This window comes from Azospirillum sp. BE72, assembly GCF_031455875.1.
Taxonomy (GTDB): Bacteria; Pseudomonadota; Alphaproteobacteria; order Azospirillales; family Azospirillaceae; genus Azospirillum.
Genome location: NZ_JAVDTO010000002.1, coordinates 113,834 through 168,984, shown reverse-complemented (window position 1 = coordinate 168,984; position 55,151 = coordinate 113,834). Strand labels below are relative to the sequence as shown.

At 66.5% G+C, this 55,151-nt stretch carries 56 protein-coding genes and 1 riboswitch (1 of these 57 cut by a window edge); of the genes, 23 read left to right on the top strand and 33 right to left on the bottom strand.

What is annotated here, in order from left to right; all coding sequences use genetic code 11:
- Positions 1–267: 267 nt before the first annotated feature.
- Positions 268–1,038: an SDR family oxidoreductase gene (locus J2Y49_RS06965; RefSeq protein WP_310113569.1), complete on the bottom strand. Its 771-nt coding sequence runs from the start codon at positions 1,036–1,038 to the stop codon at positions 268–270.
- A gap of 55 nt (positions 1,039–1,093) precedes the next feature.
- Here J2Y49_RS06965 and J2Y49_RS06960 point away from each other — a divergent pair, with 55 nt between their 5' ends.
- From J2Y49_RS06960 to J2Y49_RS06950, 3 genes are all read left to right on the top strand, one after another.
- Positions 1,094–1,909 (top strand): hypothetical protein, encoded by an 816-nt coding sequence (locus tag J2Y49_RS06960; protein ID WP_310113567.1) that lies wholly within the window; start codon positions 1,094–1,096, stop codon positions 1,907–1,909.
- A 39-nt stretch (positions 1,910–1,948) separates the two neighbouring features.
- On the top strand, positions 1,949–2,368 hold the full coding sequence (locus J2Y49_RS06955; RefSeq protein WP_310113566.1) for a hypothetical protein: 420 nt from the start codon (positions 1,949–1,951) through the stop codon (positions 2,366–2,368).
- A gap of 216 nt (positions 2,369–2,584) precedes the next feature.
- Positions 2,585–2,758 carry an RSP_7527 family protein gene (locus J2Y49_RS06950; RefSeq protein ID WP_188092214.1) on the top strand — a complete coding sequence of 58 codons (174 nt, stop codon included), beginning with the start codon at positions 2,585–2,587 and terminating at the stop codon, positions 2,756–2,758.
- A 129-nt stretch (positions 2,759–2,887) separates the two neighbouring features.
- On the opposite strand, the gene J2Y49_RS06945 is transcribed toward J2Y49_RS06950, so the two are convergent.
- Entirely contained in the window at positions 2,888–3,268 is a 381-nt protein-coding gene (locus J2Y49_RS06945; RefSeq protein ID WP_014247623.1) for a DUF983 domain-containing protein, read from the bottom strand.
- 343 nt (positions 3,269–3,611) lie between these two features.
- On the opposite strand from J2Y49_RS06945, the gene J2Y49_RS06940 reads away from it, so the two are divergent.
- The 3 genes from J2Y49_RS06940 (at position 3,612) to J2Y49_RS06930 (ending at position 6,514) form a co-directional block, all read left to right on the top strand.
- Positions 3,612–4,592: an ABC transporter substrate-binding protein gene (locus J2Y49_RS06940; RefSeq protein ID WP_310113565.1), complete on the top strand. Its 981-nt coding sequence runs from the start codon at positions 3,612–3,614 to the stop codon at positions 4,590–4,592.
- A gap of 219 nt (positions 4,593–4,811) precedes the next feature.
- Complete coding sequence (locus J2Y49_RS06935) at positions 4,812–5,720, top strand: ABC transporter permease (RefSeq protein ID WP_310113564.1); 909 nt, start codon at positions 4,812–4,814, stop codon at positions 5,718–5,720.
- Positions 5,717–6,514, top strand: a complete 798-nt coding sequence (locus tag J2Y49_RS06930; protein WP_310113563.1) for an ABC transporter ATP-binding protein — start codon at positions 5,717–5,719, stop codon at positions 6,512–6,514. The genes J2Y49_RS06935 and J2Y49_RS06930 overlap by 4 nt, the downstream gene beginning before the upstream one ends.
- On the opposite strand, the gene J2Y49_RS06925 is transcribed toward J2Y49_RS06930, so the two are convergent.
- The 6 genes from J2Y49_RS06925 to J2Y49_RS06900 all read right to left on the bottom strand — a co-directional run bounded on the left by J2Y49_RS06925 (position 6,511) and on the right by J2Y49_RS06900 (position 10,981).
- Positions 6,511–8,319: a monovalent cation:proton antiporter-2 (CPA2) family protein gene (locus tag J2Y49_RS06925; protein ID WP_310113562.1), complete on the bottom strand. Its 1,809-nt coding sequence runs from the start codon at positions 8,317–8,319 to the stop codon at positions 6,511–6,513. The two genes, J2Y49_RS06930 and J2Y49_RS06925, sit on opposite strands and share 4 nt — an antisense overlap.
- A 102-nt stretch (positions 8,320–8,421) precedes the next feature.
- Entirely contained in the window at positions 8,422–9,252 is an 831-nt protein-coding gene (locus J2Y49_RS06920) for an FTR1 family protein (protein ID WP_310113561.1), read from the bottom strand.
- Between the two features lie 36 nt (positions 9,253–9,288).
- Positions 9,289–9,648: a cupredoxin domain-containing protein gene (locus J2Y49_RS06915; protein ID WP_310113559.1), complete on the bottom strand. Its 360-nt coding sequence runs from the start codon at positions 9,646–9,648 to the stop codon at positions 9,289–9,291.
- A gap of 178 nt (positions 9,649–9,826) precedes the next feature.
- Entirely contained in the window at positions 9,827–10,270 is a 444-nt protein-coding gene (locus tag J2Y49_RS06910) for a GFA family protein (RefSeq protein WP_310113557.1), read from the bottom strand.
- Complete coding sequence (locus J2Y49_RS06905) at positions 10,267–10,737, bottom strand: GFA family protein (protein ID WP_310113555.1); 471 nt, start codon at positions 10,735–10,737, stop codon at positions 10,267–10,269. Before J2Y49_RS06905 ends, J2Y49_RS06910 begins: the two co-directional genes overlap by 4 nt.
- A gap of 4 nt (positions 10,738–10,741) precedes the next feature.
- Complete coding sequence (locus J2Y49_RS06900; protein ID WP_310113554.1) at positions 10,742–10,981, bottom strand: DUF1127 domain-containing protein; 240 nt, start codon at positions 10,979–10,981, stop codon at positions 10,742–10,744.
- Positions 10,982–11,151: 170 nt separating this feature from the next.
- On the opposite strand from J2Y49_RS06900, the gene J2Y49_RS06895 reads away from it, so the two are divergent.
- From J2Y49_RS06895 to J2Y49_RS06870, 6 genes are all read left to right on the top strand, one after another.
- A complete protein-coding gene (locus J2Y49_RS06895) occupies positions 11,152–12,039 on the top strand; it encodes a transcriptional regulator GcvA (protein WP_310113553.1) in 888 nt (295 codons plus the stop codon).
- Between the two features lie 81 nt (positions 12,040–12,120).
- Positions 12,121–13,098 carry an aspartate carbamoyltransferase catalytic subunit gene (locus tag J2Y49_RS06890; RefSeq protein ID WP_310113552.1) on the top strand — a complete coding sequence of 326 codons (978 nt, stop codon included), beginning with the start codon at positions 12,121–12,123 and terminating at the stop codon, positions 13,096–13,098.
- On the top strand, positions 13,095–14,402 hold the full coding sequence (locus J2Y49_RS06885) for a dihydroorotase (RefSeq protein ID WP_310113550.1): 1,308 nt from the start codon (positions 13,095–13,097) through the stop codon (positions 14,400–14,402). The genes J2Y49_RS06890 and J2Y49_RS06885 overlap by 4 nt, the downstream gene beginning before the upstream one ends.
- A gap of 4 nt (positions 14,403–14,406) precedes the next feature.
- The gene (gene plsY / locus J2Y49_RS06880; RefSeq protein ID WP_409017803.1) at positions 14,407–15,006 is read left to right on the top strand and encodes a glycerol-3-phosphate 1-O-acyltransferase PlsY; all 600 of its coding nucleotides are present in this window, start codon (positions 14,407–14,409) and stop codon (positions 15,004–15,006) included.
- 235 nt (positions 15,007–15,241) lie between these two features.
- On the top strand, positions 15,242–17,194 hold the full coding sequence (locus J2Y49_RS06875) for an acetoacetate--CoA ligase (RefSeq protein WP_310113547.1): 1,953 nt from the start codon (positions 15,242–15,244) through the stop codon (positions 17,192–17,194).
- Between the two features lies 1 nt (position 17,195).
- Positions 17,196–17,654 (top strand): hypothetical protein, encoded by a 459-nt coding sequence (locus tag J2Y49_RS06870; protein ID WP_310113546.1) that lies wholly within the window; start codon positions 17,196–17,198, stop codon positions 17,652–17,654.
- A gap of 50 nt (positions 17,655–17,704) precedes the next feature.
- On the opposite strand, the gene J2Y49_RS06865 is transcribed toward J2Y49_RS06870, so the two are convergent.
- On the bottom strand, positions 17,705–18,688 hold the full coding sequence (locus J2Y49_RS06865; RefSeq protein WP_310113545.1) for a TerC family protein: 984 nt from the start codon (positions 18,686–18,688) through the stop codon (positions 17,705–17,707).
- A gap of 478 nt (positions 18,689–19,166) precedes the next feature.
- On the opposite strand from J2Y49_RS06865, the gene J2Y49_RS06860 reads away from it, so the two are divergent.
- The 4 genes from J2Y49_RS06860 (at position 19,167) to J2Y49_RS06845 (ending at position 23,232) form a co-directional block, all read left to right on the top strand.
- The gene (locus J2Y49_RS06860; protein WP_012974184.1) at positions 19,167–19,442 is read left to right on the top strand and encodes an HU family DNA-binding protein; all 276 of its coding nucleotides are present in this window, start codon (positions 19,167–19,169) and stop codon (positions 19,440–19,442) included.
- A gap of 35 nt (positions 19,443–19,477) precedes the next feature.
- Entirely contained in the window at positions 19,478–19,888 is a 411-nt protein-coding gene (locus J2Y49_RS06855) for a MucR family transcriptional regulator (protein ID WP_310113538.1), read from the top strand.
- 742 nt (positions 19,889–20,630) lie between these two features.
- Positions 20,631–21,521 (top strand): RNA polymerase sigma factor RpoH, encoded by an 891-nt coding sequence (rpoH, locus tag J2Y49_RS06850; RefSeq protein ID WP_149221701.1) that lies wholly within the window; start codon positions 20,631–20,633, stop codon positions 21,519–21,521.
- Positions 21,522–21,885: 364 nt separating this feature from the next.
- Positions 21,886–23,232, top strand: a complete 1,347-nt coding sequence (locus J2Y49_RS06845; RefSeq protein ID WP_149221702.1) for a globin-coupled sensor protein — start codon at positions 21,886–21,888, stop codon at positions 23,230–23,232.
- A 113-nt stretch (positions 23,233–23,345) separates the two neighbouring features.
- On the opposite strand, the gene J2Y49_RS06840 is transcribed toward J2Y49_RS06845, so the two are convergent.
- Positions 23,346–23,516: a hypothetical protein gene (locus J2Y49_RS06840; RefSeq protein WP_310113535.1), complete on the bottom strand. Its 171-nt coding sequence runs from the start codon at positions 23,514–23,516 to the stop codon at positions 23,346–23,348.
- A 397-nt stretch (positions 23,517–23,913) separates the two neighbouring features.
- Between J2Y49_RS06840 and J2Y49_RS06835 the strand changes: the two genes are divergently transcribed.
- Complete coding sequence (locus J2Y49_RS06835; RefSeq protein ID WP_310113533.1) at positions 23,914–24,540, top strand: GNAT family N-acetyltransferase; 627 nt, start codon at positions 23,914–23,916, stop codon at positions 24,538–24,540.
- Between the two features lie 11 nt (positions 24,541–24,551).
- Here J2Y49_RS06835 and J2Y49_RS06830 read toward each other — a convergent pair whose 3' ends face one another.
- The gene (locus J2Y49_RS06830; RefSeq protein WP_310113531.1) at positions 24,552–25,040 is read right to left on the bottom strand and encodes a hypothetical protein; all 489 of its coding nucleotides are present in this window, start codon (positions 25,038–25,040) and stop codon (positions 24,552–24,554) included.
- A gap of 189 nt (positions 25,041–25,229) precedes the next feature.
- Here J2Y49_RS06830 and J2Y49_RS06825 point away from each other — a divergent pair, with 189 nt between their 5' ends.
- Positions 25,230–26,402, top strand: a complete 1,173-nt coding sequence (locus tag J2Y49_RS06825; protein WP_310113529.1) for an alpha/beta hydrolase — start codon at positions 25,230–25,232, stop codon at positions 26,400–26,402.
- A 29-nt stretch (positions 26,403–26,431) separates the two neighbouring features.
- Here the strand turns inward: J2Y49_RS06825 and J2Y49_RS06820 are convergent, their stop codons facing one another.
- From J2Y49_RS06820 to J2Y49_RS06795, 6 genes are all read right to left on the bottom strand, one after another.
- Positions 26,432–27,295: an alpha/beta hydrolase gene (locus tag J2Y49_RS06820; protein ID WP_310113527.1), complete on the bottom strand. Its 864-nt coding sequence runs from the start codon at positions 27,293–27,295 to the stop codon at positions 26,432–26,434.
- Positions 27,296–27,327: 32 nt separating this feature from the next.
- The gene (locus tag J2Y49_RS06815) at positions 27,328–28,227 is read right to left on the bottom strand and encodes a transglycosylase SLT domain-containing protein (protein WP_310113525.1); all 900 of its coding nucleotides are present in this window, start codon (positions 28,225–28,227) and stop codon (positions 27,328–27,330) included.
- A gap of 114 nt (positions 28,228–28,341) precedes the next feature.
- A complete protein-coding gene (uvrB, locus tag J2Y49_RS06810) occupies positions 28,342–30,483 on the bottom strand; it encodes an excinuclease ABC subunit UvrB (protein ID WP_310113524.1) in 2,142 nt (713 codons plus the stop codon).
- Between the two features lie 137 nt (positions 30,484–30,620).
- Positions 30,621–31,013, bottom strand: coding sequence for a DUF6285 domain-containing protein (locus tag J2Y49_RS06805; RefSeq protein ID WP_310113522.1), 393 nt, complete (start codon positions 31,011–31,013; stop codon positions 30,621–30,623).
- Positions 31,013–32,095: a phosphotransferase family protein gene (locus J2Y49_RS06800; protein ID WP_310113520.1), complete on the bottom strand. Its 1,083-nt coding sequence runs from the start codon at positions 32,093–32,095 to the stop codon at positions 31,013–31,015. The genes J2Y49_RS06805 and J2Y49_RS06800 overlap by 1 nt, the downstream gene beginning before the upstream one ends.
- A 210-nt stretch (positions 32,096–32,305) precedes the next feature.
- Positions 32,306–34,951, bottom strand: coding sequence for a glycosyltransferase (locus J2Y49_RS06795; RefSeq protein ID WP_310113519.1), 2,646 nt, complete (start codon positions 34,949–34,951; stop codon positions 32,306–32,308).
- Positions 34,952–35,130: 179 nt separating this feature from the next.
- Between J2Y49_RS06795 and J2Y49_RS06790 the strand changes: the two genes are divergently transcribed.
- Positions 35,131–35,346: a hypothetical protein gene (locus J2Y49_RS06790; protein WP_310113517.1), complete on the top strand. Its 216-nt coding sequence runs from the start codon at positions 35,131–35,133 to the stop codon at positions 35,344–35,346.
- Between the two features lie 170 nt (positions 35,347–35,516).
- Here the strand turns inward: J2Y49_RS06790 and gcvPB are convergent, their stop codons facing one another.
- The 5 genes from gcvPB to J2Y49_RS06765 form a co-directional block, all read right to left on the bottom strand.
- Positions 35,517–37,088 (bottom strand): aminomethyl-transferring glycine dehydrogenase subunit GcvPB, encoded by a 1,572-nt coding sequence (gcvPB, locus tag J2Y49_RS06785; RefSeq protein ID WP_310113515.1) that lies wholly within the window; start codon positions 37,086–37,088, stop codon positions 35,517–35,519.
- Complete coding sequence (gene gcvPA, locus J2Y49_RS06780) at positions 37,085–38,428, bottom strand: aminomethyl-transferring glycine dehydrogenase subunit GcvPA (protein WP_310113514.1); 1,344 nt, start codon at positions 38,426–38,428, stop codon at positions 37,085–37,087. Before gcvPA ends, gcvPB begins: the two co-directional genes overlap by 4 nt.
- A 1-nt stretch (position 38,429) precedes the next feature.
- A complete protein-coding gene (gene gcvH, locus J2Y49_RS06775) occupies positions 38,430–38,804 on the bottom strand; it encodes a glycine cleavage system protein GcvH (protein WP_310113513.1) in 375 nt (124 codons plus the stop codon).
- 52 nt (positions 38,805–38,856) lie between these two features.
- Positions 38,857–39,969, bottom strand: coding sequence for a glycine cleavage system aminomethyltransferase GcvT (gcvT, locus tag J2Y49_RS06770; RefSeq protein ID WP_310113512.1), 1,113 nt, complete (start codon positions 39,967–39,969; stop codon positions 38,857–38,859).
- Positions 39,970–40,138: 169 nt separating this feature from the next.
- Positions 40,139–40,254: riboswitch (glycine riboswitch) on the bottom strand.
- A 191-nt stretch (positions 40,255–40,445) separates the two neighbouring features.
- Complete coding sequence (locus J2Y49_RS06765) at positions 40,446–40,982, bottom strand: lipoprotein (RefSeq protein ID WP_149221716.1); 537 nt, start codon at positions 40,980–40,982, stop codon at positions 40,446–40,448.
- Between the two features lie 213 nt (positions 40,983–41,195).
- Here J2Y49_RS06765 and ispH point away from each other — a divergent pair, with 213 nt between their 5' ends.
- Positions 41,196–42,173, top strand: coding sequence for a 4-hydroxy-3-methylbut-2-enyl diphosphate reductase (gene ispH / locus J2Y49_RS06760; RefSeq protein WP_310113509.1), 978 nt, complete (start codon positions 41,196–41,198; stop codon positions 42,171–42,173).
- A gap of 165 nt (positions 42,174–42,338) precedes the next feature.
- Here ispH and J2Y49_RS06755 read toward each other — a convergent pair whose 3' ends face one another.
- The 3 genes from J2Y49_RS06755 to dapA are packed head-to-tail and all read right to left on the bottom strand — an operon-like array spanning position 42,339 to position 44,757.
- Positions 42,339–43,373 carry a methyltransferase gene (locus J2Y49_RS06755; RefSeq protein WP_194914142.1) on the bottom strand — a complete coding sequence of 345 codons (1,035 nt, stop codon included), beginning with the start codon at positions 43,371–43,373 and terminating at the stop codon, positions 42,339–42,341.
- A 4-nt stretch (positions 43,374–43,377) separates the two neighbouring features.
- Positions 43,378–43,851, bottom strand: coding sequence for an SsrA-binding protein SmpB (gene smpB / locus J2Y49_RS06750; RefSeq protein WP_109074785.1), 474 nt, complete (start codon positions 43,849–43,851; stop codon positions 43,378–43,380).
- 30 nt (positions 43,852–43,881) lie between these two features.
- A complete protein-coding gene (gene dapA, locus J2Y49_RS06745) occupies positions 43,882–44,757 on the bottom strand; it encodes a 4-hydroxy-tetrahydrodipicolinate synthase (RefSeq protein ID WP_310113502.1) in 876 nt (291 codons plus the stop codon).
- 36 nt (positions 44,758–44,793) lie between these two features.
- Between dapA and J2Y49_RS06740 the strand changes: the two genes are divergently transcribed.
- Complete coding sequence (locus tag J2Y49_RS06740; RefSeq protein ID WP_310113500.1) at positions 44,794–46,779, top strand: lytic transglycosylase domain-containing protein; 1,986 nt, start codon at positions 44,794–44,796, stop codon at positions 46,777–46,779.
- A gap of 339 nt (positions 46,780–47,118) precedes the next feature.
- On the opposite strand, the gene recA is transcribed toward J2Y49_RS06740, so the two are convergent.
- The 8 genes from recA to flgB form a co-directional block, all read right to left on the bottom strand.
- Positions 47,119–48,198 carry a recombinase RecA gene (recA, locus tag J2Y49_RS06735; RefSeq protein ID WP_014247796.1) on the bottom strand — a complete coding sequence of 360 codons (1,080 nt, stop codon included), beginning with the start codon at positions 48,196–48,198 and terminating at the stop codon, positions 47,119–47,121.
- Between the two features lie 152 nt (positions 48,199–48,350).
- The gene (locus J2Y49_RS06730) at positions 48,351–50,903 is read right to left on the bottom strand and encodes an ATP-binding protein (RefSeq protein WP_310113496.1); all 2,553 of its coding nucleotides are present in this window, start codon (positions 50,901–50,903) and stop codon (positions 48,351–48,353) included.
- A gap of 94 nt (positions 50,904–50,997) precedes the next feature.
- Positions 50,998–52,074 carry a flagellar biosynthesis protein FlhB gene (flhB, locus tag J2Y49_RS06725; protein ID WP_310113495.1) on the bottom strand — a complete coding sequence of 359 codons (1,077 nt, stop codon included), beginning with the start codon at positions 52,072–52,074 and terminating at the stop codon, positions 50,998–51,000.
- Positions 52,075–52,087: 13 nt separating this feature from the next.
- Positions 52,088–52,858, bottom strand: coding sequence for a flagellar biosynthetic protein FliR (gene fliR, locus J2Y49_RS06720; protein WP_310113494.1), 771 nt, complete (start codon positions 52,856–52,858; stop codon positions 52,088–52,090).
- Positions 52,855–53,214 carry a flagellar biosynthetic protein FliQ gene (locus J2Y49_RS06715; RefSeq protein ID WP_310113492.1) on the bottom strand — a complete coding sequence of 120 codons (360 nt, stop codon included), beginning with the start codon at positions 53,212–53,214 and terminating at the stop codon, positions 52,855–52,857. Before J2Y49_RS06715 ends, fliR begins: the two co-directional genes overlap by 4 nt.
- A gap of 57 nt (positions 53,215–53,271) precedes the next feature.
- On the bottom strand, positions 53,272–53,571 hold the full coding sequence (gene fliE / locus J2Y49_RS06710; RefSeq protein ID WP_014247801.1) for a flagellar hook-basal body complex protein FliE: 300 nt from the start codon (positions 53,569–53,571) through the stop codon (positions 53,272–53,274).
- 49 nt (positions 53,572–53,620) lie between these two features.
- Positions 53,621–54,031, bottom strand: coding sequence for a flagellar basal body rod protein FlgC (flgC, locus tag J2Y49_RS06705; protein ID WP_310113490.1), 411 nt, complete (start codon positions 54,029–54,031; stop codon positions 53,621–53,623).
- Between the two features lie 54 nt (positions 54,032–54,085).
- On the bottom strand, positions 54,086–54,490 hold the full coding sequence (flgB, locus tag J2Y49_RS06700) for a flagellar basal body rod protein FlgB (RefSeq protein WP_310113489.1): 405 nt from the start codon (positions 54,488–54,490) through the stop codon (positions 54,086–54,088).
- 300 nt (positions 54,491–54,790) lie between these two features.
- Between flgB and J2Y49_RS06695 the strand changes: the two genes are divergently transcribed.
- Positions 54,791–55,120, top strand: a complete 330-nt coding sequence (locus tag J2Y49_RS06695) for an EscU/YscU/HrcU family type III secretion system export apparatus switch protein (RefSeq protein ID WP_310113487.1) — start codon at positions 54,791–54,793, stop codon at positions 55,118–55,120.
- Positions 55,117–55,151, top strand: the 5' end (the start) of a protein-coding gene (locus J2Y49_RS06690; protein WP_310113485.1) for a hypothetical protein. It continues 367 nt past the right edge of the window; only the first 35 of its 402 coding nucleotides appear in the window; the start codon lies at positions 55,117–55,119; the stop codon falls past the right edge of the window. Before J2Y49_RS06695 ends, J2Y49_RS06690 begins: the two co-directional genes overlap by 4 nt.

Sequence of the window (55,151 nt, the reverse complement as noted above, 5' to 3'; positions counted from 1 at the left end):
CCGGAGCTAGGCGCCGCAAGGGCTCCCATGCTTCCGCCTATTTTTTGGGCATTTTCGTCAACCCATTGATTTCCTTAGGTCAGGCCCGAGTCAAGGGAGGGAATTGGCGCGTGGCCGCAAAATTGTCGCGGGGTCGCAGGCGCCTCTTGCGCGGGGTGGGGCACCTGTGTAAAACGCGCGGTCATTTTCCCGGCGGCAGGGACGCCGGGGCCATGATCCGGCCGTGCCCGCCTTGGCTCAATACGGTTTCCGCTTTGTAACAGGCATCTATTCGTTGGGAACGAAGCCATGCGTCGGCTGCGCCCATCCCAGATGCTCCCCACCGTCCAGCGCGATCATCTGGCCGGTCACCGCCGGGGCGGCGATCAGGAAGCGGATGGCGGCGCAGATCTCCTCCGGCGTGCTGCCGCGCTTGAGCGGAGTCGACTCCCATTGGGCGGAGAACTCCTCTTCCGTCTGGCGGTCGTTGCGCAGGATCGGGCCGGGGCCGATGCCGTTGACACGGATGCGCGGGGCGAGTGCCAATGCCATCGTGCGGGTCAGCGCCCACAGTCCCATCTTGGACAGGGTGTAGGAGACGAAATGCGGAGTCGGGTTCCACACGCGCTGATCGATGATGTTGACGATCAGTCCGCCTTCGCTCTCCGGCAACCGTGAGGCGAAATCCTGCGACAGCACGAAGGGCGCCCGCAGGTTCGCCTCCATATGCGCGTCCCACGATTCGCGGGTGACGTCGGCGACCTCGTCGCGCTCGAACCGGGAGGCGTTGTTGACCAGCAAGGTCAGCGGGCCGAGTTGCTCGGTGACCGCGGGCACCAGCGCCTTCACCTCCGCCTCGCGGTCCAGGTCGGCGGCGAAGGCCATGGCCCTGCCGCCCGCCCGCCCGATCTCCGCGACGACGGCATCGGCCTCCGCGCGGGAGCTTCGGTAATGGACGGCGACGTCCCACCCCTGCCCCGCCAGATCGAGCGCGATGGCCCGCCCGATGCGCTTGCCGGCCCCGGTGACCAGGGCCGCTTTCCTCTTGATCTCGACCATGCCGCCATAGGTACCTTGCCACCGCCGCGGGTCAAGGGGGGAGAAGCGACCGGCCATGCTGCGCGAAGCGATCGAATATCTGACCACGCCCTGCCCGCCTCTGGCCCGCCGCTTCGGCTATCTGGCGGAAATGGTGGCGCTCGGCGCCCGTTACCGGCGGCAGCGGCGGGCCTGGGCGCCGCATGTGGCCGCCTGCCACCGCTTCATCGAACAGGCGATCCAACGGGTGGAGCCGGGCGGCCGGGCCCTGGTCGCCGGATCCGGGCTGCTGATCGAAGTTCCCCTGGAAACACTGACCGCGCGATTTGACCAGGTGGTGCTGGTGGACATGCTGCACAGCCGGACGGTCCGTCGCCGCGCCGCCGGTCTGCCGAATGTTCGTTTGCTTGAACTGGATGTCAGCGGCGCCCTCGCCCCGCTCGCCGCGGCACTCGACAGTGGCGCGCCCCTGCCCACCGGCTTCGAGCCGCCGCCGATCGATGGCGAGCCCTTCCGCTTCGCCTTGTCCTGCAACCTGCTGTCCCAACTGCCGCTTCTGCCGCTGGAGGCGGTGGAGCGCCGCGCCCCGCACACACCGGACGCGGAAAGGCAGGCCTTCGCCCACCGCATGGTCCAGGGCCATCTCTGCTGGTTGTCCGATATTGCCGAGCGGGCGGCGCTGTTCACTGACATCGACAGTTCCTGGCTGCACCGCGGCACCGTGACGGAGGTGGAGGAGTCGACCTGGGGCCTTCCCCTGCCCGCGCCCGACATGTCCTGGCTGTGGGACATCGCCCCGGCGCCGGAACAGGACCGTCGCCAGGATCTGCGTCACAGCGTCGGCGGCTGGTTCGACCTGCATGCGGTGACGAGCGCGCTTCCGCCCTGTTGAGGAAGACCGAGACCTCACACAGCAGACGGGAGAGCGCCCATGGCCTCCGCAGACCGCAACACCGATAGCCGTAAAGCCGCCGACCGGACCGGTGACGACAGGCCGCGTGACGACAGGAACGTCGGCAACGCCACCGGTCCCAGCGACAGCGGCGGCATCGACGAACGTCCCATCCCGCTCGACATCGCCGAAACGCGCGATCACCCGGACGTCGATGAAGAGATCGAGGGGTTCCAGCGCATCATCGGCCCCGGCGCCGGCGGTCCCATCGACCAGCCCGACGAGGATTTCGGCATCCCCGGCAGCGAAGAGGCCGGCGGCCTCGGCACCGGCCCGCTGCCGCCGCGCCAGCCCGATCGTCCTATGGGGCAAACGGCGGGGCAAAGGGAGGGCGTGCCCGACGATCGGATCATCTCCGATCGCAATGTCGCCGTGGATGGAGCCAGGGACGGCAAATAATCTGAGAGGCGAACTGTTGTCGAGGGTTGACCGACCATGGCCTGCGACAATAGTTCGCACCTCCGTTAATTGGGGAAGCTGATACGGAAAACGTCAGGCGGCATTGCGTGGACGGCGCTTCTTAGGGCAATGGCTCTGCCCTATCTTAAGCCTCACAAGGCAAACAAATTCCAAGGGAGTGGACGTCTCTCACCTCACGTGGAGATTCCCAGAGCCATGAACACGCTTTTCAATGAAGTTCGCGATCCCCGCAGCCACGAAGAAATCATGCTGGCGGCCCGCCAGATGCGCGCCGACTACCTGCGCGAACTGTTCGGCAAGCTGCGCGCCACCCTGTCCGGCGACCGTGACCATCACGGTCCGGCGGCGCTGAGCCCGAGCGCGCGCTGACCGATAACCCGCCCGGCGGCGGGTTCAGAAAGGTCCAGCCATACGTGAAGAGAACGGCAGCGTGCGAACCCGCGCGCTGCCGTTCTTCATTTCGGGCCGCACCATTTCAAACCATCGGCCGGTCGGCGCTCAGGCCTGCTCCGACCCCGGTGCGCCGGTGCTCCACAGCAGCCCCAGCACCAGACCCTTGCAGCGCGGCAACAGGATCAGTGTCAGCACGAGGGTCAACAGCGGCCACACCGCCAGATGCACCCAGGTCGGCGGTTCATAGCTCTGTTCGACCGACAGCAGGGCCGGGATGACGATGTGCCCGACGATCAGGATCGTCATCCAGGGCGGCGCGTCGTCGGCGCGCAGATGCCCATAGGCCTCGCCGCAGGCGGAGCAGCGGTCGACCGGCTTCAGGAAGTTCCGCAGCAGCCGGCCTTGCCCGCAGTTGGGGCAGCAGCCGATCAGGCCGCGGAAGGAGGCGAGAAACTTCGACGGGGCCGCTTCGGTTCCAACGGTCATGACCACTCCTTCCGTGCTGCGGACAATATAGCCTCTTACCCGCCAAACCACACCCCCGATTGCGGGCGGGTCGGCCATGCCAAGTTGCTTCCCGTCGGAATCGAAGCTTTTTCAAGCCGTTCTTATCGCATGTCCCGCCTCGTGGTATGACGGCACGGACCGTCTGCGGCTGCGTAGGGACATGTTCGATCGAACATCGGATGGAACAGTGAAACAGTCTCCGGACTATGGTTCACAGCGTTTCAAATGTTCCATCCCCGGCCGCCGGCGCCCCGCTGCCGAGTTGACGGCGGAGCCGCCGCGGTCTAGGGGAAGGCCTTCCGTGTCCAGGAGATCCGCAGCCATGTCCTTCACCCGTCTGTTGTGCGCCGCCGCGGCACTCGCCGCCTTCGTCGGTCCGTTCGCCGCCCCGGTCGAGGCGCTGGCGCAGAGCAAGACCGTCGCCATCACCGCCATCGTCCAGCACCCGGCGCTCGACGCGACGCGCGACGGCGTGGTGGAGGCGCTGAAGGAGGCCGGCTTCGTCCAGGGCCAGAACCTGAAGGTCGAGTACCAGAGCGCGCAGGGCAACCCGGCCACCGCCGCCCAGATCGCCCGCCAATTCGCCGGATCGCGGCCCGACGTGATCGTACCGATCTCCACCCCCTCGGCCCAGGCGGTGGCGGCGGCGACCCGCGACATCCCTGTTGTCTTCACCGCGGTGACCGATCCGCTGTCGGCACAGATGGTCAAGTCGATGGACAAGCCCGGCGCCAACATCACCGGCCTGTCCGACATGGCTCCGGTAGCCGAGCATGTCGCCCTGATCCGCGAGATCGTTCCGCAGGCCAAGCGCATCGGCGTGCTCTACAATCCCGGTGAGCCGAACTCCGTCGTGCTGATCAAGGCGTTGAAGGACGAGGCGGCGAAGGCCGGCCTGACGGTGGTCGAGGCCTCCGTCCCGAAATCTTCGGATGCCCAGCCGGCAGTGCGCAGCCTCGTCGGCAAGGCCGATGCCGTCTACATCCCGCTCGACAATACGGTGGTCTCGGCTCTGGAAAGCGTGATCGCGGTCGGCCAGCAGGCCAAGCTGCCGATCTTCTCCGCCGACACCGACAGCGTGTCCCGCGGCACGGTGGCCTCCATCGGCTTCGACTATTTCCAGGTCGGCAAGCAGACCGGCGCTATCGTCGCCCGCGTCCTGAAGGGCGAGAAGCCCGGCGACCTGCCGGTGGAACTGGCCAAGGGCACCGACCTGTTCGTCAACCCCAAGTCCGCCGCCGCCATGGGCGTCACCCTGCCCGACGCGGTGGTGAAGCGCGCGACGAAGGTGGTTGGGCAGTAAGCTGCTGGCTCCGAATGCCCCCACCCTGACCCTCCCCCGCTGGGCGGAGGAGGGAACTCCGCCGAACGCCGACAAGCATCCTGCCCCCTCCCCCGCCCAGCTCTCGCACAAAGCTTCGCTTTGTGCTGACGCGACAGGCGGACCGAAGGTCCGCTGAGAGCGGGGGAGGGTCGGGGTGGGGGCAATACTCCTCCACTAAGCCCTCCACAAAGCACCGCAATGACCGAAATCGCCCTCTTCGGCGCCATCGAGATCGGCCTCGTCTATGCGCTGGTCGCCATCGGCGTCTATCTGTCCTTCCGCATCCTGGACTTCCCCGACCTGACGGTGGACGGAAGCTTCCCCCTGGGCGCGGCCGTCTGCGCGGTGCTGCTGATCTCCGGGGTCAATCCCTGGCTTGCCAGCCTCGCCGCGGCGCTGGCCGGCGCGGTGGCCGGGCTGGTCACGGCGACGCTGAACGTACGCTTCAAGATCCTGCACCTGCTCGCCAGCATCCTGACGATGATCGCGCTGTTCTCCGTCAATCTGCGGGTGATGGGGCGGCCGAACGTGGCGCTGCTGATGCAGGACACGGTGCTGACCCCCTTCTACGGGCTCGGCATTCCGGACCATATCGTCCGTCCGCTGGTGGTCGGCGTCATCGTGGCGGTGGTGGTCCTGCTGCTGGCCCGCTTCCTGGCCAGCGAGTTCGGGCTGGCGATGCGGGCGACCGGCGTCAACGCCCGGATGGCGCGCGCCCAAGGTGTCGACACCGACGCCCATGTCTATGCCGGCATCGCCCTGTCCAACGGGCTCACCGGGCTGGCCGGCGCGCTGTTCGCGCAGACCAACGGCTTCGCCGACGTCACCACCGGCATCGGCACCATCGTGGTCGGCCTCGCCGCCGTGATCGTCGGCGAGACGGTGCTGCCCGCCCGCGCCCTGGCGCTGGCGCTGATCGGCTGCGTCGCCGGGTCCATCCTCTATCGTCTGGCGGTGCAGGTGGCGCTGTCGGCCGACAGCATCGGCCTGCAGGCCTCCGACCTCAATCTGGTGACCGCGGTGCTGGTCGCCGTCGCCCTGATCCTGCCGCGCCTGAAGGCCAAGGCGTCCCGCGGCGCCCCCCGCAATCCGAGTGCCGCCAAATGATCATCGTCGAGGACATCCACGTCACCTTCGGCCGCGGCACGCCGCTGGAGAAGCACGCGCTGCGCGGCATCGACCTGACCATCCCCGAGGGCGAGTTCGTCACCGTCATCGGCTCCAACGGGGCCGGCAAATCGACCTTCCTCGGCTCGCTGGCCGGCGACGTGCTGGCGGAGCAGGGGCGCATCTCCATCGACGGCACCGACGTCACCCGCTGGGACACGCCGCGCCGGGCCGGTCTGGTCGCCCGCGTCTTCCAGGATCCGATGGCCGGCAGTTGCGCCGCCCTGACCATCGAGGAGAACATGGCGCTCGCCGCCGCCCGCGGACGCCGCCGCGGCCTGGGCCTAGCATTGGGCAGCGACCGCCGCCGGGGCTTCCGCGACCGCATCGCTGCACTCGGCCTCGGGCTGGAGAATCGGCTGCACGACCGCATGGGGCTGCTGTCGGGCGGCCAGCGTCAGGCGGTCAGCCTGCTGATGGCGACGCTGGCCGGGTCCAAGATCCTGCTGCTGGACGAGCACACCGCCGCCCTCGATCCCGCCACCGCCGACTTCGTGTTGGACCTGACCCGGCGCATCGTCCGCGACAACCGGCTGACCACGCTGATGGTCACCCATTCCATGCGGCAGGCACTGGACTATGGCGACCGCACGCTGATGCTGCACGAGGGCCGCGTCGTGCTGGACGTGGCCGGCGACGAGCGCGCCGGCCTGGACGTCCCGCATCTGCTGGCGCTGTTCGCCAAGCAGCGCGGCGGGGTGGAGATCAGCGACGACAGCCTGCTGATCGGCTAAACCTTTGCCTTCGCCTTGGCTTCGCCGTCCACATCGTCCTCCCGGTCCGCCTCGAACAGCGACAGAAGCTCCGCCGCGGCATCGCGGGAGCTTTGGATCAGCTTGGTCTCGTCATTGTGGACGGCGTGCTGGCGGACCAGGGTGCGTTCGTCATGGGCGCGGAAGGTCTCGAGCGTCCGCGACACTTCCCCTTCCGCCAACCCCATCTGGCGCAGCACGTCGCCGGTCAGGCGCAGGCTGGAATCGAAGGTCTCGCGCACGATGTGAGTGACGCCGCGGTCCATCAGATGGTGGACATGGCGGCGGTTGCGGGCCCGGGCGAAGATGGTCAGGTTGGGGAAATGGCGCTTCGCCATCTCCACCACGCGCAGCGACTGCTCCATGTCCTCCAATGCCACCACCAGGATTTTGGCCTTATCGGCCCCGGCGGCGCGCAGAAGCTCCACCCGGGTCGGATCGCCGTAATAGGCTTGGCTGCCGAACTTGCGGACGAAATCGACCTGGGCGGCGCTCTGCTCCAACGCGGTGAAGGGAATGCCGCGCATCCGCAGCACGCGGCCGACCACCTGCCCCACCCGGCCGAAGCCGCAGATGATGACCCGCGGGTTGTCGTCGGGCAGGGAATCGAATGGCCGCTTCGGCTTCGCCATCATCAACCGAGGCGCGAGCCAGCGCTCTTCCGCCGCGAACAGGAAGGGTGTCGCCAGCATGGACAGCGTCACCACCAGCATGGCAGCCGACGCCTGTTCCCCCGCCATCGTCCCACCGGCGACCGCCAGCCCGAACAGCACGAAGCCGAACTCGCCGCCCTGACTCAGCACCGTCGCCATCCGCATCGCGCCGGCCCAGGGCACTCCGGCGATGCGGGCGAGCACCATCATCACCAGCCCCTTCACCAGCAGTAGCACCAGGGCGAGGCCGAGGAAGAGGATCGGGTGCTCGAGCAAGGCCGGGATGTCGGCGCCCATCCCCACCGAAACGAAAAACAGGCCGAGCAGCAGGCCTTCGAACGGCTCGATATCCGCCTGCACCTCGTGCCGGTATTCGGAGTCGGACAGCAACACGCCGGCCATGAAGGCGCCCAGCGACATGGACAGCCCGGCCTCCTGGATCAGCACGGCGGTGCCGATGACGATCAGCAGGGCGGTGGCGGTGAAGATCTCCGGTGCGCCGGCCCGGTCGACCGCACGGAAGATCGGGCGCAGTAGAAACCGTCCACCGATCAGCACGACGACCACGGCAACCGCCGCCTTGCCGACCGCCAGCCACGCGCCGTCGGCCTGCGGCACGGTGCCGTTGCCCAGCAATGGCAGCAGGGCCACGGCCGGGATGATGGCGAGATCCTGGAACAGCAGGACGGAAAAGGCATTGCGGCCCGACTGGTTGGCCAGCAGGCCGCGCTCCGCCATCATCGGCAGAGCCATGGCAGTGGAGGACAGGGCGAAGCCGAAGCCCAGCACCACCGCCGTCGGCCAAGCCAGACCCAGGCCCCAGCCGCACAACCCCGCGATGACGGCACCGGTGACCGCAACCTGCGCCCCGCCCAGCCCCAGCACCGATTTGCGCATCACCCACAGGCGGGCCGGCCTCAGCTCCAGCCCGATCAGGAACAGCAGCATCACGACGCCGAGTTCCGAGGCATGGGCGATTGCCGACACATTGGTGACCAGCCCCAGACCTGCGGGCCCCACGGCAAGACCGGCGGCAAGATAGCCGAGCGGCGCGCCGAACCCGAACCGCTTTGCCACCGGCACGGCGACCACCATCGCCGCCAGCAGCACAACCAACGTCACCAGTTCCGCCATGTCCCCCGCCGTTCGTCTGTCACCCGGGGGACTATGGCGTGATTTCAACGGCCGGCACCAGACGCTTAACCGTCCGCCCCGCTATACCTTGTGTCTATTGAATCACCGGACAGGGCTGGTCACACGGGAGGATCCGCGGGCCGCCCAGCGGGTCAGCAGCAGAATTCCCGCGACCACGGCGACATAGGCGACCAGCTGCGCCTCGGTCGGGCGGTCGGTATAGCCGACCAGCACATGCAGGGCCTGCCCGATCAGGCTTTTGTCACGCAGGATGCCGGAACTGTCCCACAGGATGGTGCCGCCAGCCATCAGGATGCCGGCCTGCGCCAGGAAATTGACCGCCGTGGCGGCCATGCCGGCTGCCAGCAGCGTCAGGAGCCATGTGGTGGTGGAGAAAAGGTGGCGCGTCGGGATCTGCACCAGTCCGGCATAGAGGAGCACGGACACCAGCGCGCCCAGCGCCATGCCGCCCAGCCCGCCGGCGGCGACGGTGGCGATGCCCCCCTCTTCCGATGCCAGGATGCCGGTCAGGAACAGCACGACCTCCGACCCTTCGCGCAGCACCGCGACACCGATGACGATCGCCAGCGCCGCCAACGATTTCTCGCCGCTCCGCACCGCATGGCCGACGGCCTTCATGTCGCGCGCCAGTTCGCGGCCGTGCTGCGCCATCCAGGCATTGTGCCAAGCCAGCATCACCACCGCGATCAGAAGGACGCCGGCATTGAACAGCTCCTGCCCGGTGTCGGCGAACAGCGCGCTGATGGCATCGGCGAAGGCGGCGACAACGCAGGAGCCGACGATGCCGCTGACGATGCCGAGCGCAATCCAGCGCCAGCGCCCGACGACTCCCTGGGTCGCGGCCAACACGATGCCGACGATGAGGCCCGCTTCGAGTACCTCGCGAAATACAATGATCAGACTGGCGAGCATGGTCGTCTCCGGGACTTTCAGGCGGTCAGGTCCGCGTCACTCGGCGATCACGGCGCCCTGCGCCGTCGCTTCGTGGAACTCGCCGAAGAAGGGATAGCGCCCGGGCTTCAGCGGGCCGACCATCACCTTGATCTGCTTGCGCCCGCCGACGATCTTCTCGACCTTCATCTCGTTGCTTTCGAACTCCTCGGATGTGGCGTCCTGGTTGTCGACCAGCAGGGTCACGCGCTTGTTGGCGGGGATCTTCACCTCCGCCGGTTCGAATTTGTGGTCCTTGATGACGATGGTCACCACGTCGTCGGCGCGTGCGGCACCGGCGGGGATCAGCACGGCACCGGTTAGGGCGATGGTGCAAAGGGCGGCGCAGGCAGCGGACAGCAGCGATGGACGGCGCATTCGCGGAAGACCTTGGGGCTGGAAGGGGCATTGCTTGTGAAAATCATTCTCACCCCACCCACCGAGGGTCAAACAAAAGGCTCCCGCGGATGCTGCAACGCACCTGCGACGGAAACGCGCATCCATCGTGGAAGCGGCCGCCCATGCCCTTCACCGGTTCACCCGTGACGACGTATCGTTATTCGACTTCGGACGAGCCGGGAAACTGCTCCAGCCCGTCGGTGATCTCATAGTAATCGGCCTTGCCCTCGACATAGCCGTGGCGGAGAGTCTTCAATCCGGTCGGCTGGTCCAGGCTGCCGGCGGCGATTTCGATCTCGGACTTGCCGTCGCCCTTCCAGAACAGGGAGGATCCGCAACGGCCGCAGAAGCCCCGCTCCGCGAAGTCCGACGAGCGGTACCATGTCAATGTTTCCGCCGCGTCGAAGATGACAGTGTCGCGCGGAACGGTGATGTAGGCGCCGATATGGCCGTGGAAGCGACGGCACTGCCCGCAATGACAGTTGACCACCCCATCCGGCCGCTCGGCCAGCAGGAACCGCACGCCGCCGCACAGGCAACCGCCGGACAGCCCCGGCCGCTGCCCTCCGCTGCCTTCCCGCCCAATCCCGCTGCCGCTCATGCCACGACCTCTCCCGTGCTGGTCCGGCGTTCGACACCGTCGTCGCCGATGTCGTAATAGGCGCCCTTGTGGTCGACGAAGATGTGCCGATCAACCCGCAGACCCGCCGCATCGTCCAGGCTGCCGGCGGTCACTGTGATGCGCGGTTCGCCTTCCGCCGGGTCCTGGTCCAGCGCCTCCCAGAACAACCCTGCACCGCAACACGTGCAAAAGCCGCGGCGTGCCCGGCTGGAAGAGGCGTACCACGTCAGCGTCGCGTCGTTGAGCAGACGCAACGCCGCACGCGGCATTCCGGTATAGGCGCCGACATGGCTGTGCTGGCGGCGGCACTGGGCACAGCGGCAGAAGGAGATCGGTTCCGGCCGGACATCGATGGCATAGCGCACGCCACCGCACAGGCATCCGCCGGTCCAGACCCGATCCCCCTCCCCGCCTCGCTCCGTCACGGCGTTCGACGCGCCGGCCATGGGGTCAGCCCTGCCAGAAGGGCTTATGGGCTTCCTGGTCCGCATCGGCGCGGGAGATGCCGATGTCGGACAGCAGATGGTCGGGCAGAGCCTCCAGCGCCCGACGTTGGCGCCGCCGCTCGCTCCAGGTCGCGAAGCGGTCGAACAGGCTGATCATCCATTGACCGGCACCCTTGCCCTCCTGGGCCGGAGCGCGGTGGGACAGGTCGGTGCTGGAGAGGAACGACTGCGTAGCCTTTGCCATGATCCGGTCTCCTCCGGGAAAGGGAGCGGGGCATCCGCCTCGCCGCTCCGGTTCGTGTGTCTTGCTTGTGGAGTTGAGGATGGGGCAGAGGCCGCTTGCCGACAAACGACGGTTTCTCATAGAATCGATTAGTTCAGCTAATCCGAAACCACTCTCCGGTCCCCCTCCGCATGTCCCGCCGCCTGCCCCCGCTGAATGCGCTGCGCGCCTTCGAAGCCGCCGCGCGCCATCTTTCCTTCACAAAAGCCGCGGATGAGCTGCATGTGACGCAGGCCGCCGTCAGCCACCAGATCAAGGCGCTGGAGGAATGGCTCGGATTACCGCTGTTTCGCCGAATGAACCGGGCGCTGGCCTTGACCGAGGCCGGGCAGAGCTACCTGCCGCCGGTGCGCGAGGCGATGGACACCCTGTCCCAGGCGACCGACCGTCTGATCCGCGCCGACAGCAGCGGAACGCTGACCATCTCCACCATGCCGAGCTTCGCGTCGAAATGGCTGGTGCCGCGGCTGATGCGCTTCCAGAAGCGTCATCCGGAAATGGACGTGCGGGTGCACAGCACCGCACAGGTGGTGGATTTCGCCCGCCACGATGTCGATCTGGCGATCCGTTTCGGCAACGGGCTGTGGCCCGACCTGCGGGTGGAGCGGCTGCTGACGGAGGATATCTTCCCGGTCGGCCACCCGTCGCTGCTTGCCGGCGACCGCCCGCTGGTCAATCCGGAGGATCTGCGGCACCACACGCTTCTGCACGACGATTACAACATCTCCTGGGCGGTGTGGTGCCGGGCGGCGGGAATCGATGGGGTGGACACCGAGCGCGGCCTGCGATTCGATGACTCGTCATTTACGCTGCAGGCGGCGATCAACGGACATGGAATCGCGCTGGCCCGCGGGGTGCTGGTGGCGGACGACGTCGCCGCCGGACGGCTGGCCCGCCTGTTCGAGGTGCGGCTCCCGGGAAGCCTTGCCTATTACGTGGTGGCGCCGCCGCATTACTTTTCCCGGCCCAAGGTGAAGGCCTTCCGCGACTGGCTGTTCGAAGAGGCCGGGACGGGCTGAAAGTCGCAGCAATAGTCCTGCATCAAGCCGCCGTCTTGAACGGCTTGCGGGCATGCCGGACCGCTCCTATAGTCCGCGCCCATGAGCGCGAACCCGTCCCCCGACACGGTCTTCCCGCACCGCCATCTCCTCGGTATCGAGGGGCTGCGGGCCGGCGAGATCACCCAGATTCTCGACCTCGCCGATGGCTATGTCGAGCAGAACCGCCGCCCCGTGAAGAAGTCCAACCTGTTGGACGGCCGCACGCAGGTGAACCTGTTCTTCGAGAACTCCACCCGCACCCGCACCAGCTTCGAGCTGGCCGGAAAGCGGCTGGGCGCCGACGTGATCAACATGTCGACCGACAGCAGTTCGGTGAAGAAGGGCGAGACCCTGATCGACACGGCGATGACGCTGAACGCCATGCACCTGGACGCGCTGGTGGTGCGCCACGCCGATTCGGGCGCGGTCAAGCTGCTGGCCGACAAGGTCAACTGCTCCGTCATCAATGCCGGCGACGGCCACCACGAACACCCGACCCAGGCCCTGCTGGACGCGCTGGCGATCCGCCGCCGCCTGGGCCGGCTGGACGGGCTGATCGTGGCGATCTGCGGCGACATCCTGCACAGCCGCGTCGCGCGCTCTAACATCCACCTGCTGAACGCCATGGGGGCGCGGGTGCGCTGCGTGGCGCCGCCGACCCTGCTGCCCTCGCAGATCGAGCGGCTGGGCGTCGAGGTCCATCATTCGATGAAGACCGGCCTGCGCGACGCCGACGTCGTGATGATGCTGCGCCTGCAGACCGAGCGGATGAGCGGCCAGTATGTCCCGTCCACCCGCGAGTATTTCTATTTCTACGGCCTCGATTACGAGAAGCTGGAAGTGGCGAAGCCCGACGCGGTCATCATGCATCCGGGCCCGATGAACCGCGGTGTCGAGATCGATTCGGAGGTCGCCGACGATCTCAAGCGCTCCATGATCCTCGATCAGGTGGAATTGGGCGTGGCCGTGCGCATGGCCGTGCTCGACCTGCTGACCCGCGAACGCCGCCAGTCCGACCTTGCGGGAGTCGCCCGATGAGTGCGCCGATGAATGCCGGTGTCGTCTACCGCAACGCCCGCCTGCTGGATCCGGCAACCGGTCTGGACCAGCGCGCCGACCTGCTGATCGATGGTGAGACCATCGCCGATTTCGGTCCCGGCCTGTTCAGCGATTCCACGCCCGAGGGGGCCGAGGTCGTCGATCTCGCCGGCCAGTGCCTCGCCCCCGGCCTTGTCGACATGCGCGTGCTGATCGGCGAACCGGGCGAGGAAGAGAAGGACACGATCAAGAGCGCGTCCCGCGCCGCGGCGGCCGGCGGCATCACCGCCATGGCGCTGCTGCCCAACACCGACCCGGTGCTGGACGAGGTCGCCGGGCTGGAGTTCATCGCGCGGCGCGCCCGCGAGGTGAAGCTGGTCAAGGTCTTCGCCTACGGCTCCGCCACACGCGGCACCGAAGGCAAGGAAATCACCGAGATGGGGCTGCTGGGCCAAGCCGGCGCGGTCGCCTTCACCGACGGCACCAAGGCCATCGTCAGCGCCAAGACGATGCGCCGGGCGCTCAGCTATGCCAAGACCTTCGGCAAGCTGATCGTCCAACACCCGGAAGAGCCGTCGTTGGCCGCGGGCGGCATGATGAACTCCGGTGAGATCGCCACCCGCCTGGGCCTCGTCGGCATCCCGCGCGAAGCCGAGATCATCATGATAGAGCGCGACCTGCGGCTGGCCGAGCTGACCGGCGGACGCCTGCATTTCGCTCACGTCACCACGTCAGAGTCGGTCGACCTGATCCGCCGCGCCAAGGCACGCGGGCTTAAGGTGACATGCGACACCGCCCCGCATTACTTCGCCCTGACCGAGACCGACGTCGGCGATTACCGAACCTACGCCAAGGTGTCGCCGCCGTTGCGTGGCGAGATGGACCGCCGGGCCATCGTCGAGGGTCTGGCCGACGGCACCATCGACGCCATCGCGTCCGACCATGTGCCGCAGGACCAGGATCAGAAGCGCCTGCCCTTCGCCCAGGCCGCCCCCGGCGTGATCGGGCTGGAAACGCTGTTCCCGCTGGCGCTGGAACTGGTGCACAAGGGCAAGATGCCGCTGCTGAAGGCGCTGGCCTGCGTCACGTCCAACCCGGCAGCGATCCTCGATCTGGCCGTCGGCCGCATCGTGAAGGGCGGGCCGGCCGATCTGGTCGCCTTCGACCTGGATGTTCCCTGGCAGATCGACGTCGGCCGCTTCAAGTCGAAGTCGAAGAACTCGCCCTTCGAGAACCGCCCGGTCCAGGGCCGGCCGCTGCGCACCATCGTGGATGGCCGCACCGTCTGGCAGGCGGAGGACTGATCCGGTGCTTACCCTCGTGCTTGCCGCCCTGCTGGGCTACCTGCTGGGCTCGATCCCTTTCGGGCTTGTTCTGACCCGGCTGGCCGGGCTGGGCGACATCCGCCAGATCGGTTCCGGCAACATCGGCGCCACCAATGTGCTGCGCACGGGCAACAAGCCGCTGGCACTGGCGACCCTGCTGCTGGACAGCGGCAAGGGCGCCATCGCGGCCCTGCTGGCCCTGTGGTGGGCCGGTCCCGAAGCGGCGGTGCTGGCCGCTGGCGGTGCCATGCTGGGCCACAGCTTTCCGGTCTGGCTGGGCTTCAAGGGTGGCAAGGGCGTGGCGACGGCGATCGGCGTTCTGCTGGCGATTTCATGGCCGGTCGGTCTGCTCGCCTGCCTGACCTGGCTGGTGATGGCGGCCCTGTTCCGAATCTCGTCGCTGTCGGCTCTGACGGCGCTGGGCATCAGCCCGTTGACCGGCTGGTATTTCGGCGGGCCGCTGGTCGCCGGCCTCTCCTTGTTCATCGCCGTACTGGTCTTCATCCGTCACGAAGCGAACATTCGCCGCCTTCTGAAGGGCGAGGAACCGAAGATCGGTTCCGGCAAAAAGAAGGCGGCCTGAACGAAAGGCGCGACAGCGGCGGCGGGGAGGAAACTCCCCGCCGCTTTCGTTTGTAGCCCGTTGATTTCGTTCCGCTTGCCGTGAGGCGACCCCTGCCCCATTTCGCCCACCGGGGGAAAGACAACCGGTGCGGCCATGCGTTATGCTGCACGGCAATCCGGGATACGAACCAACAACCCGGCAGGCGAGCCGGCCGCTGACGCCGGTGGATAACGAGACGCTGAGGGAACCGAGAATGGACACTCCGCTGTGGAGCCCGAATGAGGAGCGCATCGCGCAGGCCAACCTGACCGCCTTCCGCGAGGCGGCGAATGCGCGCTTCGGACTGCGGCTGGACGATTACGACGCGCTCTACAACTGGTCGATCGCGGAGAAGGAGCGGTTCTGGCGCTTTTTGTGGGAGTGGGCCGGGCTGACCGGCGACCTCGGCAGCGTCGATCTGCTGGACGGCGACAAGATGCCCGGTGCCCGCTGGTTCCCAGAAGCAAGCCTCAGCTATGCCGAGAACCTGCTGGCCGGTGCGCTCGATGAGAATGCCGTCGTGTTCTGGGGCGAGGACAAGGTGAAGTACCGCTGGAGCGGGGCGGAACTGAAGGCCACCGTTTCCCGCCTGCAGCAGGCGCTGAAGGCCAAGGGTGTCGGCAAGGGCGACCGGGTCGCCGCCATCATGCCCAACATGCCGGAAACGCTGGCGGCGATGATCGCCACCACCAGTTTGGGGGCGGTCTGGTCCTCGTGCTCGCCCGATTTCGGCATACAGGGCATCACCGACCGCTTCGGCCAGATCGAACCGAAGGTGGTCTTCGCCCCCGACGCCTACTGGTACAACGGCAAGAGCCACGATGTCCGCGCCAAGGTGGCCGAAGTCCTGAAGGACCTGCCGACTGTCGTCGCCACGGTGATCGTGCCCTATGTCGACAAGACGCCGGACGTCTCAGGTATCCCGGGTGCCGTCGGCCTGCAGGATTTCATGGCGCCCTATCCGGTGGCCGAGCCGACCTTCGAACGGGTCGACTTCGACCATCCGCTCTTCATCCTCTATTCCTCCGGCACCACCGGAAAGCCAAAGTGCATCGTCCATGGGACCGGCGGCACCATCCTTCAGCATGTCAAGGAACACCGGCTGCACTGCGACCTGAAGCGCGGCGACCGGCTGTTCTATTTCACCACCTGCGGCTGGATGATGTGGAACTGGCTGGTGACCGGTCTGGCCAGCGGCACGACGCTGGTTCTCTATGACGGTTCGCCCTTCGCCCCCAGCGGCAACATCCTGTTCGACTATGCGGATGCGGAGCAGGTGACGCTGTTCGGCACCTCGGCCAAGTTCATCCAGTCGCTGGAGAAATCCGGGCTGGAGCCGGCGAAGACCCACTCACTCGCAAGCGTCCGCGCCCTGGCCTCCACCGGCTCGCCGCTGATGCCGGAGAATTTCGAGTTCGTCTATCGCTCCATCAAGCAGGATATCCATCTCGCCTCGATCAGCGGCGGCACCGACATCATGTCCTGCTTCGTGCTCGGCAATCCGATCGCCCCGGTCTGGAAGGGCGAGATCCAGACGCGCGGCCTCGGGATGGCGGTGGAGGCGTTCGACGACAACGGCGTCGCAGTGCGCGGCGAGAAGGGCGAACTGGTCTGCACCCGCCCCTTCCCCAGCATGCCCATCGGCTTCTGGGCCGATCCCGACGGGTCCAAGTACCGCTCTGCCTATTTCGACCGCTTCCCCAACATCTGGGTCCATGGTGATTTCATCGAGCAGACGGAGCATGGCGGCTGGGTGATCTACGGCCGCTCGGACGCGGTGCTGAACCCCGGCGGCGTGCGCATCGGCACGGCGGAGATCTACCGCCAGGTGGAACAACTGCCGGAGATCATGGAGGCGGTCTGCATCGGCCAGGAATGGGACGGCGATGTGCGCGTCGTTCTGTTCGTCGTCCTGCGCGAAGGCATGACACTGGACGAGGCGCTGGCGGCGACCATCCGCAAGCGGATCAAGGACAATTGCTCCCCCCGCCATGTGCCGGCGAAGATCGTGCAGGTCACCGACATTCCCCGCACCCGGTCCGGCAAGATCACGGAGCTGGCGGTGCGCGACGCCGTCCATGGCCGACCGATCAAGAACACGGAGGCGCTGTCGAACCCGCAAGCCCTCGACGAGTTCCGCGAGCGCGCCGAACTGAATGGGGCGTGACGTGGCGGTAAAGCTGTTCCTCGACCTGGACGGGGTATTGGCCGATTTCGACCGCGGCGTCATCGCGGTAACCGGCAAGCGGCCAGAACAGCTGCCGATGAAGGAGATGTGGCGGGCATTGTCCCGCCACTCCGACTTCTTCGGCACGCTGGAGTTCATGCATGACGCGCAGGAGCTTTGGCAGTTCTGCGCTCCCCATCGGCCGACCATCCTCACCGGCCTGCCGCTCGGCAGCTGGGCGCCCGAACAGAAGAAGCGCTGGGTCGCCCGCATGCTGGGGGCCGACGTGCCGGCCATCACCTGCATGGCCCGCGACAAGCCCCGCTATGCCAACCCCGGCGCCGTCCTCGTCGATGACCGCGAGAAGGCCCGCGATCCCTGGGAAACGGCCGGCGGCCGCTTCATCCTTCATCGCAATGCGCCCGACAGCATCGCGGAGTTGATCCAGCTTGGGTTCTGAAAAGGAAAAAGGGGCGGCACCGGCGTGCCGCCCCCATCCTTTCCGCAAGCTTACTCTGCGGCCGCGGCCTTGGTCTCGCGGCTTGTCTTATATAGCGACACCAGAACACCGCCACCGATCAGGGCGAAGGTGACGCCCAGCGCGATCAGCGGGTCGGGCTTGCCGAAGAACTGCGTGTAGAAGATCTTGCCGCCGATGAACACCAGCACCAGAGCCAGCGCGTATTTCAGGTAGCGGAAGCGATGGACCATCGCCGCCAGGGCGAAATACAGAGCACGCAGGCCGAGGATGGCAAAGATGTTGCTGGTGTAGACCAGATACGGATCGGTGGTGATGGCGAAGATCGCCGGCACGCTGTCGACAGCGAAGACGAGGTCGGCCAGTTCCACCATGATCAGGGCCAGCAGAAGCGGGGTGGCGGCCCAGCGCAGCGCACCGCCCGGACCACTCGGCTCCTTCACGATGAAGTGATGGCCATGGAAGCGGTCGGTTACCCGGATATGGCGTTTCAGAAAGCGGAGGGCGGCATTCTCGCCGAAGTCGGTTTCCTCGTCCTTCGCGAACAGCATCTTGATGCCGGTCAGCACCAGGAAGGCGCCGAAGAGATAGAGGACCCAATGGAACTCCGAAACCAGGGCGGCGCCGGCGCCGATCATCAGGCCGCGCAGCACGATGACGCCCAGGATACCCCAGAACAGCACGCGATGCTGAAGTTCGCGCGGTACTGCGAAGTAGCTGAAGATCAGCGAGATGACGAAGACGTTGTCCAGTGACAGGCTCTTCTCGACGAAGAAGCCCGTGTAGTACTGAAGGCCTGCCTCCGAGCCCATCGAGTACCAGACCCAACCGCCGAACAGCATGGCGACCGCGATGTAGAAGGCCGACAGCTTCAGGCTTTCGCCTACGCCGATGACATGGTCGCGACGGTTCAGAACACCCAGATCCAGAACCAGAAGCGTCAGCACCACGCCGATGAAAATAAGCCAAATCCAGATTGGTTTTCCCAAAAATTCGAGGAAAACCATCGCAAACATACCATCCATAGCAAGACCCACTTGATGACGCTGCGTCAGCGGTGAAATCAAGCGGTTCCGACATCACGACCGACGCCTCGGTCGCCAGAGGGACCCGGACCCGAACTTTCTGGCAGATGGTGTCGCCGTTGCCGCGGTCAAGATGGTGGAAGACTGAGTTTTTGCATATTGAGCAAAGCTGGACCGGACACTCTTTGACGTCATTGAAATTCAACGGATGCCGACCTTCGGCGAGTCGCGGCGGCCATGGCGCGCCTATGGGCGCCGCACAGGGGCGCGGACGCGGAAAACTGCGGCTGCAGAGGCTTTGGCGGCTCCGGGACTCGGCGCTTGATGCAATGCCGCCACAGATCGGGAACGAATGTCGCGCAAGAAAAACACCGATGGTTGCCCAATCTGTGTTCGCTCTTGTGCGGATGGTGCCGTTCTGCCAATAACTCCGAAAAACCGAAACCAAACCGACCAAATGGAGTTTTGCATGAACCAGGCCGAACTGATCGAAACCGTCGCCACCAACGCCGGCATCAAGAAGGCCGACGCGGCCAAGGTCGTTCAGGCGGTGTTCGAGGGCATCTCCGGCGCGCTGGGCCGCGGCGAAGATGTGCGCCTGGCCGGTTTCGGCATTTTCGAGGTGGCCGAGCGCGCCGCCCGTGAAGGCCGCAACCCCCGCACCGGCGAAGTCGTGGCGATCGCCGCTTCCAAGGCTCCGAAGTTCAAGCCGGCCAAGCAGCTGCGCGATCTGGTGAACGGCTGATACGCACGCAACCACGTCCCAGGGGGAGCGCAGCCATGTCCATCGATCAAACCGAACTGCAATCGCTGACCGCCAAGGTCGTTGCCGCCTATGTCGGCAATAACTCGGTGCCGGTCCACGACCTGCCCACGCTGATCAACAGCGTCCAAGTGGCTTTCCGCAATCTGGGCGAGGACAAGCCGACCCAGGCGAAGGCCGAGTTGGTTCCGGCGGTCGCGATCAAGAAATCGGTCACGCCGGAATACATCGTCTGCCTGGAAGACGGGAAGAAGCTGAAGATGCTGAAGCGGCATCTGAAGACCGTCTATGACATGACGCCGGACGAATACCGCGCCAAGTGGGGACTGCCGGCCGAATACCCCATGGTCGCGCCGAACTATGCCAAGGCCCGTTCGGAAATGGCGACCAAGCTCGGCCTCGGCCGCAAGCGTGCGGCGGCCGAGTAACTCCGGTCTTCATCCGCATGAGCTTTGAAAAAGGCGCGCTCAGCCGGGCGCGCCTTTTTTCGTATGCGCCGGCCAGGACCAACGTCGAGGGTGCAAGTGAACCGCAAGCTTCGAACCGTTGGCATGCCCTCCCCCGGCTTACCTCCAGTCGGTCCCGACGTCCTATGACCAATGTTCGGGTGGCGAAGCGGATCGGCCTTCCCATCTAGGGTTCCGGTATGGTTGAGGGACCACGGGCGGTCCTATCACCATCCTCACCGCAGAGGCATAGTTGCCTTCCGCACCGCCGGCTGACCTGCAGCCGATCCATTTCGCGGGTGCGGCATATCGACGGCAGTCCGCCCGGACATGTGCCGGCCGATCGGAAGAGGAGCGACCGCCCGAACGTCACCCGGCTGAACGTCAGGGGTCATAGGATTGACTCCTCTCCCAGACTGCCGGTGCGGGTGGAAGAAGAGCCTGGGTATACGCCGAAAAACACCCGGAACATGCCCTTTCCCGGCTTGATCCGCCGCAAATCCGCGGCCACATTAACATTGTCAAAAGGACGCAGTTCCTTGAGACACCGGGCAAAATACAAACCCCACAACAGCTAAGGTCGGATCGACGGACGTTATTCCTACGTTCGCGCCATAGTCCGCCGTTGGTTCATCGCCTCAAAGGCGATCCCTGCCATGGGTCCCGACAGGGGCCGGCCCCGATTGCGGGCTGCCCCGTGAAGCGTTGGAGAGGAGGCATTCGCGTGCTGAAGAAACTGCTGACCGGTGAAAGCGCCAGCCTGACCCGCTACATCGAGGAATCCAAGCGCTTCCCCATCCTGGCGCCGGACGTGGAGCGCGACCTCGCCATCGCTTGGCGGGAGCGCGGCAGCCCCCAGGCGCTGGAGCAGCTCGTGGGCAGCCATCTCCGCTTGGTGATCAAGATCGCCCGCGGCTTCGGTGGCTACGGCCTGCCGCTGGTCGATCTGGTGGCCGAGGGGAATGTCGGCCTGATGCAGGCCGCCCAGAAGTTCGATCCCCAGCGCGGCTTCCGCTTCGCCACCTATGCCACCTGGTGGATCCGCGCCGCTATCCAGGAATACATCCTGCACAGCTGGTCGCTGGTGAAGATGGGCACCACCGCTGCACAGAAGAAGCTGTTCTTCAACCTCCGCCGGCTGAAGAGCCAGATGGCCGAGCTGGAGCAGGGCGACCTGTCGCCGGAGACGGTGGCGACCATCGCCGCCGAACTGGACGTACCGGAAACCGAAGTGGTGGAGATGAACCGCCGCCTCGCCGCCAACGACAGCTCGCTCGACGCCACCCTGTCGACCGACGGCGAGACCAACTGGCTTGAACTGCTGGCGGACGACCGCCCCACGCAGGACACCATGCTGGCGGAAGCGGACGAGTTGGCGCTGCGCCGCCGGCTTGTCGGCCAGGCCCTGGACCGGCTGGACGCGCGTGAACGCCGCATCCTCTTCGAGCGCCGCCTGAAGGACGATCCGTCGACCCTCGAAGCGCTGAGCCAGCAATTCTCGGTGTCGCGTGAACGCGTTCGCCAGATCGAAGTGCGGGCATTCGAGAAGCTTCAGAAGGCCGTGCTCAGCGCCGCCCAGGCCCTGCGCCGGCCGGCCACCCCGATGGTGGCCTGATCCCACCGCGTTTCCCGTCCGGCGCGGGCTCCGCTCCGGACGGGCCTCATGCGGCACCGGCCATCCGGACGGACTCTGCCGCATCGCTCCCGCGGGCTGTGGCCCGCCTGTTGCCTCCAGACCTGTCAACCTGCAAGCCGGCGGCGCCCTTGGGCTCCGCCGGCTTTTTTCTTTCCGATGCCGAGCAATAAGCCGACACCCGTGGGGGCCGTCACGACGCTTGATTACCCGCGGTAGAGGTTCTGCGACAAAGTGACTGGTTCAAAGATGCGAGTGCCTGCGCATGATGTGCCGCTCGCGGGAAAGTTTGCAATTTTGGCAATTCTTAGTACGCTCGTCATATCTCAAATGGGAGAGGGGCTCCATGTCGCACGCTGCCCAGACTCAGTCGATCATTGACCGCATCACCTTCCTGCGCATCGACGAGGCGACGAAGGCAACGCTTCGCGAATTCCAGCCCTATCTGGCGCAACGGATCGATCAGATTCTGGAGGAGTTCTACGGCTATCTCCACACGGTCCCGCAGGTCGCCCCCATGCTGGTGAACCCGGCGGTGACCGGCCGCGCGCGGGACCTGCAGAAGCAGCACTGGCTGCGCAATGTCTTCACCGGCACCTTCGACGAGGCCTACGTCAATCAGGTCCTGAAGATCGGCCAGACGCATCAGCGCATCGGGCTGGAGCCACGCTGGTATACCGGTGCCTATTGCTTCACGCTGAACAAGCTGATCGAACTGGCTGCCCAGATCCACCGCAAGAAGCCGGAAAAGCTGTCGCAGCTGCTCCAGGCCATCAACAAGGCAGTGTTCCTGGACATGGACCTCGCCACCTCGGTCTATATCGACCTGAACACCGCGGCCATCATCGCGCGGGAGCTGGGCAGCACCGCCGACAGCTTCGAACGGGAGGTGAAGGGCGTCGTCCAAGCGGTGGCTAGTGCAGCACAGCAGCTTCAGGGCACCGCCCAGACGATGAGCCGCACCGCGGAAACCACCAGCGAGCAATCGACCCAGGTGGCCGCCGCCGCGGAAGAGGCGTCCGTCAACATCCAGACCGTTGCGGCCGCGGCCGAAGAACTGACCGCCTCAATCGGCGAGATCAGCCATCAGGTGACGCAGTCCGCCGCCATCGCCAACGCTGCGATGACCGAGGCCGAGCGGACCAACGCCACGGTGCAGGGGCTTGCCGACGCGGCCAGCCGCATCGGTCAGGTGGTGAAGCTGATTCACGACATCGCCAGCCAGACGAACCTGCTCGCCCTGAACGCCACGATCGAGGCGGCGCGCGCCGGCGAGGCCGGCAAGGGCTTCGCCGTGGTGGCGAGCGAGGTCAAGAGCCTCGCCAACCAAACCGCCAAGGCGACCGAGGAGATCAATTCCCAGATCGGCGCCGTCCAGGGCGCTACGCAGGAGGCCGTTGGCGCCATCAGGTCCATCTCCGGCACCATCGCGCGCATCAACGAAATCTCCACCTCCATCGCCACCGCAATGGAGGAACAGGGCGCGGCCACGACGGAAATCGCCCGCAACGTTCAGCAGGCGTCCATTGGCACCCGCGAGGTCAGCGAGACGATCGTCGCCGTCAATGCCTCCGCCAACAATGCCGGTGAAGAGGCCAGACAGGTTTTGGAGGCGACCAACGAATTGTCGCGTCAGTCAACCACCCTGCGGACGGAGGTGGATCGCTTCCTTGCCCGCGTCCGCGCGGGCTGATCGACACCAAATCGGCCCGACCCACCAAAAGAAGAAGGGCGCGTTCCGCTGAACGCGCCCTTTTCCCTGTGTGCACGCCGTCGCGCAAGGCGACAGTGCGATGAGACTGCCGATCAGGGCAGCGTGCGAACCACGAAATCGCTGACTGCGATGTTTTCCGCCTGGGCGGCATGCCGAACCTCTTCTGCGCTGCGCCAGTGGCTGCGCCCGCCGAGGGTGGTGAGATTGCCGCCGCGCATCGCTACGAAAATGCCGGTCCGTCCCAGATTCACAATTCTCATCATTGTCTTATCCCCCGCCCAATCGCCGAAATTTTAGAGAAAATCCACCCAGTTCATTTTTCGAACGGAGATCCCCGTGGTCTTCAACAGTTATCAAAGAGCATCGCGTCGCGTCAATAAGACTTGCGTCACTCAACCTAGCGCCTGCTTCATAGTACATCCTTCCCCTGAAAGTGCCATTTCCATTCCAAAGCCTCGCATTACCTCGAAATTCATTTTTTATGATAAATTTTATGCTTATTGAATTCTTCTATCACTCGGGGATTGCGTCACCGGCATAGCCAAAAGCCTTATCCCGACCGCACAGCGTCGGAACGACGGCACGCCGTGTAGGTTGTCACCGAGGGCCGCGATCCAAGCGGCGACCGAAAGCGGGAAAGCACCTGCGAGGCATTGGCACATGGCAACAGCACACCGCCGCACCGGAACGAGCGGCACGGGCGCCAACGGGCGGTTCGGGACGGAAGCGGGCGAGGAGGACGGCCATGCGACGCTCGCCTTACCGGTGACCATCCGACCGGCAAAGCAGGACGACCTGCCGGCCCTGGAATGGTATGGCCTGCACTCGCCCCACCGCGAAATCATCGCCGGGGCCTTTCGCCTTCAGGAGCGGGGTGACGGCGCGATGCTGCTGGCGGACGTCAACGGCTTTCCCGTAGGGCAGATCTGCATCGATTTCCTGCGCAAGCGGCAGAGCGGCCGGGCCACGCTATGGGCGTTGCGTGTGTTCCAGCCTTTCCGGCGCCTTGGGCTCGGCGTTCGGTTGGTGCGGGCGGCCGAACGGCTGGTGGTCCAGCGCGGCGTGCCCTTCGCGGAACTGGGCGTCGACCGCGACAATGCAGGGGTTCTACCCTTCTACGAGCGGCTGGGATATGAACATTGCGGCCGGGAACGCGGACAGTTCCTCTACCACACGCCGGAAGGCCGGCTGGTCCGCGTTGCCATCGACCAGTGGCTTTTGCAGAAACGGATGGCGGAAGCCACCAAGCCGCAAGGCGGCCGCAGCCTGCGCCTGGCCACCGATTAGGAAATCCGACGTTATTCCGCCGCCAGCGCCGCAACGGGCGAAAGCGGCACCAACCGGGCCGACCGCCGTCGCGGCAGATAGATGCGGGCGCCGTCCAGGATGGCGCCCAACTCGCGCATGGCGTCGGTTGCCATGCACAGCGCGACCAGCGGAAGCCAGCGGTCGAGATACTGCGCCGCGACCTCTGCGTCGCCGTTCTGCACCGCGGCCAGGGAGTCGAGCAAGGCCGCCTCGTCCGCACTGATGCGGCTGCAGGCCGGGCAGCGGATCTCGGGCTTGCGGGCCCCCGACACGGCGAAGGTGCCGAGCAGCGCGAACAGCGGCAGCAGCGCAGTGTTCGGCACGCCGGCGACATTCAGACCGATGCGCATCGACGCCATCGCACCTGCGGTTCCGGCACGGAACCACTGCCGTACGCCGGTCAACAGCGCCCGTTCGGCCGTCGTCAGGTCCGTCACCGTCCAGGGCGACGGCCGCCCTTCTCCCACCGTCCCGCACATGCCGATGCTCCTTCGTTCGGTTGCGTGCGCATCATAGCGCCACACGCGGCAAACTGCGAGTCATTCTTAGTTGCACACCCAGGCTGTGACAAAATGTGGCTTCCGGGGGGAGTACGGAATGCCGGAAAGGACGCGTTAACCACCGGGGCCAATCCTTGAGCGACTCGCAGCACAGGGGGATCGGTGGGGATGATGCGGACGATTCGGGGGGCTGTTCTCGGACTGATCGCGATGGTCGGATTGGGCATTGCGGGGGGCATGACGGAGGTCCGCCCCGCAGCGGCCCAGATCGTTCTGAAGCCCGCGTATGGCGAGGCGTCGCTGTCCGGCCCGGCCGGGGCACGCGGTGCAGTGGTGTGGAGCCACGGCCGTTCGGTGGATTCGGAGGATTCCGAGGCCCCTACCCCGCTCTATATGAAGACGCTGCGCGACGCCGGATGGGACGTCTTCCGGCTCGACCGCATGCGCGTCAGTGACACCCTGCCCAACAGCGCCCGCGCGCTCGCCGGCTATTCGGACATGCTGAAGACCAAGGGCTATCGCCGTGTCGCGCTGACCGGGCAATCTTTCGGCGCCTTCATCTCGCTGATTGCGGCGGGCCAGACCAGCGCCATCGATTCCGTCATCGCCACCGCGCCGGCCGCTTTCGGCAACTTCACCGAAGCCTATGACAGTTACCGCGAGAACGCCGCCCAACTCTGGCCGATCCTGCGGGAGGTACGCCGGGCTCGGGTGATGATGTTCTTCTTCCACGGCGATGATTTCGATCCGGGCGGACGGGCGGAGCCGGCGCGCAACATCCTGGCGCAGCGTGGTCTGAGCAGCCTGATCGTCGACCAGCCGTCGCTGCTGCCCGGCCATGGCGCCGCCAACACCGGTTTGTTCGTCCGCCGCTTCGGCGCCTGCATCGTCCGCTTCGCCGAGGCGCCGCCGGCCCCGAACGATCCGCCCTGCGACGAATCCTGGGGCCGCAGCCCGAGCACCGAACTCCTTCAGGCCGCCTTGCCCGCCAACGCCTCCGGCTCTGCCAAGAGCGATGTCGATACCACCGCCGCCCTGCGCCCCTTCATGGGCATGTGGTACGGCAGCTACATCAATGGCCGCGAGGTCGCGCTGTCGGTAGAGAAAGCCGAAGGCGACGCCATCTATGCCGACTATCTGCTGGGTGCAGGCATGGAGGCCGACCAGCCTTTCGAGCGGGTGCGCCGCAAGGGACGGATCGAGAATGGCGAACTGGTCTTCGACGAGAAGGGCCGCAACATGCTCCGCTATCGCCTGCGGCCGGACGGCCGGGTCTCCGCCACCTGGCTGGACAAGGACGGCCGCGGCCGGCTGGACACGGTGCTTCGCCGGGTGAACTGAGGCCGTTCCCCCTTTGCCGTCCCCAATGCTCAGTCCTGGGCCAGGAAATTGCGGACGATCGCGATCTGGTCGTCCGTCATCAGGGACGGGGCGTGGCCGGTGTTCGGGATTTCCACCACCCTCACCAGACCGGCCGCCCCCGGACCGCGCTCCGCCATCCGTTCCGCAGTCTCGGCGCTCAACAGGTCGGAGTCCGAACCGCGCAGGACCAGCACCGGACAGCGCACACGGTCCCACAGCGCCCACAGATCGACATCGCCGACCGGCGCGGTCTTGAAGGCGTCGCCGATACCGGGATCATAGGCGAGGCGGAACCTGCCGTCAGGCAGCGGTCGGGCGCTGTGCTCCGCCATATGGCGCCAGCATTCGTCGCCCATCGTGCCGAACCCCATCAGGACGAAGCGCAGGTAGGATTCGAGCGCCGGCAGATCCTCGAACACCGGGTCCTTGCCGACATAGTCGGCGATCCGCTGCAGACCGGCTTGGGCGATGAAGGGGCCGACGTCGTTGATGACCATGCGGCGGATCGGGCTGTTGGCCTGGGCCGCCAGCGTCATGCCGATCAGCCCGCCCATCGAGGTGCCGATCCAGTCGACCGTCTCCACCCCCATGCGGGCGATCAGCGCCACCATGTCGGAGCAATATTGCGGATAGCCGTAGAGCGCCGGCACCGGCAGCCAGTCGCTGCGCCCGCGTCCGACCACGTCCGGACAGGCGACCCGCCACCTGTCCGCCAATGCCAATGCCAACCGGTCGAAATCGCGTCCGTTGCGCGTCAGCCCATGGACGCAGACCGCAGTCCGCGCGGCGTCGTCACGCCCCCACTGCGTATAGGCGACCTTGTGGAAGCCGGCGGCGCTGAGGCCGAGGACACTGCGTTCGGACATCGGCACGGGCGGGCACTCCTGTTCAGCGGTGAGGGGGCTTATCCCTTTTTCGGCGATTTGGCGCTGCGTGGCAACTCCGCCTCGACATCACGCGCGGCCGCATCGCGGATGGCGGGGAGCGCGGACGACGACGACGCCACCGAAGCGTCGAAGGGATGGCGAGCGGCGTCGTAATTTCGTCGGATGATGCGAACGTAATTGCGGGTTTCCTCATAGGGCGGGACGCCCTTGTAGCGGTCCACCGCACCTTCGCCGGCATTGTAGCCGGCCAGCGCCAGCGTCACGTCGCCCTGGAAATAGGCCAGCAGCCAACGCAGGTACTTCACGCCGCCGGTGATGTTCTGCTTGGGATCGAAGACGTTGCCGACGCCGAAGCGGTCGGCCGTATCGGGGATCAGCTGCATCAGCCCGGCAGCGTCCTTCGGAGATACCGCGTCGGTCCGGAAGGCGCTCTCGGCCTGGATGACCGCCAGCACCAGCGCCGGGTCGACGCCGTATTTCGGTGCGATGGAGTTGACCAGCGACACGACCTCCGCCGGGGGAGGTCCGACCTCGCGCACCGGGCCGGCCCCGGGGCGGCACCAGGGGCGGATGCGTCCCATGCGGCCGGGAACATAGTTGACCAGCCGTCGTGCTTCCGGATGCCCGCGCGAGGCCGCCGCGCGCAGCCAAGCGGTGCCGAGCCGACGGTCCTTGCGCACACCCTTGCCGAACAGGTAACGGCGGGCCAGCCGGAAGGCGGCATCGGCGTCGCCCTGCTCAGCCAGTTCGCAATCGCCGGATTTCGTCTTGGGCGACGGCGGAGGCAGTTCGGCGACCGACGCCGGCTTGCTCGAGGATTTGGCATCCGCCGCAGCGGCCATGGGTACCGATGCCAATCCGGCGCCCGACAGCGCCAGTGCCATCAGCGGCACCATCACGACACGACGAAACTGCAACCCCGGACCCTCCTGCGAACCCGCGTCATCATACGGGAAGCGGGAGTATGGTGATTCAACCTGCTCGGGACAAGGGTGGCCCAAAGCTCCTTGTTCGGGTCACCATTGTTCATGTCAGGGGCCGCGACGGCGCCGGCCCTGCTTCTTCGGTGCGCCTTCGGGAATGCCGCGGCCCTGGCGGGCACTGCTGATGCCGATGCTGCCGGGAGTTTCCAGGCCAAGGTCCATCGCCTCCAGCCGGCGCAGTTCGTCGCGCAGGCGGGCCGCCTCCTCGAATTCCAGGTCGGCGGCAGCGGCGCGCATGCGCTTTTCCAGGTCGGCAATGACGCTCTTGAGATTGTGCCCGACCAGCTCGTTGGAGTTCAGGCCGGTCTTCACCGTCACATGGTCGCCGCGCTCGAACACGCTCTCAAGGATGTCGCCGATCGCCTTCTTGACCGATTCCGGCGTGATGCCGTGCTCCAGGTTGTAGGCCATCTGCTTCTCGCGGCGGCGGGCCGTTTCGTCGATGGCGTATTTCATGCTGTCGGTGATCTTGTCGGCGTAGAGGATCGCCCGCCCATCGACGTTGCGCGCCGCGCGGCCGATGGTCTGGATCAGCGACGTCCTGGAGCGCAGATAGCCTTCCTTGTCGGCGTCGAGGATCGCCACCAGCGCGCATTCCGGGATGTCCAACCCCTCGCGCAGCAGGTTGATGCCGACCAGCACATCGTAGGCGCCGAGCCGCAGGTCGCGGATGATCTCGATGCGCTCCAGCGTCTCCACGTCGGAGTGGATGTAGCGCACGCGCAGGCCCGCCTCGTGCATGTACTCGGTCAGCGCCTCCGCCATCTTCTTGGTCAGGGTGGTGACCAGCACGCGATAGCCCTTGGCGACCACCTCCTTGCATTCGCCGATCAGGTCGTCCACCTGGGTCTCGGTCGGGCGGACGATCACCGGCGGATCGATCAGGCCGGTCGGACGGACCAGCTGTTCGGTGAACACGCCGCCAGTGCGTTCCAACTCCCACGGGCCGGGGGTGGCAGAGACGAAGACCGTCTGCGGCCGCATGCCCTCCCATTCCTCGAACTTCAGCGGGCGGTTGTCCTTGGCGCTGGGCAAGCGGAAGCCGTAATCGGACAGCGTCGATTTGCGCACCAAGTCGCCGCGGTACATGCCGCCGATCTGCGGCACCATGACGTGGCTTTCGTCGACGATCAGCAAGGCGTCGCCCGGCAGATATTCGAACAGCGTCGGCGGCGGATCGCCCGCTGCGCGGCCGGTCAGATAGCGGGAATAATTCTCGATGCCGGCGCAGGATCCGGTCGCCGCCATCATCTCGATGTCGAAGGTGGTGCGCTGTTCCAGCCGCTGCGCTTCCAGCAGCTTGCCTTCGGCGGCGAACTCCTCCAGCCGGTCCTTCAGATCCTTCTTGATCTGGTTGATCGCCTGGTTCAGCGTCGGCTTCGGCGTCACATAGTGGCTGTTTGGGTAGACGCGCACAGCCTCCAGCGCCGCCAGCTTCTCTCCGGTCAGCGGGTCGATCTCGTGGATGCCCTCGATCTCATCGCCGAACAGCGAAATGCGCCACGCGCGGTCTTCCATGTGGGCCGGGAACAGCTCCACCGTGTCGCCGCGCACGCGGAACAGGCCGCGGCCGAAGGCGGCATCGTTGCGCTTGTATTGGAGTTCGGTCAGCTTGCGCAGCAGTTCCGGCTGGGCGATCACCTCACCCTTGCGCAGATCGACCGTCATCTCCGAATAGGTCTCGACGGAACCGATACCGTAGATGCAGGACACCGACGCGACGATGATGACGTCGTCCCGTTCCAGCAGAGCCCGCGTCGCCGAGTGGCGCATGCGGTCGATCTGCTCGTTGATCGAGGATTCCTTCTCGATATAGGTGTCGGTGCGCGGGACGTAGGCTTCCGGCTGATAATAGTCGTAGTAGGAGACGAAGTATTCTACCGCGTTGTTCGGGAAGAAGGACTTCATCTCTCCATACAGCTGCGCCGCCAACGTCTTGTTCGGCGCCAGGATCAGCGTCGGGCGCTGCACCTTCTGGATGACATGCGCCATGGTGAAGGTCTTGCCCGACCCGGTGACGCCGAGAAGAACCTGATCCTTCTCGCCTTGCCGAAGGCCGCCGGTCAGCTCCTCGATGGCGTTCGGCTGGTCGCCCGCAGGCGTATAGTCCGACACGATGACGAACTGCTTTCCGGCTTCCAGCTTCGCAAGCGGCTTGGCAGGAATGGCGGACAGGACGGGACTTGCCATGGGGCGGCGATCCGGATCAGAGGAGGGGTACGGAACAAGAACCGATTATATGGCCGTAACGCCCCCGTCTGTCGAGCGCAGGCTGAGCGGCACTGCGCCCCGCGCAGAGCGGAACGCAGTGCCGCTCGCGCCCCGCCTTACTGTTGTCCCAGCGCTTTCGGGTTGGAAATTCCCAACCGCGCCTGGACGATGGCTTCCAGCGAGTCCATCAGCACCTCCTGGCCGTCATGATCGAAGTCGCCGGCGGCGATCTCGATACACAGGCGATGCTGCAGCGCCTCCACCCGCTTGCGCAGATCGTCGCCGGACAGAGCGTCGTCGGCGTCCTCGCCATAGAGCAGGGCGAGCGCTCCCAGCATCGAGTGGCCGGCGGTATCCAGCCCCTTCAACTCGCGCTCGGCGATCTCCAGCGCGTTGGCGACCATCAGGGCGGCGTAGCGCGCTTCGGGGGCGACATGGGGAAGCACGTCCGCGCGAAAGGCGGAGGCGGCGATCTGAAGCAGGCCGCGGGCGTCGGGATTGGCACGCATCAGGCCACCCTCTCCACGAAGCCCGACGCAGTCCCGGCGATGGAGCGGAGATGGCGCAGCATGTCCATCTCGATTTCCGGCAGCATCCGGCCGGTCAACGCCAATTCCAACGAGGGTTCGTCGCCGGAACTGTGGCGAAGCCCCTGCTCCACCGCGATGGCGGCCCAGCGAAGGTAGGCCGCCGTCTCCCAATAAGCGACGCGCGCCGGATCGACACGGCGGCCGGAGGTCTCTTCGTATCCGGCGTAGAAGTCCGCCCGGTCGGCGATGCCGCCGGCTTCGCGATCGGGCCGCCGGAACCGCCAGGACCGCGCGCAGAACCAGCCCAGGTCCTCCATCGGGTCGCTGAATCCGGCGAACTCCCAATCAAGGATCGCGGTCAATGCGCCGTCCTTGACCAGATAGTTTCCGGTGCGGAAATCGCGATGGCACAGCACCACGGCCCCCGGCAGCGGCGCGTTGACCTCCATCCAGCGCAGCCCCCAGGCGATCACCGGATCGCGGCGCCCCAGGTCGCCGAACCAGCGCCGGTATTGGGCCAGCGTCTCCTGCGCCGGGCAGTCCGGCGCCTCGCCCAACCGCTCCAGACCTTCGGTTTCCGGCGTGATCCGATGCAGAAGTCCAAGCTGCCGGCCAAGCTCGCGCGCCAATTCAGGCTGGGCCGCCTCCGACCGCGTTACCGCATGGCCGGCGCCCAGCCCTTCGGCCCGGCGCATGATGTAGAAATCGTGGCCCAAAACAGCTGGGTCATCGCAGGCGAAGAGCGGTTCAGGCGCCAGCACTCCGGCCGCGAAGGCGGCGCGCAGCACCACGAACTCCCGCAGCTTGCCGATGCTGGCGGAGATGCGCCCGCCGCCTTCGGCCCGCAGCACGCAGGCATGGTGCCCGGCCAGCGGCCCGCCGTCGATGTCCAGAGTCACCGCGAGGTTCAGGGAAATCGCACCGCCCCCGAGCCGTCCATCTTCCGTCACCGTGACGCGGGATGCGCCGGCCTGCGCAGCCAGCCAGCTTTCCAGACGGGCACGGTTGTCATCGGACAGCAGCGAAGGCGGGGATTGGTCGGACGCGGTAACGACATGCATGGCGTTCTCCCTCCGAGGAATTGCTGGGCGCGTTGGCTCGCGCGTTTTTGTCGTTTCAAGCCGCCGATGGTAGGCACGAAGCACTGTTGCCGACAAGTTTCACCTTGGTCAGAAAAGCGCTTCCACCCCCAAAAAAGTCGACCCCTCCCCCGCCGGGCGGGCGGGAAAGGGGCCATTGTTGCATAAGGTGTTGCATATGGTGGAGAGAGCCTACGCCGCGATCGGCTGGTTCGCTCCCTGCTCCTGGCCAGCCGGGCTGGCCTGCTGGGTGGCGGGTACCGGCGCCGGCTTGGTCTCGCGGACCGGCAGCATGTCGCCGATGCCGAAGGCGACGGCCATCAGGTTCGGCACCGCCATGGCGGCGAGCAGGATCGACCACAGCTCCAGCGACAGGGTGCCCAGCGGGTTGACCATTGCGGCGGTGACGGACGAAGCGACCAGGGCGGCGGACAGCCAAGCCTCGGGCTTGGCGCAGAAGCGGCCGGCGGTCCGCTTGCCGCCCTTGGCGGTCACCCGGAAGGCGTCATGCTTGCGGACCAAGCCACGGACGACGGCCAGAGCGACGGTGGTGGACAGGGCCATGCCGACGGCGCAGGCACCCAGGCTCTCCTTCCAGCTGTTGCCGGAGGCGTAGCGCGAGGCCAGCAGGCTGGAGCCGGCACGCAGGACCAGGGCGCCCAGGACGGCGGCGGTGGCGGCCACCGGCGGCAGGTGCAGCGGCAGAACCAGCGAGGCGAAGGTCCAGACCACGGCCGCGGATGCTGCGAACAGGCCGACGGCATCGGACCACCAGCGGATCCAGTTGGTGACGTAGCCCAGCTTCTGCCGCGCGCTCAACTCGGCCGCACCCGGCAGGAACTTCTTCCAGTGGGCACGGACGATCTGGGTCGAGCCGAACACCCAGCGGTCACGCTGCTTGCGGAACTGCATGAAGTTGTCCGGAGCCAGACCGGCGCCCAGCCGCTCGTCGGTGTAGGCGGCGCGGTAGCCGGCCGACAGGATGCGCAGGCCCAGTTCGGTGTCCTCGCAGATGCCGGCCTCCGACCAGCCGCCGACCTGATCCATCGCCGACCGGCGCAGCATGATCATCGTGCCGTGGCAGATGAAGGCCTGGGACGATACGCCCTCCTGCATGCCGACGTCGAAGAAGGGACGATACTCGGCGGTCATCGCGGCCTTCAGCGCCGTCTCGTGGCCGTCGCGGTGTTCCTGCGGGGCCTGGACGATGCCGACCGACGGATCGGCGAAGCTCGGGGCCAGCTTGGACAGCCAGTCGGGCGACACGGTGTAGTCGGCGTCCAGCACAGCGACGATCTCGGCATCCTCATCGGTGTGGCGCAACGCGGCGTTCAGGGCGCCGGCCTTGAAGCCGGAGATCTTCTTGTACCAGTGGAACTTGAACTTCGGACCGAGCGCCCGGCACATCTCTTCCACCGGGCGGACAAGATGCTCCTCCTCGGTGTTGTTGATGAGGACGACGACCTCGTAGTTCGGGTAGTCCAGCCGCGACAGCGAGGCCAGCGTGGCGTTCAGCACGTCCGGCTGCTCGCGGCAGGCGGCGACATGGATGGAGACCATCGGCTTATGCTCGACGGTGGGAACCGTGTGCGGCAGCAGCGCCGGGGCGCGGCCGGTCAGCAGCCGGCGGGCGACGTCCACCAGATCGGCGAAGGCGACGCTCATCATCAGGGTGCCCAGCGCGAAGGCGGAGCCCCAGGTGGTGACCGCACCGAAGGTCAGGTACTCGGCGTAGGCACCGGCGACCGCCGAGCCGATGGCGAAGCCGATGATGTTGGCGCCCATCGAGGCGGCCAGCGCGAAGCCGGCATTGGTCCGGCGGCGGAACACGGCGAAGGCCGACAGGGCAAGACCGACGGCGAGCGCGACGCCCGCACCGACCCGCTCGCCATGGGAGGCGGCGACGGCACCGGTCATCGACCATTTCGGCTGACGGTCGGCATCCAGCACGCCCCAGGTCGGGCCGGGCGAGCCTTCGATGGTCGACTTCCAGATGCCGTCGAAGGCCTCGACGACGTTGTAGTGCAGGCCGAGCGCGTTGGCTTCCGCCGCGAAGCCGCGGACGACGGCGGCCTGGGCCTCCGGCGTCGGATAGGCGTCGTGGAAGTTCTCGCCGCCAGACGGCCAGCCGACTTCGCCCACGAACAGGGGCTTGCCCGGGTGCGACTTGCGCACGGTGTCGAGCCGGTCGCGGATCCAGGTCAGCGCATCGGAAACTGGAACGCCTTCCCAGTAGGGCAGCACGTGGACGCCCATGAAGTCGGAGGCCTTCACCGTGGCGTCGGCCTTGATCATCTCCGACCACACGTCGGCGGTGCCGACCTTGATGGTGGCGGGGACGGCGGCGCGCACGCGCTTGATGTAGGCGGCCAGTTCGGCGTCGGTCAGCTCGGCGCGCAGCAGCGTCTCGTTGCCGACGATGATGCGTTTGATGCCGCGGAATTCCTTGGCCAGCGCGACGGCATGCAGGATCTCGCGCTCGTTCCGGGACTTGTCCTTGCTCAGCCAGATGCCGAGCGTCACGTCCAGGCCCTTGGAGATCGCGATTTCCGGGACTTCACCCTGCGAGCCGAGTGTGGAGTAGGTGCGGACGCCATCGGCGAAGCCGACGATGGCGGCCATGTCCTTCTCGATCTCCTTGCGCGGCACCACCGGCTGATCGTTGGGATCGTAGCTGCGGCCCGAGGGCGAGTAGGACACGGATTCGATACGGCCGGGCTCCGCCTCCACCGGCGTCGGCGCATTGCGCCAGGACCAGAAGGACGCGTGGCCGGCGGTCACGGCCAGCAGAGCGGCGGCGATGGCTGCGCGCCGGATCGGGTTCTTCGGGTTGCTCATGGGGAGTTCGCGATGCCCTGTTGCTGGGTGGCCGTTCGCCACCGGACATCCGCACAAACGGGCAGACCGACTTCCCTATTCCATGCTCTTCGAAAAAATTTTGTGCGCTGCGGTGACCGGAACTTGGCCGGACGGCACCTGTTGGACAACGTCCCGTTTAGACAGTTCAGGAGATCCCCATGGCCACCCGCCACGAAGACAGCCCCGAACACAAGAAGGCCCACGATCTTGCCGAGCAGGCCCTGGACAAGGCCGCCGAAGGCGACCCCCGCAAGGCGCGCGACCTGATCGAGGAAGCCAAGCGCATCGATCCGAAGATCGGCGAGGAAATGTCCCGCGAGGCCGCCGAGGATCAGAAGAAGGCCGACAAGTACGTCGACAAGACCGACAAGTGAGCCCTTGCCCCCTCCCCATCCCTCCCCCGCTCTCGGCCGGCCAAAGGCCGGTCCGATCGCGGGAGAGGGGGTAGGACGCTGGTCAGCGTGACTGAAATATCGAAGCGGCGGAGTTCCCTCTCCCGCGAGGGCGGGGGAGGGTTAGGGAGGGGGCACCCGCCGCGACCCCCTTACTCCGCCGCCACAGCCTCCGCCACGACCGGCGGAGTCCAGCGCAGGACCGGCTTGCGGGCCGCCGCGGTCTCGTCCAGGCGACGACGCGGGGTCAGGCGCGGAGCGGCCTGGAAGTAGGCCACGTCGCCCGACTTCGCCCGCTCGGCCAGCGCACGGAGCGCATCGACGAACTGGTCGAGGCTGGCCTTGCTTTCCGTCTCGGTCGGCTCGATCAGCAGGGCACCGTGAACGACCAGCGGGAAATACATGGTCATCGGGTGGAAGCCCTCGTCGATCAGCGCCTTCGCCATGTCGAGCGTGGTGACACCCGTCCCCTTCAGGAAGCGGTCGTCGAAAAGGCACTCGTGCATGCACGGCCCTTCGAAGGAGGCCGTCATCACGTCCTCCAGCTGCGCCATGACGTAGTTGGCGTTCAGCACCGCATCGCCCGACGCCTGCCACAGCCCGTCGGCGCCATGGCTCAGCATGTAGGACAGGGCGCGGACGAACATGCCCATCTGGCCGTGGAAGGCCTTCATGCGGCCGAAGGCCGGACCGTCGCCGGCATTCTCGACCAGCGCAAAGCCGTCCTTGCCGTGGGTGACGTAGGGCACCGGGATGTAGGGCGCCAGCGATTCCGCGAACACCACCGGACCCGACCCCGGACCGCCGCCGCCATGCGGGGTGGAGAAGGTCTTGTGCAGGTTGATGTGCATGACGTCGATGCCGAGGTCGGCCGGACGCACCCGCCCGACGATGGCGTTGAAGTTGGCGCCGTCGCAGTAGAAATAGGCGCCGGCCGCATGCACCGCCTCGGCGATCTCGACGATGTCGCGTTCGAACAGGCCGCAGGTGTTGGGATTGGTCAGCATCAGCCCGGCGACGTCGGGACCGAGCTTGGCCTTCAGCGCCTCCAGATCGACGCGGCCATCGGCCGTCGCCGGGATGGCATCGACGCTGTAGCCGCAGGCGGCGGCGGTCGCCGGGTTGGTGCCGTGGGCGCTTTCCGGCACCAGGATCTTAGTGCGGCCGGAATCGCCCTTCGCCTCATGCGCGGCGCGGATCGCCATGATGCCGCACATCTCGCCATGGGCACCGGCGGCGGGCGCCAGCGTCACGGCGGCCATGCCGGTCAGTGTCTTCAGCCAATAGGCCAACTGGTCCATCAGTTCCAGCGCACCCTGCACCGTGCTGACCGGCTGCATCGGATGCACGTCGGAGAAGCCGGGGAGCCGCGCCATCTTCTCGTTCAGGCGTGGGTTGTGCTTCATCGTGCAGGAGCCCAGCGGATAGAATCCGCTGTCGATGGCGTAGTTCTTCTGCGACAGGCGGGTGTAGTGGCGGACCACCTGCGGCTCGGCAAGGCCGGGCAGCCCGACCTTGGCGCGCCGCTTCACCGCACCCAGGCGGGAGGCCACCTTCGGCACGTCCGGCAGGTCGACGCCGGTGCGGCCGGCGCTGTCCTGTTCGAAGATCAGCGGCTCTTCGATCTGCAGGCCGCGATTGCCGGTGACGGTGCCGGTCACGCCATCGAAAGAGGCGGCACCGGCCGGAATGGCCGACGGACGGCCCTGGTTGTTCATGCTCATGCCAGAACCTCAGTCAGAGCAGCCGCGAAGGCGTCCATGTCGGCGTCGGTGTTGGTCTCGGTGACAGCGACCAGCAACAGGTCCTCCATCTCGCCCGGATAGAGGCGCGACACCGGCACACCGCCGAGGATGCGGCGCTTGGCCAGTTCCTCCACCACCGCGGCGGCCGGCTTCGGCAGCTTGACGGTGAATTCGTTGAAGAAGCCGTCGTTCAGCACCTGGACACCCGGAACCGCCGCCAGCTTGTCGGCCATCTGGACCGCCTTGGCGTGGTTCAGCTGCGCCAGCTGCGTGATCCCCGCCTCGCCCAGCAGGCTGACATGGATCGAAAAGGCCAGCGCGCACAGGCCGGAGTTGGTGCAGATGTTGGATGTCGCCTTCTCGCGACGGATGTGCTGCTCGCGGGTGGACAGCGTCAGCACGAAGCCGCGGCGGCCGTCGGCGTCCACCGTCCCGCCGCACAGGCGGCCCGGCATCTGGCGGACATACTTGTCCTTCACCGCGAACAGCCCGACATAGGGGCCGCCGAAGTTCAGCGCGTTGCCGAAGGACTGGCCTTCCGCCGCGACGATGTCGGCGCCCATGTCGCCCGGCGGGGTCAGCAGGCCGAGCGACAGCGCTTCCGTCACCACGACGATCAGCAGGGCGCCCTTGGCCTGGCAGGCGGCGGCCAGATCGGTGTAGTCGCGGACATGGCCGAACACGTCGGGGTTCTGCACGACGACGCAAGCGGTCTTGTCGTCGACCAGCGCCAGCAGGTCCTCGCCGCCGGTCGGGGCGGCCGGCAGGGCGACGGCCTCGAACCCGATGAAGCGGGCGTCGGTGGTGGTCACGTCGCGGTAATGCGGGTGCAGGCCGCCGGACAGGATCGCCTTCTTCCGCCGGGTGATGCGGTTGGCCATCATCACCGCCTCGGCGCAGGAGGTGGCGCCGTCATACATCGAGGCGTTGGCCACATCCATGCCGGTCAGCAGGGCGACCTGGGTCTGGAATTCGAACAGGACCTGCAGCGTGCCCTGGCTCACCTCCGGCTGGTACGGCGTATAGGCGGTCAGGAACTCGCCGCGCTGGACCAGATGGTCGACGGTGGCCGGCACATGGTGGCGGTAAGCGCCGGCGCCGAGGAAACTGGGCACCGACCCGGCCGGCACATTCTTCGCCGCCATGGAGCCCAGCAGCCGTTCGACCTCAAGCTCGCCCATATGGTTGGGCAGGCCCCCGATCGGGCCGGCCAGACGGGCCGACTTTGGAACGTCGCGGAACAGGTCTTCGACCGATGTTGCGCGGATGGCCTCCAGCATCGACTGCCGGTCAGCCTCGGTCAGGGGCAGATAGCGCATGTTAGTGGGATTCCTCCACGAAGGCCTTGTAGGCCGCTTCGTCCATCAGCGCGTCGAGTTCGGCGGCGTCCTTCAACCGGATCTTGAAGAACCAGCCTTCGCCCTCGGCATCGCCGTTGACCTTGGACGGGTCGTCGACCAGAGCCTGGTTGGCCTCGATGACGGTGCCCGACACCGGGGCATAAACGTCGCTGGCGGCCTTCACCGATTCGACGACGGCGGCTTCCTTGCCCTGCTCCAGCTCGCGGCCGGCTTCGGGCAGTTCGACGAACACCACGTCACCCAGCTGGCTCTGCGCAAAGTCGGAGACGCCGACGGTGGCGATGTCGCCCTCGACGAGAACCCACTCGTGGTCCTTGGTGAATTTCTTGGTCATCTGAAGGAGCCCCTGTTCAATACGGTTGCTTGTGGTTGGGAATGCCGAGGCATCAGCCCCGGTAATAGCGTTGCGGCACGAATGGCGTGGCGGCGACGCGGGCGGGCAGCGGCTTGCCGCGCACCACCAGCGTCAGCGGGGTGCCCACCGCGGAGTTCGCAATGTCGACATAGCCCATGGCCACCGGCGCCCCGGCGGTCGGACCGAAGCCGCCGCTGGTGATCTCGCCGATAAGGGTGCCGTTGGCGTCCTGGATTTCAGTGTGCTCGCGGGCCGGCTGGCGGCCGTCCGGTTGGATGCCGACGCGGCGGCGCGTGGCGCCCTCGGTCAGCTGCCTGTGGATGATGTCGTAACCGGGGAAGCCACCCTCGGCGCGGCGGCGCTTCGGCAGCGTCCATTCCAGCGCGCCTTCGACCGGCGTGGTGGTGGTGTCGATGTCGTGGCCGTAGAGGCAGAGCCCGGCCTCCAGCCGTAGCGAGTCGCGGGCACCCAGCCCGATCGCCTCGACCTCTGATTCGCCCAGCAGCGCGCGGGCGATCATCTCCGTGTCGGCCTTGTCGCAGGAGATCTCGTAGCCGTCCTCGCCGGTGTAGCCGGAGCGGGTCAGGATCACCGGCACGCCCTTGAAGGTGGCGGACAGGTAGCTCATGAACTTCATGGTGGCGGCTTCCGGCACGAAGCGGGCCATCACCTCGGCGGCCATCGGACCCTGGAGCGCCATCAGCGCCAGATCGTCCAGCAGCTCGACCTCGGCCTTGCCGGCCAGCTTCTCGCGCAGATGGGCGACGTCCTGCTCCTTGCAGGCGGCGTTCACCACCAGGAACAGGTGGTCGCCGGCATTGGTCACCATCAGGTCGTCGAGGATGCCGCCCTGCTCGTTCAGGAACAGCGTGTAGCGCATGCGGCCCTGGGCCAGCCCCTTGATGTCGCCGGGGACCAGCGTTTCCAGGGCGGCAGCCGGGTCGGCCCCGGTCAGGCGGACCTGCCCCATGTGGGACACGTCGAACAGCCCGGCCTTCTCGCGGGTGTGCTGGTGCTCCTTCAGGATGCCCAGCGGATACTGCACCGGCATGTCATAGCCGGCGAAGGGCACCATGCGGGCGCCAAGCTCGACATGGAGCGCGTGCAGTGGGGTGGTCTTGAGAGCGGTTGCGGCCTCGGTCACGCGGGTCCTCCGACAAGGTTTCAGCGCCCGCACCGGGATCGGTGCAGGAAGCTGCCCCCTCTGTCTTGGACCTGAGAGATTCACCGCCGTCCGGTCGAGCCGGACACCCGGTTTACTCCTTCGGTGAGTCGCGGCGCCTGAGCGCCGAGGCTGCTTTCCAGAGTTGCCTTATCCCCTTGCGGTCCTTTTGCCTGAGAGTTTCCGGGGGCGGTTGCTCCTTCGGCGCCGCCCGCGAGGCTACCCGTTCCCGGATGTCTCGAAAGCGATCTCTCCCGCGAGGGATCATCGGCGTGATGGCGGCACACTGTCGCGAATAGACAGGTTTGTCAATCGACGGATCCGGCGAGATTGCCGGGCTTTTGCGGACCGTCATCCCCGCGAAGGCGGGGATCCAGACTTTCGGACCAAGCACCTGATACGAATGGATTCCCGTCTTCGCGGGAATGACGGCCGACGACGCATGCTAACGATCCGCCTTACTTCTTCATCTGCGTCCGGTTGAACTCCAACTGCTCCGGCGTCAGCTGGAAGCCGAGATAGATCTTCCAGTCCTTGGCGTTGGCGTCCTTGGGCAGCGGGATTCGCGGAGCCAGTTCCTCCCTCGTGCCGGCGCGCGGCTGGCCGGTGACGAAGGTCACGTCGGTGTCGAAATAGGCCTTCGACACCAGCGTGTCGTCCGGTTGGGCCAGCGCCACGAAATACTGGTACTTGGCGGTGTTGCCCGGCAGCGCCGGACCGCGTTCGGCCACCAGGAAGACGTTCACGTTCACCGTGACGCCGCTGCTGGTGTATTCGCAGTTGCCGGTGTAATCGACCAGGGCGGCGCGCGACTCCAGATCGGTCAGATCCTTGCCGCCGGGGCGGAAGACCGTCACCTCCTGCAGGTCACGGACGATGTTGACCTTCGGGCAGGCCAGCGCCGCGTCCGCCGGGTCGTTCGGTCCCAGGCCGGAACAGCCGGACAGCACCGCAACAGCCCCGGCGGCGAGCAGCGCAGGGCGGCTCTTACGCATCAGGGACGCCAGCGGGCTTTTCCGGGCGGGGGTTCCTATATTACGGTCGCGGCGGTCCATCGGTTCGGCCTGATCGGTTAACGGGCTGTTGGACCGCGACTTTAGTGTCCCAGCTTGACCGGCACAAGACCGCGCGGCGGTTCTATCCCTTGCGACGGTTCGGCACAGGACCACCTTAGGACACGTCTTCTACGCATGGGCGGAACAGCGCATATGACCACCACCAATTCCCCGGCCCTCCAGCCCTTGACGATCCTGCTGGCGGCGCCGCGCGGCTTCTGTGCCGGCGTGGACCGCGCGATCCAGATCGTCGAGACGGCGCTGGACCGTTTCGGGGCGCCGGTCTATGTCCGGCACGAGATCGTCCACAACCGATTCGTGGTCGAAAGCCTGGAAGCCAAGGGCGCCATCTTCGTCGACGAACTGACCGAGGTGCCGGATGGCCGCCCGGTGGTGTTCTCCGCCCACGGCGTGCCGAAATCGGTGCCGCAGGCGGCGGAGGCACGCGGCCTGTTCTATCTCGACGCCACCTGCCCGCTCGTCAGCAAGGTCCACCGCGAGGCCGAACGCCATTTCGAGGACGGCCGTCAGATCGTCCTGATCGGCCATGCCGGGCATCCGGAGGTGATCGGCACCATGGGCCAGTTGCCGGACGGAGCCGTCGTGCTGGTGGAGAGCGTGGCCGATGTCGCCACGCTGGAGGTCCGGGATCCGGAAAACCTCGCCTACGCCACCCAGACCACGCTGTCGGTCGACGAGACGACGGAGATCCTGGCCGCGCTCCAAGCCCGGTTCCCCGCCATCGCCGGTCCGAAGAAAGAGGACATCTGCTACGCCACCACCAACCGTCAGGCGGCGGTGAAGGCCATCGCGCCGAAGGTGGATGCGCTGCTGGTTCTCGGTGCGCCGAACTCGTCGAATTCCAAGCGGCTGGTGGAGGTGGCGAAGATCCATGGCTGCCCGTCCGCCCAGCTGGTTCAGCGCGCTGCCGAGATCGATTGGAGCGCACTGGCCGGCGTCGCCCGGCTCGGCATCACCGCCGGCGCGTCGGCCCCGGAAGTGCTGGTGGAGGAAGTCATCGAAGCCGCCCGCGCGCGATTCGACGTGACGGTGGAGGAGCTGCGCACCGCGACCGAGAACATCGTCTTCAAACTGCCGCGCGCGTTATCGGTAGAGCGGGAGACCGCTTGAGGTTTGCGAGGTTAGACCCCCACCTTGATCCTCCCCTGCCGGGCGGGGGAGGAGACTGCCGCCTTACGCCGACAAAGCTCCAATCCTCCCCTGCGATCGGACCGGCCTTTGGCCGGCCGAGAGCGGGGGAGGGTTAGGGTGGGTCATTCGCCGGCCGACGCTCTCCTACTTCGGCGTTCCCGCCCACACCTGGAACTGCGTGGTCTCCAACAGCATGTCGCTGTGACCGAAGGCCGCCTTGAACAGCTTGCCGACGCCGGCCGTCCGCTGGGTCACCGCCACCAGCGTGCCGCGCAGCTTCAGATACTGCTTGGTCCCCGCCACCAGCGCGTCGAGCATGCCGAAATCCTCGTCCTTACCGCGGTGGAGCGGCGGGTTGGACAGGATCAAGCCGAAGCGTTCGCGGGTGCCGAGCCCCGTCAGCCCGTCGCTCAGCACCAGTTCGGCATCCGGCACATTCTGGCGGGCGGCGTGCAGCGCCACCGCATCGATGTCCAGCAGGGTCAGCGGCGCGTCGGGCTGGCGTTCCCGCACGGCCCGCGCAATCACCCCGGCGCCGCAGCCGAAATCCAGCACCCGGGTGCCGGCGGCGACCTCCGGCAGCACCTTCAGCAGGCATTCGGTGCCGACGTCCAGATGGCCGTGGGCGAACAGGCCGGGGTAGGACACCAGTTCCAGCGTCCGGTCCGGCAGTGTCAGGGTGACGGTCTGCCGCCAATCCTCCAGCGCCCCCTTGGCCGGAGCATCGGTGCGGTGCGTCAGCAGCAGCCTGGCGCGCCGCTTGATGATCAACGTCTCCGCGTCTCCGGCCAGCCCGTCGAGATGCTTCGGCGCGCTGGTCACGCCTTCGTCGTTGCCGCCGGCGATCCACAGCGGAGCACCGGGGGCAAGGCGCGAGGCCAGCGCATGCAACGCCATTTCGAAGCCGGCCCAGCCGCGCGGCAGGCGCAGCACGGCTCCATCGAACGGCCCCTCGGCCGGCCAGGGCGTGGCCGTCTGTCCGCCGCCCTTGTTTGCGGTGGCGAGCCGGTTCCACACCACCACCTCGGCCCCGCCGTCGCGGAGCGCCTGGGCGATGGCGCCGTCGCTGTCGAAGGCGACGAGAATCCGGCCCTGCGGCCGGATTTCCGACAGGGCTTCGGCGGCCACGGCGGCGACGGTCTGGTCGCGGTCCGTGGCCCGGTTGTCAAGACGTGCCACCGGGTCAGCCCTTGTCGCGCATCAGCCGCGCCTTGTCGCGCTGCCAACTGCGTTCCTTCTCGTTCTGGCGCTTGTCGTGCTTCTTCTTGCCGGTGGCGAGACCGATCTCGACCTTGGCGATGCCGCGGTCGTTGAAGTAGACGGACATCGGCACCAGCGTGACGCCCTTCTGCTTGATGCCGGCCGCGAGCTTGTCCAGCTCGCGGCGGCGGACCAGCAGCTTGCGCGGACGCTTCGGCTCGTGCTGATCGACGCGGCCGGCCTGGAGATATTCGGGGATGTACGCGTTGAACAGGTACAGCTCCCCACCCTTCAGGCCGGCATAGGCCTCGTTCACACTGGCGCGACCGCCCCGCAGTGACTTCACCTCCGACCCGGTCAGCATGATGCCGGCCTCGAGGACGTCGTCGATGAAGAAGTCGAACCGCGCGCGGCGGTTCTGCGCCGCAAATTTTTTCGCTTCCTCGCGCGTCGCCAAATCTCTCTCCTCTACGGCCCGTTCTGTCGTTTAGGACAACAGGCCGGCTTTGGTCATGGCTCCACGCACGGCGGTACGGGCGGTGTCGGACGCCGGAACCAGCGGCAGGCGCACCTCGTCGCTGCCGAGGCCCAGCAGGCTGGCGGCGAACTTCACCGGAGCCGGGCTGGTCTCGACGAACATCGAGTCGTGCAGCGGCGACAGCACGTCGCGCAGGCGGAACGCCTCCTTGAGGTCGCCCTTCGCCCAGGCGGTCTGCATGGCGGAGCACAGCGCCGGAGCGACGTTCGCGGTGACGGAGATGCAGCCTACGCCACCCTGCGCGTTGAAGGCCAGCGCGGTGGCGTCCTCGCCCGACAGCTGGATGAAGTCGGGGCCGACCTCCTGCAGCAGGCGGGACGGGCGGGACAGGTCGGCGGTCGCGTCCTTCACGCCGACGATGTTGGGCAGCTTTGCAAGCCGCGCCATCGTCGCCACTGACATATCCACGACACTGCGGCCGGGAATGTTGTAAATGAAGATCGGCAAATCCGCCGCGTCATGGATCGCCTTGAAATGCTGGTAGAGACCCTCTTGAGACGGCTTGTTGTAGTAGGGCGTGACCACGAGCGCCGCCTGCGCGCCGGCCTGCTTGGCATGGCGGGTCAGCGCGATCGCCTCGTCGGTCGAGTTGGAGCCGGTGCCGGCCATGACCGGCACCTTGCCGCCGGCCGCCTCGATGCAAAGCTCCACGACGCGGTTGTGTTCCTCGTGGGACAGGGTCGGCGACTCGCCGGTGGTGCCGCAGGGCACGAGACCGTGCGTGCCTTGGGCGACCTGCCACTCCACGAAGGACTGGAAGGCCTTCTCGTCCACTTTCCCGCCCTTGAACGGAGTCAGAAGGGCGACGATGGAACCGTGGAACATGGCTGCCTCCTCAGTCGGCTTAGCTGGAAAAAAGAGTTGCGCACATTATCCCTCCCCGCCGCCCTCGGCAAGAGCGCCCGGACCGCTGTTTTCGCGGGTCTCCTCACCCTTCTCGCCGCGGTTCCCGGCGCCCTGCCCGCAGCGGCGTTGAGCGCCCAGGACATCGCCATCTATCGCGAGGCTTTCAAGCTCGCCGACAACGACAGGCTGGCCGAGGCGCTGGCCACGGCGTCGCGCGCCCAGGACCCGTTACCGGCGAAGGTTTTGCGCTGGATGGCGCTCGCCAATCCCGGCGGCGGCAGCTTCTCCGACATCACGGCCTTCATCCGCGACAATCCGGACTGGCCCAACATGGCGGCGCTGCGCCGTCAGGCCGAGCTGGCGATGCCCGACATCCCGCCGGCCGAGGTGGTGGAGTGGTTCCGCCAGTCCCCGCCGCAGACCAACGACGGTTTCGTCCGCTACGCCGACGCGCTGATCGCCACCGGCAGCGTGGAGCGCGCGACCAGCTTGATCCGCAAGCAGTGGGCCGACGCCACCTTCACCCCGGACGAGGAAGCGACCTTCCTCGCCCATTACACCCCCTATCTGCGCCCGCTGGACCACAAGGCGCGGATCGACCGGCTGCTCTGGGCCAGGCAGGACGCGCCGGTGCGCCGGATGCTGCATTTCTTCGACGAGGCCTATGACACGCTGATCGAGGCGCGCATCGCACTGGACGGCGACAGTCCGGGCGCCGACGCGGCACTGTCCCGAGTCGCCCCCGCCCTGCGCGACGATCCCGGCCTGATGTTCGACCGCGCCCGCTACCTGCGCCGCAAAGGCGACGATGCCGGCGCACTGGAGATCATCGCGAGGGCCGGCACCGACCTCGGCCGTCCGCAGGCCTGGTGGCCGGAGCGCCATCTGCTGGCCCGCCGGGCGATGGAGCGCGGCGACTTCAACCTCGCCTACCGTCTGGTCAGCACCCACGGCATGACCGAGGGGAGCGCATTCGCCGACGCGGAGTTCCTGTCGGGCTTCCTGGCCCTGCGCTTCCTCGACAAGCCGTCGGAGGCTTTCGCCCATTTCCACAAGCTCTACCGCTCCGTCTCGGCGCCGATCAGCAAGGCGCGCGGCGCCTACTGGTGCGGCCGGGCGGCGGAGGCGCTGGGACAGACGGAACCGGCCCGCGACTGGTACGCCAAGGCCGCCACCTACCCCACCACCTTCTACGGCCAACTGGCTTTCCGCCATGTCTCCAACGGTGCGGTGACCCTGCCGACGCCGCCGTCGGTGTCGAGCGCCGACACCTCCGCCTTCAACCGGCGCGAGGTGGTGCGCGTCGCCCGCCTGCTGGCGGAGATCGGCGGCAGCACCGACGACCGGCTGGGCAGCTTCGTCCGCCGCATCAGCCTGGATGCAAAGTCCCCGGCCGACTACGTGCTGGCCGCCCGGCTGGCGAGCGAGGTCGGCCGCCGCGATCTCGCCGTCGCCGCCGCCAAGGACGCCGCCCAGAACGAGGTATTCCTGGTCGAGGCCGGCTATCCGATGATCGACGCCCGGCCAGCGGCGCCGGACCTGGCGCTGGTCCACGGCATCATCCGGCAAGAGAGCACCTTCAACCCCACCATCGTCTCGTCGGCCGGCGCCCGCGGCCTGATGCAGCTGATGCCGGCCACGGCGCAGCTGGTGGCTGGCAAGCTGGGTCTGAAGCACACGCAAGCCCGGCTGACCTCGGATCCCGGCTACAATGTCATGCTGGGCTCGGCGTATCTGTCGGAGCTGATCGACCGCTTCAACGGCTCCTGGGTGCTGGCGATCGCCGGCTACAACGCGGGGCCGAACCGCGTACGCCAGTGGCTGCAGACCTACGGCGATCCGCGGACCGAGGCGGTGGACGTGGTCGACTGGATCGAGCTGATCCCGATCTCGGAGACCCGTAACTACGTCCAGCGCGTGCTGGAAGCCGTCCAGGTCTACCGCGCCCGCCTGAGTGGCGACCTGGCGGAGCCGAATCTGGACAGGGATCTGCGGCGGTAGGGTGTCGCGGTGGCCTCCCCTACCTCGCCCTCGGCGGGAGAGGGGGAGCTTACATGGCGGCGGTAGTCCCCTCTCTCTTGATCAGACCGACTTTCGTCCGGCCGAGAGCGGGGGAGGATTAATGCCAACAGTCATTGATGATGACCGCGATGATGACCGCTGGTATCCGTGCCGACTGGCACGGCGGCGGCCCCCATGCCGCCGAAGCTTTTGACCCTGACAGGTCAGGATCAAAAGCCGCTGGTATAAGGTGGGGCATCGAAGCCGGCATCTCTTCAAAGCAAAAAGGCCCCGCCTTCCTTTCGGGAGGCGGGGCCTTTCATCCGACATCCGCTGTCGTCACTCCGGAGTGGAGGCTTCGCCGTCGGCTTCCGGGGTGCCCATCATGGCGTCGGCGACCAGACCGGCGTTGCCGCGGATCTTGGCCTCGATCGCATCGGCCATCTCGGGGTTGTTGCGCAGGTAGGTCTTGGCGTTCTCGCGGCCCTGGCCGATGCGGGTGCCGTCATAGCTGAACCACGCACCCGACTTGTCGACCACACCGGCCTGGATGCCGAGGTCGAGCAGTTCGCCGACCTTCGACACGCCTTCGCCGTACATGATGTCGAACTCGACCACGCGGAACGGCGGGGCCATCTTGTTCTTCACCACCTTGACGCGGGTCTGGTTGCCGACGACGGTGTCGCGGTCCTTGATCGAGCCGATGCGGCGGATGTCGAGACGCACGGAGGCGTAGAACTTCAGCGCATTGCCGCCGGTCGTCGTCTCCGGGTTGCCGAACATCACGCCGATCTTCAGGCGGATCTGGTTGATGAAGATCACCAGGCAGTTCGACTTGGAGATCGAGCCGGTGAGCTTGCGCAGCGCCTGGCTCATCAGGCGGGCATGCAGGCCGACATGGCTGTCGCCCATCTCGCCTTCCAACTCGGCGCGCGGCACCAGCGCGGCGACCGAGTCGACCACCAGAACGTCGATGGCGCCGGAGCGCACCAGCGTGTCGGCGATCTCCAGCGCCTGTTCGCCGGCATCCGGCTGGGAGATCAGCAGTTCGTCGATGTTGACGCCCAGCTTGCGGGCATAGGACGGATCGAGCGCATGCTCCGCGTCGACGAAAGCGCAGGTGCCGCCGGCCTTCTGGGCCTGGGCGATGGCATGCAGCGCCAGCGTGGTCTTGCCCGAGCTTTCCGGCCCGTAGATTTCGACGATGCGGCCCTTCGGCAGGCCGCCGATGCCCAGCGCGATATCGAGACCAAGGGAGCCGGTGGAGATGACCTCCGTCTCGACCAGGTTCTCACGGGCGCCGAGCTTCATGATCGAGCCCTTGCCGAACGCGCGTTCGATCTGGCTCAGGGCGGCATCGAGCGCCTTCTGCTTGTCCATGGAATCCTTCTCGACCAAACGAAGCTGTGCGGACGACATGCCCGGTACCCCTCTCTTAGAACACACGGTCGGCGCTCTTGCAACGAAGCTGAATGTACTCTCTTCGTTCTCGTTTGCAAGGGCTGATGTTGCCGGTGTGTTCCTATCTTATGGGGGGTGCCCGGACGGTTCTTGAATGCGTTACCGATCCCTCACCGGGCGTCGCGGATGACCTCCTTCACCTTGGACGCCAACTGCTTCAGCGAGAAGGGCTTGGGCAGGAAATGGGCAACCTCGACACCGTCGATTTCGCCGAGACGGTCCTCGGCATAGCCGGAGATGAAGATCACCCGCATCTCCGGGCGAAGTTTGCGGACATGGCGGGCCAGCGTCGGACCGTCCATCTGGGGCATCACCACGTCGGTGATCAGCAGGTCGATGGACGCGCCGTTGGTCTCGATCTGCTGCAGCGCCGCCTCGCCGTTCTTCGCCTCCAGAACTTGGTAGCCCTTGTTGCGGAGGGCGCGGGCGGAGAAGACGCGCACCGCGTCCTCATCCTCCACCAGCAGGATGGTGCCGGTGCCGGTCAGGTCGCTGCCGCGGCGCTCACGCGGCTCCGCCGTATCGACGGGGCGCAGTTCGCCCTGATGGTGCGGCAGCAGGATGGTGAAGGTCGTCCCCTCCCCCACCGCCGAATCGACCAGCACGAAGCCCCCGGTCTGCCGCACGATGCCGTAGACGGTCGACAGGCCGAGCCCGGTGCCCGACCCGACCTCCTTGGTCGTGTAGAACGGCTCGAAGATGCGCTGCAGATTCTCCCGCGCGATGCCGCAGCCGGTGTCGATCACGTCGATGGAGACGTAGCTGCCGGGCGGCACCGTCTCGTGTTCCCGCCGTTCGGGCTGGGTGACGACATAGTTGGTGGTGTTGATGGTCAGCTTGCCGCCGCCGGCCATGGCGTCGCGGGCATTGACCACCAGATTGATGATGACCTGCTCCAGCTGGTTCTGATCGACCTTGACCAGCCCCAGGTCGCGGCCGTGGATCATCTTCAGCTCGATGTTCTCGCCGATCAGCCGGCGCAGCAGGTTCGCCAACTCCGCCAGCACATCGGTCACGTTGATGACGCGCGGCTGCAGGGTCTGCTGGCGCGAGAAGGCCAGAAGCTGCCGCACCAGGTTGGCGGCGCGGTTGGCGTTCTGCTTGATCTGCATGATGTCGCTGAAGGACTGGTCGCCCGGCTTGTGCCGGAGCAGCAGCAGGTCGCAGAATCCGATCATTGCCGTCAGCAGGTTGTTGAAGTCGTGGGCGACGCCACCGGCCAATTGGCCGACCGCCTGCATCTTCTGCGACTGGGCGAACTGGGCCTCCAGGCTCTTGCGCTCGGTCATGTCGATGAAGTGCAGGATCAGGCCGACGCCCAGGCCATTCTTATCGGCCTGCCCGCTCTTATCGGCCTCGCCGCGCCCATCCGTGCGCACCGGGTTGGCAAGGCGCCGGGCATAGAGCTGGGCCGTCAGTTCCCGGCCGCCGGACAGCCGGACCTCCAGCGGATGGGCCGGATCGGCGCCGCCCTGGACCGACTTCAGGCGGGCGGTCACCGCCTCGCGCTCCGCCGGGACGATCAGGTCGGCCATCGGGCGGTTGATGACGCTGCCGGCCTCGCTGCCGATCAGCGCAAGGAAGGCCTCGTTGCATTCCGTCAATTGGCCGGTCTCGTCGACCAGCGCGATGCCGATCGGCGCATCCTCGAAAAAGCGCTGGAACCGCTGTTCCGACAGGCGCAAAGCCTCCTGCCATTCCCGCTCGGGCGACAGATCGCGCACCACCGACCGGGTGTGGATCGTCCCGTCGTCGGCATGCACAACGCTCTGTGCCACCGCCACCTGGAACCGGCGGCCGCGCAGCCCCACCATGGTCAGTTCGCCGCGCTGCTCGCCGCCGCCATGGTCGAACAAATCGTAAGGTGCCGCGGATTGCGGCGGGGCGGCCAGGATGCCGTGAAGGCGTGCCTCCCCATCGGTCAAATCGCCGGGGTAAGCCTCCAGCCATTGGGCCAGCGTGGCGTTGACGAACAGGAACTGGCCGTTCTGGTCGACGGAGAAGAAGCCGACCGGCGCATGTTCCATGAAATCGGCGAGCTTGGCCTGCTCGCGCAGCATCACATGCTCCAACTCGCGCCGCGCGGTGATGTCCTCGATCCGCCAATGGACGGAGCCGGCAAAGCCGGGCACCGGCTGGCCCTGCACCTTGCGCCATTCCGGCGGATTGTGGTCCAGCGCCGGGATCGCCAGTTCGGCGGACGCCGCGGCGCCCGCCCGCACCCGTTCGCGGAGGCGGCGGAACTCGCGCGCGCTGTCGGGATCGTCGGAGAACTGGCGTGCCAGCGCATCCAGCGGCCGTTCGCCGCGGCGCCAGCCGGCAAGCTCGCGGAAAGCGGCATTGACGAAGACCACATCGTCGGCACCGTCGCAGACCAGTTGGCCCGCGGGCATGCCTTCCAGCGCCCCGCCCAGCAATGCGCCGATTCGCGCCGACCGCCGGACGACGGCGATGCTGCGGCCGATCAGCAGGGCGACGCCCGCTGCCGCCAGCACCGCTCCCGTCCATCCGATCTCTTCCCGGTCCAGCAGCAGGCCGGCGGCCAAGACCAGCAGCCCGGCCGGCGCCAGACAATACTGGAGCAGCATCAGGAGCCCGCCGGACGGTGCCGCGCGGTTGGCTGCGTCGCGTGCGGTGTCGGAAAGGGAAGTCGAATCGTCCACCAGATCTCCAGGCACCAGAACCCCAAGCCCCCAATGTCACAGCGCGAGTAGGTCAGTCGTCCCACCCGGTGCCGTCAACCGTTCCAGGTGCGCATCAGTTGCGCAGCGACCGCCCTTTCAGCTTGAAGACATAGGTAATGACTTCGGCGACCGCCCGATAGTGCTCGGAAGGAACTTCCTCGTCGATATCGCATGCGGCATAGAGCGCACGGGCGAGAGGCGGGTTTTCTATGACCGGGACATTGTTCGATTCGGCGATCTCGCGAATCTTGAAGGCGACCTGATCCACACCCTTCGCCAGCACCAGCGGCGCGCCCATTTGGCTGGGATCGTATTTCAGGGCCACCGCGAAGTGGGTCGGGTTGGTGACCACCACGTCGGCGTTGGGCACGGCGGCCATCATGCGCTTGCGCGCGCGTTCGAAGCGGAGCTGGCGGATGCGGCCCTTGACGACGGGATCGCCTTCCTGCTGCTTGTGCTCGTCCTTCACCTCCTGCTTCGTCATCTTCATCTTTTTGTCGAACTGGGTCTTCTGCCACAGGAAGTCCCCGGCGGCGACGAAGGTCAGGACCACGAGGACCCAGATCAGCAGGCGGTGCGCCAGACTGTCGATCTGCAGCAGCATCGCGATCATGTCGATGCCGATATAGGTTTCGACAGCCCCAAACATCGGCTTCAGCGCCATGTAGGCGACGCCGCCGACCACCGCCAGCTTGGCGATGCTCTTCAGCAGTTCCACCCCCTGGTTGGCCTTGAACAGGTTCATCAGGCCGGGCAGCGGATTCAGCTTGGAGAATTTCGGTTCAATCATCTGCCAGGAGACATTGAAGCCGATCTGCCCGATGGTCGACAGCACACCGGCCACCACGAACAGCAGGATCGGCAGCCACAGCGCCCACATGGCATCCGCCATCACGCGGAACAGCAACGCCCCGACCCCGGCGCGGTCGAAGGTGATCTGATCCAGATTCTCGAAGTAGTAGTTCAGGCGGAAAACCATCCCCTTCATCGTGCCGGGCAGGATGGCGACCAGCACGACCAGCATCGCCGCGACCATCAACCAGTTCGCGGCCTCGCGGGTCATCGCGAACTGGCCCTGTTTGTGGGCCTCGTCAAGTTTTTTGGATGTCGGGTCCTCTGTTTTGGAGGACTCGTCCGCATCTTCCGACATCGGCGTCCTCCCTCTACAGCGGCTTCAGCAGTTCGATGAAGCTCGATTCGAACCGCGACAGCCAGAACAGCATCATGGCGCCGAGCGTCAGCGCGAACAGGAACAGCCCCATCAGCACCTGGACGGAGGTGAAGATCTGGAACACCTGCACCTGCGGCGCCAGCTTGTTCAGCAGGCCGAGCGCCAGCGCGAACAGGATGCCGGTGATCAGGAAGGGGGCGGACATCTGCACCCCCAGCAGGAAGGTCTTCGACACCAACTGCCCGATCACGTTCGCCATGTCGTCCACCGGAATCGCCGCTCCCGGCGTGAAGGTGGCATAGCTGTCGACCACCGCCATGATCAGCAGATGATGCAGGTCGGTCACGAACAGCAGGAGCAACCCCAGCCAGCCCATCAGCGCGCCCGGCAGCGAGCCCGCTGTGGCAAGAGCGGGGTTGAAGATCTGGGCGTTGGCCAAGCCGCTCTGCAGGCTGATGATGGTTCCGGCGACTTCCAGCGTGCCCATCAGCAGCCGCGCGATGGTGCCGAGGAAGATGCCGATCGTCATCTCGCCCGCCGCCAGCACCAGAAGCTGAAAGGGACCTCCGGGCATCGGCGGCAGTTGCGGCCGGATCACCGGCGCCACCAGCACGCTGACCGCCAACGCGAACAGCAGGCGCGTGCGCGGGGTGATGAAGGCGTCGCCGATGGTCGGCATCACGCTGAAGGCGGTGCCGACCCGCAGGAAGACCAACATCCAGACGAAGATCTGCTCGCCCAGAAGCTGCTGCAGAACGTTCATCCGCCCGCCGCGGCCGCGGTCGGCGCCGGGGCCGGCGTTATGCCGGTGCCCGGCGTGAAGGGTGCGCCGCCATTGTCGCGGGCGCCGACGCCGATGGCGACGATGCGATCGGCGACCTCATGCTCGAAGAACTCGGTCAGCTTGCTCAGCATGAAGGGCATCAGAAGGATGCTCAGCCCGAAGACCAGCATCACCTTCGGCACCATGGCCAAGGTCTGCTCGCTGATCTGCGTGACGGCCTGGAAGATCGAGATCACGGTGCCGAGAAGCATCATGATGACGAGGATCGGCCCGCACACGATCACCAGCGTGATGATCGAGGTGCGGCAAAGCTCGATGACTTCGGTCTCGCTCATGACGATGGTTGCTTCGCTGCGGGCTGCTTCGATGCGGTTTTGAAGGACGGCCGGCCGTCACATCGGCATGCGCAGGATTTCCTGATAGGCGTTCAGAACCTTGTCGCGAACGGCGGTGACCGTCTGCAGCGTCACCTCGGCGTTGGTCACGGCCTGGACCACCTCATTCAGGTCGGCCTTGCCGACGGAGGCGAGCGCCGACATGTCCTCGCTCTTCTTCAGGGTGCCGATGCTCTCCTTGGCCGCCTGTTCCAGCACGTCGCCGAAGGAGGCGCCGTCGCGCGCGGCAAGGCCGGGCCCGGTCGTCTTGGCGGCGGTGGTGGCATAGGCCGCGGCGGCGTTCAGCGGATTGATCATGGCGGCGGTTCCGGTCGGTCAGGAAGATGGAGCGGTTGGGCGGGAGAAATCAGGTACGCAGAATGTCGATGGTGCGGGTCAGCATCTGGCGCGCGGTATCGATGGCCGACAGGTTGGCCTCGTAGCTGCGTTGAGCCTCGCGCATGTCCATCGCCTCGACCACCGAATTGACGTTGGGCAGCAGGACGTAACCCTCGCCGTCGGCCGACGGGTGGGACGGGTCGTAGCGGCGCTGGAAGTCGCCCTTGTCGACGCCGACCTTCGCGACGCGGACCTTGTCCACGTCCATCGCCCGGTCCAGCTCGTTCTTGAAGATCACCGTCTTGCGGCGATAGGGCAGATCGCCCGGCGTTTCCGCCGTGGTGTTGGCGTTGGCCAGATTCTCCGCAATAACCTTCAGGCGCGTACCCTGAGCCTTCAGGCCCGAGGCCGATACCGCCATCGACTTGTAGAGATCCATAGCAACCGCCTCCTCGAACGCCCGCAAACCTTAAACGACCGCATACAAAGCCGGTCAGCCGCCGGAGCGGATCGACGACTTGATCATCGTGACCTGCTTTTTGTACAGGTTGGTGATGGTCTGGTAATCCATCGCGTTCTGGCCCATCCGCATCATCTGCTCTTCCAGGACGACGTTGTTGCCGTCCGGCGCCGTTTCGTACGGGTCGCGCACCTTCTGTTCCTTGGCGAGGCCGCCGGGACCGCGGGTGCCGGCCAGATGGGACGGATCGGTCGCCGCCGGGGTCAGGCGCCGGTTGTCGCTCAGCGCGTCACGGAAGCTGAAGGACTTCAGGTCGCGGCTCTTGTACTCGGGCGTGTTGGCGTTGGCGATGTTCTGTGAGATGACTTCCTGACGCTGGGTCAGCCAGTCCATCTTGCGCGACATCAGCTTGAAGATGCCGAGATTTCCGAGGTCCATGGCCCTGATCCCGTCCTTGATGCCTCCGGTCACGCTGACCGACGCCAATCGGCTGACGCCAAACCTCCGGCAGAATAGCCATTGGAAGGCCGCACTCCCGATGGTCGCCCGTTTGCGTTAACGAAGGATGAATCCCGGCAATCGCGAGTCGCACCGGCAGACCGCCTTTACAGTTCGTTAAGCCTACCGGTCCAGGATGCGGACCAGGAAGGACCCCTTTGAAAAGGCCGCCTTTTGTCCGCGCAGCCCCGTTCCCCCGCATCGAAGCCGGCCGGCACGTCACCGCGCCCGTCCGGGCACATGGCTGCGCGGCGTCCGGTTGCCGTCGCGCTGAAATACGAACTGGGGACCCAGACCCTGCCGCGGATCGTCGCCACCGGCAAGGGAACGGTGGCGGAGCAGATCCTGGAGGTCGCCTTCGCCAACGGCGTCAAGGTGCGCGAGGATGCCGATCTGGTGGAGATCCTGTCGGCGATCGAGGTCGACAGCGACATCCCGGTGGAGGCCATCGCCGCCGTGGCCGAAGTCCTTGCCTACGTCTACCGGGCGAACGGCACCCCGCCGCCGGAACCGCAACCGGAAGAGCCCGCCGAGCCCATGGCCGACACGCATATGGAGGACAAGCCGTGACCCGTCCGCCATCCCCTCCCCGTCCCCCTCA

What these genes read in the sequence shown, in the direction of transcription:
- fliR (WP_310113494.1), bottom strand. Translation starts at nt 52,858, where the DNA reads ATGAACGTTCTGCAGCAGCTTCTGGGCGAGCAGATCTTCGTCTGGATG.
- J2Y49_RS06960 (WP_310113567.1), top strand. Translation starts at nt 1,094, where the DNA reads ATGCTGCGCGAAGCGATCGAATATCTGACCACGCCCTGCCCGCCTCTG.
- J2Y49_RS06935 (WP_310113564.1), top strand. Translation starts at nt 4,812, where the DNA reads ATGACCGAAATCGCCCTCTTCGGCGCCATCGAGATCGGCCTCGTCTAT.
- J2Y49_RS06830 (WP_310113531.1), bottom strand. Translation starts at nt 25,040, where the DNA reads ATGTGCGGGACGGTGGGAGAAGGGCGGCCGTCGCCCTGGACGGTGACG.
- flhB (WP_310113495.1), bottom strand. Translation starts at nt 52,074, where the DNA reads ATGTCGGAAGATGCGGACGAGTCCTCCAAAACAGAGGACCCGACATCC.
- J2Y49_RS06845 (WP_149221702.1), top strand. Translation starts at nt 21,886, where the DNA reads ATGTCGCACGCTGCCCAGACTCAGTCGATCATTGACCGCATCACCTTC.
- J2Y49_RS06885 (WP_310113550.1), top strand. Translation starts at nt 13,095, where the DNA reads ATGAGTGCGCCGATGAATGCCGGTGTCGTCTACCGCAACGCCCGCCTG.
- J2Y49_RS06940 (WP_310113565.1), top strand. Translation starts at nt 3,612, where the DNA reads ATGTCCTTCACCCGTCTGTTGTGCGCCGCCGCGGCACTCGCCGCCTTC.
- J2Y49_RS06695 (WP_310113487.1), top strand. Translation starts at nt 54,791, where the DNA reads ATGGCTGCGCGGCGTCCGGTTGCCGTCGCGCTGAAATACGAACTGGGG.
- J2Y49_RS06835 (WP_310113533.1), top strand. Translation starts at nt 23,914, where the DNA reads ATGGCAACAGCACACCGCCGCACCGGAACGAGCGGCACGGGCGCCAAC.
- J2Y49_RS06800 (WP_310113520.1), bottom strand. Translation starts at nt 32,095, where the DNA reads ATGCATGTCGTTACCGCGTCCGACCAATCCCCGCCTTCGCTGCTGTCC.
- fliE (WP_014247801.1), bottom strand. Translation starts at nt 53,571, where the DNA reads ATGATCAATCCGCTGAACGCCGCCGCGGCCTATGCCACCACCGCCGCC.
- J2Y49_RS06915 (WP_310113559.1), bottom strand. Translation starts at nt 9,648, where the DNA reads ATGCGCCGTCCATCGCTGCTGTCCGCTGCCTGCGCCGCCCTTTGCACC.
- J2Y49_RS06910 (WP_310113557.1), bottom strand. Translation starts at nt 10,270, where the DNA reads ATGAGCGGCAGCGGGATTGGGCGGGAAGGCAGCGGAGGGCAGCGGCCG.
- J2Y49_RS06860 (WP_012974184.1), top strand. Translation starts at nt 19,167, where the DNA reads ATGAACCAGGCCGAACTGATCGAAACCGTCGCCACCAACGCCGGCATC.
- J2Y49_RS06895 (WP_310113553.1), top strand. Translation starts at nt 11,152, where the DNA reads ATGTCCCGCCGCCTGCCCCCGCTGAATGCGCTGCGCGCCTTCGAAGCC.
- J2Y49_RS06765 (WP_149221716.1), bottom strand. Translation starts at nt 40,982, where the DNA reads ATGCGTAAGAGCCGCCCTGCGCTGCTCGCCGCCGGGGCTGTTGCGGTG.
- J2Y49_RS06945 (WP_014247623.1), bottom strand. Translation starts at nt 3,268, where the DNA reads ATGACCGTTGGAACCGAAGCGGCCCCGTCGAAGTTTCTCGCCTCCTTC.
- J2Y49_RS06925 (WP_310113562.1), bottom strand. Translation starts at nt 8,319, where the DNA reads ATGGCGGAACTGGTGACGTTGGTTGTGCTGCTGGCGGCGATGGTGGTC.
- dapA (WP_310113502.1), bottom strand. Translation starts at nt 44,757, where the DNA reads ATGTTCCACGGTTCCATCGTCGCCCTTCTGACTCCGTTCAAGGGCGGG.
- J2Y49_RS06965 (WP_310113569.1), bottom strand. Translation starts at nt 1,038, where the DNA reads ATGGTCGAGATCAAGAGGAAAGCGGCCCTGGTCACCGGGGCCGGCAAG.
- J2Y49_RS06805 (WP_310113522.1), bottom strand. Translation starts at nt 31,013, where the DNA reads ATGCGTGCCAATCCCGACGCCCGCGGCCTGCTTCAGATCGCCGCCTCC.
- J2Y49_RS06890 (WP_310113552.1), top strand. Translation starts at nt 12,121, where the DNA reads ATGAGCGCGAACCCGTCCCCCGACACGGTCTTCCCGCACCGCCATCTC.
- J2Y49_RS06865 (WP_310113545.1), bottom strand. Translation starts at nt 18,688, where the DNA reads ATGTTTGCGATGGTTTTCCTCGAATTTTTGGGAAAACCAATCTGGATT.
- J2Y49_RS06875 (WP_310113547.1), top strand. Translation starts at nt 15,242, where the DNA reads ATGGACACTCCGCTGTGGAGCCCGAATGAGGAGCGCATCGCGCAGGCC.
- J2Y49_RS06825 (WP_310113529.1), top strand. Translation starts at nt 25,230, where the DNA reads ATGATGCGGACGATTCGGGGGGCTGTTCTCGGACTGATCGCGATGGTC.
- J2Y49_RS06790 (WP_310113517.1), top strand. Translation starts at nt 35,131, where the DNA reads ATGGCCACCCGCCACGAAGACAGCCCCGAACACAAGAAGGCCCACGAT.
- gcvPA (WP_310113514.1), bottom strand. Translation starts at nt 38,428, where the DNA reads ATGCGCTATCTGCCCCTGACCGAGGCTGACCGGCAGTCGATGCTGGAG.
- recA (WP_014247796.1), bottom strand. Translation starts at nt 48,198, where the DNA reads ATGTCGTCCGCACAGCTTCGTTTGGTCGAGAAGGATTCCATGGACAAG.
- J2Y49_RS06840 (WP_310113535.1), bottom strand. Translation starts at nt 23,516, where the DNA reads ATGATGAGAATTGTGAATCTGGGACGGACCGGCATTTTCGTAGCGATG.
- J2Y49_RS06955 (WP_310113566.1), top strand. Translation starts at nt 1,949, where the DNA reads ATGGCCTCCGCAGACCGCAACACCGATAGCCGTAAAGCCGCCGACCGG.
- J2Y49_RS06855 (WP_310113538.1), top strand. Translation starts at nt 19,478, where the DNA reads ATGTCCATCGATCAAACCGAACTGCAATCGCTGACCGCCAAGGTCGTT.
- J2Y49_RS06950 (WP_188092214.1), top strand. Translation starts at nt 2,585, where the DNA reads ATGAACACGCTTTTCAATGAAGTTCGCGATCCCCGCAGCCACGAAGAA.
- gcvPB (WP_310113515.1), bottom strand. Translation starts at nt 37,088, where the DNA reads ATGAGCATGAACAACCAGGGCCGTCCGTCGGCCATTCCGGCCGGTGCC.
- J2Y49_RS06715 (WP_310113492.1), bottom strand. Translation starts at nt 53,214, where the DNA reads ATGAGCGAGACCGAAGTCATCGAGCTTTGCCGCACCTCGATCATCACG.
- J2Y49_RS06795 (WP_310113519.1), bottom strand. Translation starts at nt 34,951, where the DNA reads ATGAGCAACCCGAAGAACCCGATCCGGCGCGCAGCCATCGCCGCCGCT.
- J2Y49_RS06920 (WP_310113561.1), bottom strand. Translation starts at nt 9,252, where the DNA reads ATGCTCGCCAGTCTGATCATTGTATTTCGCGAGGTACTCGAAGCGGGC.
- J2Y49_RS06905 (WP_310113555.1), bottom strand. Translation starts at nt 10,737, where the DNA reads ATGGCCGGCGCGTCGAACGCCGTGACGGAGCGAGGCGGGGAGGGGGAT.
- flgC (WP_310113490.1), bottom strand. Translation starts at nt 54,031, where the DNA reads ATGGATCTCTACAAGTCGATGGCGGTATCGGCCTCGGGCCTGAAGGCT.
- flgB (WP_310113489.1), bottom strand. Translation starts at nt 54,490, where the DNA reads ATGGACCTCGGAAATCTCGGCATCTTCAAGCTGATGTCGCGCAAGATG.
- J2Y49_RS06900 (WP_310113554.1), bottom strand. Translation starts at nt 10,981, where the DNA reads ATGGCAAAGGCTACGCAGTCGTTCCTCTCCAGCACCGACCTGTCCCAC.
- gcvH (WP_310113513.1), bottom strand. Translation starts at nt 38,804, where the DNA reads ATGACCAAGAAATTCACCAAGGACCACGAGTGGGTTCTCGTCGAGGGC.
- J2Y49_RS06930 (WP_310113563.1), top strand. Translation starts at nt 5,717, where the DNA reads ATGATCATCGTCGAGGACATCCACGTCACCTTCGGCCGCGGCACGCCG.
- ispH (WP_310113509.1), top strand. Translation starts at nt 41,196, where the DNA reads ATGACCACCACCAATTCCCCGGCCCTCCAGCCCTTGACGATCCTGCTG.
- uvrB (WP_310113524.1), bottom strand. Translation starts at nt 30,483, where the DNA reads ATGGCAAGTCCCGTCCTGTCCGCCATTCCTGCCAAGCCGCTTGCGAAG.